This window comes from Rhodococcus sp. NPDC019050 (assembly GCF_055664235.1).
Genome location: NZ_JBVOON010000016.1, coordinates 1 through 56,993 on the forward strand (window position 1 = coordinate 1; position 56,993 = coordinate 56,993).

The 56,993-nt window shown below is 66.8% G+C and carries 52 protein-coding genes and 1 tRNA gene; 17 read left to right on the plus strand and 36 right to left on the minus strand.

What is annotated here, in order from left to right:
* Nucleotides 1–137 precede the first annotated feature (137 nt).
* Nucleotides 138–1,598 (minus strand): 30S ribosomal protein S1, encoded by a 1,461-nt coding sequence (rpsA, locus tag AC0B44_RS16325; RefSeq protein WP_072698949.1) that lies wholly within the window; start codon nt 1,596–1,598, stop codon nt 138–140.
* 232 nt (nt 1,599–1,830) lie between these two features.
* Here rpsA and AC0B44_RS16330 point away from each other — a divergent pair, with 232 nt between their 5' ends.
* A complete protein-coding gene (locus AC0B44_RS16330; RefSeq protein ID WP_471903882.1) occupies nt 1,831–2,742 on the plus strand; it encodes a class I SAM-dependent methyltransferase in 912 nt (303 codons plus the stop codon).
* Between the two features lie 30 nt (nt 2,743–2,772).
* Here the strand turns inward: AC0B44_RS16330 and AC0B44_RS16335 are convergent, their stop codons facing one another.
* The 4 genes from AC0B44_RS16335 to AC0B44_RS16350 all read right to left on the minus strand — a co-directional run bounded on the left by AC0B44_RS16335 (nt 2,773) and on the right by AC0B44_RS16350 (nt 6,708).
* Nucleotides 2,773–3,546 carry an amino acid ABC transporter ATP-binding protein gene (locus AC0B44_RS16335; protein ID WP_471903883.1) on the minus strand — a complete coding sequence of 258 codons (774 nt, stop codon included), beginning with the start codon at nt 3,544–3,546 and terminating at the stop codon, nt 2,773–2,775.
* Nucleotides 3,543–4,514 carry an amino acid ABC transporter permease gene (locus AC0B44_RS16340; RefSeq protein ID WP_471903884.1) on the minus strand — a complete coding sequence of 324 codons (972 nt, stop codon included), beginning with the start codon at nt 4,512–4,514 and terminating at the stop codon, nt 3,543–3,545. Before AC0B44_RS16340 ends, AC0B44_RS16335 begins: the two co-directional genes overlap by 4 nt.
* Before the next feature lie 10 nt (nt 4,515–4,524).
* Nucleotides 4,525–5,376, minus strand: a complete 852-nt coding sequence (locus AC0B44_RS16345; protein ID WP_471903976.1) for an ABC transporter substrate-binding protein — start codon at nt 5,374–5,376, stop codon at nt 4,525–4,527.
* Between the two features lie 192 nt (nt 5,377–5,568).
* Complete coding sequence (locus AC0B44_RS16350; protein WP_471903885.1) at nt 5,569–6,708, minus strand: isocitrate/isopropylmalate dehydrogenase family protein; 1,140 nt, start codon at nt 6,706–6,708, stop codon at nt 5,569–5,571.
* On the opposite strand from AC0B44_RS16350, the gene AC0B44_RS16355 reads away from it, so the two are divergent.
* The 3 genes from AC0B44_RS16355 to trxA all read left to right on the plus strand — a co-directional run bounded on the left by AC0B44_RS16355 (nt 6,707) and on the right by trxA (nt 8,973).
* Nucleotides 6,707–7,225, plus strand: coding sequence for a 2'-5' RNA ligase family protein (locus AC0B44_RS16355; protein ID WP_471903886.1), 519 nt, complete (start codon nt 6,707–6,709; stop codon nt 7,223–7,225). The two genes, AC0B44_RS16350 and AC0B44_RS16355, sit on opposite strands and share 2 nt — an antisense overlap.
* Before the next feature lie 231 nt (nt 7,226–7,456).
* Complete coding sequence (locus AC0B44_RS16360; protein WP_471903887.1) at nt 7,457–8,479, plus strand: GlxA family transcriptional regulator; 1,023 nt, start codon at nt 7,457–7,459, stop codon at nt 8,477–8,479.
* A gap of 122 nt (nt 8,480–8,601) precedes the next feature.
* The gene (gene trxA / locus AC0B44_RS16365; protein WP_471903888.1) at nt 8,602–8,973 is read left to right on the plus strand and encodes a thioredoxin; all 372 of its coding nucleotides are present in this window, start codon (nt 8,602–8,604) and stop codon (nt 8,971–8,973) included.
* 125 nt (nt 8,974–9,098) lie between these two features.
* On the opposite strand, the gene polA is transcribed toward trxA, so the two are convergent.
* Nucleotides 9,099–11,822 carry a DNA polymerase I gene (gene polA / locus AC0B44_RS16370; RefSeq protein ID WP_471903889.1) on the minus strand — a complete coding sequence of 908 codons (2,724 nt, stop codon included), beginning with the start codon at nt 11,820–11,822 and terminating at the stop codon, nt 9,099–9,101.
* 299 nt (nt 11,823–12,121) lie between these two features.
* Here polA and AC0B44_RS16375 point away from each other — a divergent pair, with 299 nt between their 5' ends.
* The 4 genes from AC0B44_RS16375 to AC0B44_RS16390 are packed head-to-tail and all read left to right on the plus strand — an operon-like array spanning nt 12,122 to nt 16,222.
* Complete coding sequence (locus AC0B44_RS16375; protein WP_471903977.1) at nt 12,122–13,405, plus strand: ABC transporter permease subunit; 1,284 nt, start codon at nt 12,122–12,124, stop codon at nt 13,403–13,405.
* Nucleotides 13,406–13,408: 3 nt separating this feature from the next.
* On the plus strand, nt 13,409–14,398 hold the full coding sequence (locus tag AC0B44_RS16380) for a branched-chain amino acid ABC transporter permease (RefSeq protein ID WP_072698960.1): 990 nt from the start codon (nt 13,409–13,411) through the stop codon (nt 14,396–14,398).
* The gene (locus tag AC0B44_RS16385; protein ID WP_471903890.1) at nt 14,391–15,407 is read left to right on the plus strand and encodes an ABC transporter ATP-binding protein; all 1,017 of its coding nucleotides are present in this window, start codon (nt 14,391–14,393) and stop codon (nt 15,405–15,407) included. Before AC0B44_RS16380 ends, AC0B44_RS16385 begins: the two co-directional genes overlap by 8 nt.
* Nucleotides 15,404–16,222: an ABC transporter ATP-binding protein gene (locus AC0B44_RS16390; protein ID WP_471903891.1), complete on the plus strand. Its 819-nt coding sequence runs from the start codon at nt 15,404–15,406 to the stop codon at nt 16,220–16,222. The genes AC0B44_RS16385 and AC0B44_RS16390 overlap by 4 nt, the downstream gene beginning before the upstream one ends.
* A 74-nt stretch (nt 16,223–16,296) precedes the next feature.
* On the opposite strand, the gene AC0B44_RS16395 is transcribed toward AC0B44_RS16390, so the two are convergent.
* Nucleotides 16,297–17,625, minus strand: coding sequence for an ABC transporter substrate-binding protein (locus AC0B44_RS16395; RefSeq protein ID WP_471903892.1), 1,329 nt, complete (start codon nt 17,623–17,625; stop codon nt 16,297–16,299).
* Nucleotides 17,626–17,781: 156 nt separating this feature from the next.
* The gene (locus AC0B44_RS16400) at nt 17,782–18,396 is read right to left on the minus strand and encodes an ANTAR domain-containing response regulator (RefSeq protein ID WP_471903893.1); all 615 of its coding nucleotides are present in this window, start codon (nt 18,394–18,396) and stop codon (nt 17,782–17,784) included.
* A 111-nt stretch (nt 18,397–18,507) separates the two neighbouring features.
* Here AC0B44_RS16400 and AC0B44_RS16405 point away from each other — a divergent pair.
* Nucleotides 18,508–18,584: transfer RNA gene (locus tag AC0B44_RS16405), tRNA-Leu, on the plus strand.
* A 94-nt stretch (nt 18,585–18,678) separates the two neighbouring features.
* A complete protein-coding gene (lexA, locus tag AC0B44_RS16410; protein WP_471903894.1) occupies nt 18,679–19,341 on the plus strand; it encodes a transcriptional repressor LexA in 663 nt (220 codons plus the stop codon).
* 48 nt (nt 19,342–19,389) lie between these two features.
* On the opposite strand, the gene AC0B44_RS16415 is transcribed toward lexA, so the two are convergent.
* Both AC0B44_RS16415 and AC0B44_RS16420 read right to left on the minus strand, forming a co-directional pair.
* On the minus strand, nt 19,390–19,959 hold the full coding sequence (locus tag AC0B44_RS16415; RefSeq protein WP_471903895.1) for an HPP family protein: 570 nt from the start codon (nt 19,957–19,959) through the stop codon (nt 19,390–19,392).
* Nucleotides 19,960–19,977: 18 nt separating this feature from the next.
* Entirely contained in the window at nt 19,978–20,847 is an 870-nt protein-coding gene (locus AC0B44_RS16420; RefSeq protein WP_471903896.1) for an alpha/beta fold hydrolase, read from the minus strand.
* Between the two features lie 90 nt (nt 20,848–20,937).
* On the opposite strand from AC0B44_RS16420, the gene AC0B44_RS16425 reads away from it, so the two are divergent.
* Nucleotides 20,938–21,489, plus strand: coding sequence for a TetR/AcrR family transcriptional regulator (locus AC0B44_RS16425; RefSeq protein ID WP_471903897.1), 552 nt, complete (start codon nt 20,938–20,940; stop codon nt 21,487–21,489).
* A 270-nt stretch (nt 21,490–21,759) separates the two neighbouring features.
* Here AC0B44_RS16425 and AC0B44_RS16430 read toward each other — a convergent pair whose 3' ends face one another.
* Nucleotides 21,760–22,338, minus strand: a complete 579-nt coding sequence (locus tag AC0B44_RS16430) for a dihydrofolate reductase family protein (RefSeq protein ID WP_471903898.1) — start codon at nt 22,336–22,338, stop codon at nt 21,760–21,762.
* A 174-nt stretch (nt 22,339–22,512) separates the two neighbouring features.
* Between AC0B44_RS16430 and AC0B44_RS16435 the strand changes: the two genes are divergently transcribed.
* The 3 genes from AC0B44_RS16435 to AC0B44_RS16445 all read left to right on the plus strand — a co-directional run bounded on the left by AC0B44_RS16435 (nt 22,513) and on the right by AC0B44_RS16445 (nt 24,958).
* Entirely contained in the window at nt 22,513–23,757 is a 1,245-nt protein-coding gene (locus AC0B44_RS16435) for an MFS transporter (RefSeq protein ID WP_471903899.1), read from the plus strand.
* Nucleotides 23,758–23,760: 3 nt separating this feature from the next.
* Nucleotides 23,761–24,126 carry an ArsR/SmtB family transcription factor gene (locus AC0B44_RS16440; RefSeq protein WP_471903900.1) on the plus strand — a complete coding sequence of 122 codons (366 nt, stop codon included), beginning with the start codon at nt 23,761–23,763 and terminating at the stop codon, nt 24,124–24,126.
* Between the two features lie 325 nt (nt 24,127–24,451).
* On the plus strand, nt 24,452–24,958 hold the full coding sequence (locus AC0B44_RS16445; RefSeq protein WP_471903901.1) for a hypothetical protein: 507 nt from the start codon (nt 24,452–24,454) through the stop codon (nt 24,956–24,958).
* A 57-nt stretch (nt 24,959–25,015) separates the two neighbouring features.
* Here AC0B44_RS16445 and AC0B44_RS16450 read toward each other — a convergent pair whose 3' ends face one another.
* Together AC0B44_RS16450 and AC0B44_RS16455 are read right to left on the minus strand one after the other, a co-directional pair.
* Nucleotides 25,016–26,203 (minus strand): NAD(P)/FAD-dependent oxidoreductase, encoded by a 1,188-nt coding sequence (locus AC0B44_RS16450; RefSeq protein WP_471903902.1) that lies wholly within the window; start codon nt 26,201–26,203, stop codon nt 25,016–25,018.
* 100 nt (nt 26,204–26,303) lie between these two features.
* Nucleotides 26,304–27,221, minus strand: coding sequence for an RNA polymerase sigma-70 factor (locus AC0B44_RS16455; protein WP_471903903.1), 918 nt, complete (start codon nt 27,219–27,221; stop codon nt 26,304–26,306).
* Nucleotides 27,222–27,419: 198 nt separating this feature from the next.
* Between AC0B44_RS16455 and AC0B44_RS16460 the strand changes: the two genes are divergently transcribed.
* Nucleotides 27,420–29,597 carry a copper-translocating P-type ATPase gene (locus tag AC0B44_RS16460; protein WP_471903904.1) on the plus strand — a complete coding sequence of 726 codons (2,178 nt, stop codon included), beginning with the start codon at nt 27,420–27,422 and terminating at the stop codon, nt 29,595–29,597.
* Between the two features lie 11 nt (nt 29,598–29,608).
* On the opposite strand, the gene nuoN is transcribed toward AC0B44_RS16460, so the two are convergent.
* From nuoN to AC0B44_RS16565, 21 genes are all read right to left on the minus strand, one after another.
* Nucleotides 29,609–31,204, minus strand: coding sequence for an NADH-quinone oxidoreductase subunit NuoN (gene nuoN, locus AC0B44_RS16465; protein WP_471903905.1), 1,596 nt, complete (start codon nt 31,202–31,204; stop codon nt 29,609–29,611).
* Nucleotides 31,201–32,880, minus strand: a complete 1,680-nt coding sequence (locus AC0B44_RS16470; RefSeq protein WP_471903906.1) for an NADH-quinone oxidoreductase subunit M — start codon at nt 32,878–32,880, stop codon at nt 31,201–31,203. The genes nuoN and AC0B44_RS16470 overlap by 4 nt, the downstream gene beginning before the upstream one ends.
* A gap of 16 nt (nt 32,881–32,896) precedes the next feature.
* Nucleotides 32,897–34,789, minus strand: coding sequence for an NADH-quinone oxidoreductase subunit L (nuoL, locus tag AC0B44_RS16475; protein ID WP_471903907.1), 1,893 nt, complete (start codon nt 34,787–34,789; stop codon nt 32,897–32,899).
* 60 nt (nt 34,790–34,849) lie between these two features.
* Nucleotides 34,850–35,149 (minus strand): NADH-quinone oxidoreductase subunit NuoK, encoded by a 300-nt coding sequence (gene nuoK, locus AC0B44_RS16480; protein ID WP_471903908.1) that lies wholly within the window; start codon nt 35,147–35,149, stop codon nt 34,850–34,852.
* A complete protein-coding gene (locus AC0B44_RS16485) occupies nt 35,146–35,967 on the minus strand; it encodes an NADH-quinone oxidoreductase subunit J (protein ID WP_471903909.1) in 822 nt (273 codons plus the stop codon). Before AC0B44_RS16485 ends, nuoK begins: the two co-directional genes overlap by 4 nt.
* Nucleotides 35,964–36,542 carry an NADH-quinone oxidoreductase subunit NuoI gene (nuoI, locus tag AC0B44_RS16490; RefSeq protein ID WP_471903910.1) on the minus strand — a complete coding sequence of 193 codons (579 nt, stop codon included), beginning with the start codon at nt 36,540–36,542 and terminating at the stop codon, nt 35,964–35,966. The genes AC0B44_RS16485 and nuoI overlap by 4 nt, the downstream gene beginning before the upstream one ends.
* Complete coding sequence (gene nuoH, locus AC0B44_RS16495) at nt 36,535–37,869, minus strand: NADH-quinone oxidoreductase subunit NuoH (protein ID WP_471903911.1); 1,335 nt, start codon at nt 37,867–37,869, stop codon at nt 36,535–36,537. Before nuoH ends, nuoI begins: the two co-directional genes overlap by 8 nt.
* Nucleotides 37,866–40,319: an NADH-quinone oxidoreductase subunit G gene (locus tag AC0B44_RS16500; protein ID WP_471903912.1), complete on the minus strand. Its 2,454-nt coding sequence runs from the start codon at nt 40,317–40,319 to the stop codon at nt 37,866–37,868. Before AC0B44_RS16500 ends, nuoH begins: the two co-directional genes overlap by 4 nt.
* Nucleotides 40,316–42,445, minus strand: a complete 2,130-nt coding sequence (gene nuoF, locus AC0B44_RS16505; RefSeq protein ID WP_471903913.1) for an NADH-quinone oxidoreductase subunit NuoF — start codon at nt 42,443–42,445, stop codon at nt 40,316–40,318. Before nuoF ends, AC0B44_RS16500 begins: the two co-directional genes overlap by 4 nt.
* Entirely contained in the window at nt 42,442–43,764 is a 1,323-nt protein-coding gene (gene nuoD, locus AC0B44_RS16510) for an NADH dehydrogenase (quinone) subunit D (RefSeq protein ID WP_471903914.1), read from the minus strand. The genes nuoF and nuoD overlap by 4 nt, the downstream gene beginning before the upstream one ends.
* Complete coding sequence (locus AC0B44_RS16515) at nt 43,764–44,459, minus strand: NADH-quinone oxidoreductase subunit C (RefSeq protein WP_471903915.1); 696 nt, start codon at nt 44,457–44,459, stop codon at nt 43,764–43,766. Before AC0B44_RS16515 ends, nuoD begins: the two co-directional genes overlap by 1 nt.
* Nucleotides 44,456–45,010: a NuoB/complex I 20 kDa subunit family protein gene (locus tag AC0B44_RS16520; RefSeq protein WP_471903916.1), complete on the minus strand. Its 555-nt coding sequence runs from the start codon at nt 45,008–45,010 to the stop codon at nt 44,456–44,458. Before AC0B44_RS16520 ends, AC0B44_RS16515 begins: the two co-directional genes overlap by 4 nt.
* A gap of 90 nt (nt 45,011–45,100) precedes the next feature.
* On the minus strand, nt 45,101–45,460 hold the full coding sequence (locus AC0B44_RS16525) for an NADH-quinone oxidoreductase subunit A (RefSeq protein WP_072698982.1): 360 nt from the start codon (nt 45,458–45,460) through the stop codon (nt 45,101–45,103).
* Nucleotides 45,461–45,690: 230 nt separating this feature from the next.
* The gene (locus AC0B44_RS16530) at nt 45,691–46,110 is read right to left on the minus strand and encodes an Rv3143 family two-component system response regulator (RefSeq protein WP_471903917.1); all 420 of its coding nucleotides are present in this window, start codon (nt 46,108–46,110) and stop codon (nt 45,691–45,693) included.
* 10 nt (nt 46,111–46,120) lie between these two features.
* On the minus strand, nt 46,121–47,497 hold the full coding sequence (locus AC0B44_RS16535) for a glycosyltransferase (RefSeq protein ID WP_471903918.1): 1,377 nt from the start codon (nt 47,495–47,497) through the stop codon (nt 46,121–46,123).
* 368 nt (nt 47,498–47,865) lie between these two features.
* Nucleotides 47,866–48,774 (minus strand): manganese catalase, encoded by a 909-nt coding sequence (locus tag AC0B44_RS16540; protein WP_471903919.1) that lies wholly within the window; start codon nt 48,772–48,774, stop codon nt 47,866–47,868.
* Nucleotides 48,775–48,948: 174 nt separating this feature from the next.
* The gene (locus AC0B44_RS16545; RefSeq protein WP_471903920.1) at nt 48,949–49,233 is read right to left on the minus strand and encodes a hypothetical protein; all 285 of its coding nucleotides are present in this window, start codon (nt 49,231–49,233) and stop codon (nt 48,949–48,951) included.
* Between the two features lie 286 nt (nt 49,234–49,519).
* Entirely contained in the window at nt 49,520–50,188 is a 669-nt protein-coding gene (locus tag AC0B44_RS16550) for a methionine ABC transporter permease (RefSeq protein WP_471903921.1), read from the minus strand.
* Nucleotides 50,189–50,201: 13 nt separating this feature from the next.
* Nucleotides 50,202–51,221, minus strand: a complete 1,020-nt coding sequence (locus AC0B44_RS16555) for a methionine ABC transporter ATP-binding protein (protein WP_471903978.1) — start codon at nt 51,219–51,221, stop codon at nt 50,202–50,204.
* Nucleotides 51,221–52,057, minus strand: a complete 837-nt coding sequence (locus AC0B44_RS16560; RefSeq protein ID WP_471903922.1) for a MetQ/NlpA family ABC transporter substrate-binding protein — start codon at nt 52,055–52,057, stop codon at nt 51,221–51,223. Before AC0B44_RS16560 ends, AC0B44_RS16555 begins: the two co-directional genes overlap by 1 nt.
* Nucleotides 52,058–52,234: 177 nt before the next feature.
* Nucleotides 52,235–53,263: an isopenicillin N synthase family dioxygenase gene (locus tag AC0B44_RS16565; protein ID WP_471903923.1), complete on the minus strand. Its 1,029-nt coding sequence runs from the start codon at nt 53,261–53,263 to the stop codon at nt 52,235–52,237.
* A gap of 326 nt (nt 53,264–53,589) precedes the next feature.
* On the opposite strand from AC0B44_RS16565, the gene AC0B44_RS16570 reads away from it, so the two are divergent.
* Nucleotides 53,590–54,207 carry a type 1 glutamine amidotransferase family protein gene (locus AC0B44_RS16570; RefSeq protein ID WP_471903924.1) on the plus strand — a complete coding sequence of 206 codons (618 nt, stop codon included), beginning with the start codon at nt 53,590–53,592 and terminating at the stop codon, nt 54,205–54,207.
* Nucleotides 54,204–54,671, plus strand: a complete 468-nt coding sequence (locus AC0B44_RS16575) for a MarR family winged helix-turn-helix transcriptional regulator (RefSeq protein WP_471903925.1) — start codon at nt 54,204–54,206, stop codon at nt 54,669–54,671. The genes AC0B44_RS16570 and AC0B44_RS16575 overlap by 4 nt, the downstream gene beginning before the upstream one ends.
* A gap of 11 nt (nt 54,672–54,682) precedes the next feature.
* Here AC0B44_RS16575 and AC0B44_RS16580 read toward each other — a convergent pair whose 3' ends face one another.
* Nucleotides 54,683–55,555, minus strand: coding sequence for an acyl-CoA thioesterase domain-containing protein (locus tag AC0B44_RS16580; RefSeq protein ID WP_471903926.1), 873 nt, complete (start codon nt 55,553–55,555; stop codon nt 54,683–54,685).
* On the minus strand, nt 55,552–56,973 hold the full coding sequence (gene pyk / locus AC0B44_RS16585; protein ID WP_471903927.1) for a pyruvate kinase: 1,422 nt from the start codon (nt 56,971–56,973) through the stop codon (nt 55,552–55,554). Before pyk ends, AC0B44_RS16580 begins: the two co-directional genes overlap by 4 nt.
* Between the last annotated feature and the right edge of the window lie 20 nt (nt 56,974–56,993).

The window sequence follows — 56,993 nt, forward strand, 5'->3', positions numbered from 1 at the left end:
TGAGTTGGTTACCGAATCGGTCGCAGTCCTCCTGAAACGACATGATCGTCGCAACCTCTCGTTGAGAGTGTTGCGACGATCATGTGAACCCGCCAATCGGTGCGGGGTCTTCCGTCGATCAGAGTCGATCAGATCTGTCAGGCGTTGCCGGACAGCTTCTCACGCAGTGCAGCGAGCTGAGCATCGCTGGCCAGCGAGCCACCGGTCTGCTCGGCGGGCTCTTCCGCATCCGTCTCGGACGAGTAGTTGCTGCTGGACACGCCGGCAGCAGCCTCGGCGGCCTCGTCGGCAGCCATCTTCTCGATCTGAGCGGTGTGCATCTTGTGGCGACGCTCGGCCTCGGCGTAGCGGGACTCCCACTCCTCGCGCTGCTTCTCGTAACCCTCGAGCCATTCGTTGGTCTCGGGATCGAAGCCCTCGGGGAAGATGTAGTTGCCCTGCTCGTCGTAGCTGTCGGCCATGCCGTACTTCGACGGATCGAACTCGGCGGTGTAGTCCTCGTTCGCCTGCTTCAGCGACAGCGAGATACGACGACGCTCGAGGTCGATGTCGATGACCTTGACCATCGCGTCGTCGCCGACTGCGACAACCTGGTCCGGAACCTCCACGTGGCGCTCGGCCAGCTCGGAGATGTGAACGAGGCCTTCGATTCCCTCTTCGACGCGCACGAACGCACCGAACGGAACGAGCTTCGTGACCTTGCCCGGGACGATCTGGCCGATCGCGTGGGTCCGGGCGAACTGACGCCACGGATCTTCCTGCGTCGCCTTGAGCGACAGGGACACGCGCTCGCGGTCCAGGTCGACGTCGAGAACCTCGACGGTGACCTCGGTGCCGACCTCGACAACCTCGGACGGGTGGTCGATGTGCTTCCAGGACAGCTCGGAGACGTGCACGAGGCCGTCGACACCGCCGAGATCGACGAAGGCGCCGAAGTTGACGATGGAGGACACGACGCCCTTGCGGACCTGGCCCTTCTGGAGCTGGTGCAGGAACTCGGAGCGAACCTCGGACTGTGTCTGCTCGAGCCATGCACGGCGCGACAGGACCACATTGTTGCGGTTCTTGTCGAGCTCGATGATCTTGGCCTCGATCTCCTTGCCGACGTACGGCTGGAGGTCGCGGACGCGACGCATCTCGACGAGCGACGCGGGCAGGAAGCCACGCAGGCCGATGTCGAGGATCAGGCCGCCCTTGACGACCTCGATGACGGTGCCCTTGACGGCCTCGTCCTTCTCCTTGAGCTCCTCGATCGTGCCCCAGGCGCGCTCGTACTGAGCCCGCTTCTTGGACAGGATCAGGCGGCCTTCCTTGTCCTCCTTGGTGAGGACCAGAGCCTCGACCTCATCGCCCACGGACACGACCTCGTTGGGGTCGACGTCGTGCTTGATGGAGAGCTCACGGGAGGGGATGACGCCTTCGGTCTTGTAACCGATGTCGAGCAGCACCTCGTCGCGGTCGACCTTGACGATCGTGCCTTCGACGATGTCGCCATCGTTGAAGTACTTGATCGTGGCGTCGATGGCGGCGAGGAAATCCTCGGCGGAGCCGATGTCGTTTACGGCTACCTGCGGCGAGGTGACGGTGGTGGAGGCCATGTGTTTGAGTTGCTCCGGACGGGTTGATAGTCGGTTGATGGAACTTCGGTCGGGCACGCGAATCGCACACTGCGGAGAGCGATGTTCGAATCACGGCGAGCGTCCCCGTCCGACCGATGAAGCCGAGCAGCGGACACTCGCGATCACCAGGTTACGCGCCCCCACGGGAGCTGGGCAAACCAGGACGGCCCTCCCGCGCGCCCGCGTGGCGGGCACCTTTACTCTCGCATCCATGGCCAGCTCCGAAAACCCCTCCGGCACAGCACCTCACCAGTCCCAACTGTCACCCGAAGATCGGCACGCCACCGCCAACGCGCTGCTCGGTACCTCGAAGGTGGGCCGTGTCCGGCTCGGGTCGCGGGACAGTGAGCGCGCCAGCCGGGCGTGGTGGGACGCCGACGCCGACGACTACCACCGCACCCACGGCGAGTTCCTCGGTGTCGACTCGGCTGCGGGCGAGTTCGTCTGGTGCCCCGAAGGACTCCACGAGGGCGACGTGCATCTGCTCGGCGACATCGCCGGCCGGGACGTGCTCGAGATCGGCTGCGGATCCGCCCCCTGTGCGCGCTGGCTCGCCGAGCACGGCGCCCGCGCGATCGGACTCGACATCTCGATGGCGATGCTCGAGCGCGGAGTGGCCGCAATGGATGCGGCGGGCACGACTCCGGCGCGCCGGGTTCCGCTCGTTCAAGCCGGGGCCGAGAACCTGCCGTTCGCGGACGGAAGCTTCGACGTGGTCTGTTCCGCTTTCGGCGCGGTGCCGTTCGTAGCAGATTCGGCGCAGGTCATGCGGGAGGTCGCGCGGGTGCTGCGGCCGGGCGGCCGGTGGGTGTTCTCCGTCAACCATCCGATGCGCTGGATCTTCCCCGACGATCCGACCGAAAAAGGACTGGTCGCGATGTTCCCGTACTTCGATCGCACCCCGTACGTGGAACTCGACGACGACGGCATCGCCACCTACGTCGAGCATCACCGCACGGTCGGCGACCGGGTGCGCGAACTCGTCGCCGCCGGACTCGAGGTGTACGACATCATCGAACCCGAGTGGCCCGAGCACCTCGACCGCGAGTGGGGGCAGTGGAGCCCGCTGCGCGGCGAGTACTTCCCCGGCACCGCGATCTTCTGCAGCCGCAAACCCGCCTGATCGGGCGGGCTCACGACCGCAGACGGCGCGCTACAGAAGGCGCGACAGGAACGCGCGGGTCCGCTCGTGCTGCGGATTCGACAGCACCTCACTCGGGTTGCCGGCTTCGACGACGACGCCGCCGTCCATGAAGACGAGTTCGTCGGCGACTTCGCGCGCGAAGCCCATCTCGTGGGTGACCACGACCATGGTCATTCCACCGTCGGCGAGATCACGCATCACCGAGAGAACCTCGCCCACCAGTTCCGGGTCGAGGGCCGAGGTCGGCTCGTCGAACAGCATGAGCTTGGGGTCCATTGCGAGGGCGCGGGCGATCGCCACGCGTTGCTGCTGGCCGCCGGACAACTGCGCCGGGTAGGCGTCGGCCTTGTCGGAAAGCCCCACGCGGGCAAGCAGTTCCCGGCCCCGTTCGACCGCCTCCGCACGTTTGATCTTCTTCACCAGGATCGGGGCTTCGATGATGTTCTCGAGCGCTGTGCGGTGCGGGAAGAGATTGAAGTGCTGGAACACCATGCCGATCTCGCGCCGCTGCCGCGCGGCGACCTTGGGCGAAAGTTCGTGGAGCTTGGAGCCGCGCTCGGCATAGCCGACGAGTTCACCGTCGACATAGAGGCGCCCGGCGTCGACACGCTCGAGGTGGTTGATGCACCGCAGGAAGGTGGACTTGCCGGACCCGGACGGCCCGATCATGCACGCGACCTGACCGCGCCCCACCTCGAGGGAAATGCCCTTGAGGACCTTGACGGCCCCGAAGTTCTTGCACACGCGGTCCGCGCGAACCATCGGCGTTTCGGTCGAGGTCATGCGAGCCCACCTCCGGGGTTGTTCGGGTTCTTCGGCGCGGCGGCCGGGATCTCCTGCGCGTCGGCGAGGGCCTGCAACTGGCGGTTCGTCAACTGGCGGCTCAGCCCCTTCGAGTAGTGCCGTTCGATGAAGTACTGGCCCACCATCAGCACGCTGGTGATGGCGAGATACCAGGTCGCCGCGACGAGCAACAGCGGAATGGGCTGGAAGTTCGCGCCCGAGATGTCGCGCGCCCGGCCGTACAACTCCAGGCTGTAGGGCACCGCAGCGACCAGGGAGGTGGTCTTGAGCATGCTGATCAGTTCGTTGCCCGTCGGCGGGATGATCACGCGCATGGCCTGGGGCAGCACGGTGCGGCGGATCGTCTGGGACCAGGACATCCCGAGCGCGGTCGACGCTTCGACCTGGCCTTCCGGGACCGATCCGATGCCGGCACGGACGATCTCCGCCATGTAGGCGGCTTCGTTGAGCGCGAGACCGATGACGGCGAACAGGAATGCGGCGTTGAGCCCTTGGACGTCGATGTGGACGAACTGGTGGACGAACGGGATTCCGAGGTCGACCTGCTTGTAGATCGACGGGAACAGGCCCCACAGCACGAGTTGCACGTAGACGGGGGTGCCGCGGAAGACCCAGAGATAGAGCCACGACACCGACTTCAGCACCGGGTTCGGCGACAGGCGCATCACGGCGAGGATGACGCCGAGCAACACGGCGATGAGCATCGCGAGTGCTGTCAGCTGGACCGTCTTCCAGGCTGCCGCGGTGATGCGGCTGTCGAAGAGGTACTGGCCGTACACATCCCAGCGGTAGGCCTCGTTGGTGGCCGCGCCCCACAGGAACAGGCCCAGCGCGATCAGCACCAGTGCCCCGGAGATCCATCGTCCGGGGTGCCGCAGCGGCACCGCCTGGATCGGTTCCGGTTCGGTCGCAGGCGCACCGCTGCTCGGATGCGTGTGCTCGCTCATCGGTTCCCTCTCAGCTCGTTGCCGCATTGATCTGTGACGTGGTGACGGCCCCCACCGACATGTTCCAGCGCTCGAGAATCTCGGCGTAGACGCCGGTGTCGATGAGGTGCTGGATCGCCTGTTGCAGTACGGGGCCGAGCGGTGATCCCTTGGCGACGACGAAGCCGTAGGGCGCCGCGTCGAACAGCGGTCCCGCGGCCTCGAGCCGGCCTTCGCTCCGGGCGATGACGTAGGCGGTGACCGGTGAGTCCGCAGAGAGGGCGTCGACGCGTCCGAGGATGAGCGCGTTCGCTGCTTCGTCCTGGCTGTCGTACTTGACCTTGTCGATCGGCGGGAGGCCGGCGGCGACACATGCGTCGCTCTTGGCGGGGACTTCTTCGATGTCCTCGACCGTGTTGGTCTGCACCGCGACACGCAGTCCGCACGCGTTGTCGGGATCGACGTGCTCGCCGGTCCGTTCCGCCCACTGCACGCCGGCGCTGTAGTAGGTCACGAAGTCGACCGTTTCCTCGCGTTCGAGTGTGTCGGTGAACGACGAGGAGCCCAGGTCGAAGGTGCGGGCCTGCACCGCCGGGATGATCCGGTCGAAGTCGGCCTCGTTGAAGACTGTCTGCACACCCAGCACGTCTCCGATCGCCTGCACGAGTTCGACACCGAAGCCGACGATCGTGCCGTCGTCGTCACGGAACTCGTTGGGGGCATAGGGCACGTTGACACCGATCTGGAGGTCGGGGTCGGAGGCCCAGTCGGGCAGTTGGGCGGCGATGCTGTCGACTCGCTCGGCATGGACACGGTCGCCCGGAGGCACGATCGATTCCGAGTTGACGACACACCCTGTCGCGACACTCAGCACCGCAAACAAGGAGACGACCGCTGCCGCGATCCGTCGACCGCGGCGCGGTTCACTTCCCTCGAGTCCGGAATGTCCGGTGTTTTCGGTGAAACGTGTTTCGCCGGTGTGCCCCCTGCCGTGGGTGCGCACTGCTTCTTTCACAGGGAAACAGTATCCACTCCGTGACCCGTGCCGCCGAATCCCGCGCCGATCCGTCCGGGGTCAGCTTTCGCGTATATGCGCGATCAGGGCGTCGGTGAACTCGGCAGTCGACGCCGTCCCGCCGAGGTCGGCCGTGGCGGTTCCGGAGCCGACGGTCGCATCCACAGCAGCTTCGATCCTGCGTGCCGCTGCGGCGAAGGAAGGATCGGAGGTGTCGCCGAGCCGGTCGAGAAGCATTGCCGCAGAAAGAATCAGCGCGACGGGATTGGCCCGGCCGAGACCGGCGATGTCGGGCGCCGCGCCGTGCGACGCCTGCGCCATCGTCTTGGTGCGCGACGAGTTGACCGAGGCGGCGGTCCCGAGCGAGCCGGACAACTCGGCGGTCAGATCCGAGAGGATATCGCCGAACATGTTTTCGGTCACGATGACGTCGTACCGTTCGCCGTGGCGGACCAGCAGCGCGGCCATCGCGTCCACGTGGGCGTCGTCGACCTGTAGGCCCGGATAGCCGCGCGCGACCTCGCGGCACACGTCCCGGAACAGGCCCGTGGTCATCGACAGGACGTTGGCCTTGTGCACGATGGTGACGCGGCCCCGGCGCTTCGAGGCGAGGTCGCAGGCGATACGCGCGATCCGCTCGCACGCGGCTCTCGTGACCACACCGACGGCGAGCGCGACGTCGGGAGTGGGCATGAATTCGCCGCTTCCGACCGCCATGTTGCGGTCCGCGTAGAAGCCCTCGGTGTTCTCGCGCACGACCACCAGGTCCATCTCCGGTGACATGGCGCGTACTCCGGCCAGCGCCCGGGCGGGCCGGATGTTCGCGTAGAGGTCGAAGTGTTTGCGGATGCGTCCGCCGGGGGGCAGTTCCCTCCGGTACGGCTCGGGGTAGGACGCACTGTCGTGCGGGCCCAGGATCCACGCGTCGAGGTCCTCGAGCGCGTCGAGCGTCTCGTCCGGCAGCGGGGTTCCGTGTGTGTCGATCGCGTCGGCGCCGATGGGCAACGGCACCCAGATCACTCCGGGCCCTCCGGCCGCGGCGACCGCCTCGTCCACCACTCGCCGCGTCGCGGGGACGATCTCGTGGCCGATGCCGTCGCCTTCGAGCAGTCCGATGCGGTGCGGCGTCGTAGCGGTCGGGGTGGTCGCAGCGCGGGGCGTTGCGGTCTCCTCGGTCACCCGGTCATCATTGCTCACCATGGTGCAGTCGGTGGAACTGCTGCTCGACGAGAGCCTCGACGCGGCAGTGCGGGAGGAATGGTCGAGGATGCTCGACGCCGGTGTCGCGAGTCAGGGGCGCATCCGTTCGCCCAGCAATCGGCCGCACGTGACCTTGTTCGTCTCGGCCGAGATCCCGGCAGAGGTCGAGGACTCGGTACGTGCGACTTTGAGCGACACTCCCGTGCCGGTACGCCTCGGAGGTGTCGTGGTGTTCGGTGACCGTCACGCGACCCTGGCCCGACTCGTCGTTCCGTCGTCCGCGCTCCTCGACCTGCACGCGCGACTGTTCGACCTGCTTGCGGGGTGCCCCGGGGTGCCGGCGCACATTCGGCCGGGTGAATGGACCCCGCACGTGACCCTGGCTCGGCGGGTGCCCGCCAAGCGGATCGGCGCCGCCTTGGTCGCGGCGCACATCGGTGGACGCGACCTGGCCGGGACGAGTGGCGGGATCCGTCGGTGGGACGGTACAGCCAAACGTGAATGGCGACTGGTCTGAGCGCACCGGAACGGTGATCAGAACTTGTATTCTCCGAATTGTGTTGTCTCCCAGTGGGTATCGGGCGTCTTTTCCATGAGGGCGAGCACGTCCAGAACCAGGAGTACAGCGAGGAGCAGGAGTATCAGCGCGGTCATGGTTACCAGCGTCGCGCGCACCGATATCGTGCAACAGTGGCAGAAAAGACATGATTGCTCGCATTTCTGCCAAGGGGCTGTCACACTGATTTTCATGTCCGACAAACTCGAGACGGTGGTGGTCCCGGTCCTTCCCAGGACCGAGATGTTCGAACTCGGCGTGGCGTGCGAAGTCTTCGGTTTCGACCGGTCCGAGGACGGCCTGCCCACCTACGATTTCTCGTTGATCGCCGGGAGCCCGACTCCTCCCCGGACCCGATTCGGGTTCACGGTCGACGCCCCCTACGACCTCGCGAAGATCGACGAAGCCGACCTGGTGGTGCTTCCCGCCGGCGGCACCGACGTGGCCTCCCTCGATGATCCGTCCTTCCTCTGTGGAAAGGGTGCCGATGCGGAGGACCTCGAACCGCTGTTCGAGCGACTCCGGGCGGCGGTCGACCGCGGTGCCCGCGTCGCGAGCCTGTGCACCGGTGCATTCCTTCTCGGTGCGGCGGGACTTCTCGACGGCCGCCGCTGCACGACCCACTGGCGACACGCCGATCGTCTCGCCGCCATGTACCCGAAGGCTCTGGTCGACCCGAACGTCCTCTACGTCGACGACGGCCCGGTTCTCACGAGTGCGGGCACCGCCGCGGGCATCGACCTGTGCCTGCACATCGTGCGCACGGTGCAGGGCTCCCAGGTCGCCAACTCGATCGCCCGGCGCATGGTCGTTCCCCCGCACCGCGACGGCGGCCAAGCGCAATACGTCGCGATGCCGTTGCCGGAATGCGAGTCCGAGGCCCTCGCTCCGCTCCTCGACTGGATGACCGAGAACTTGCAACACGACCTGCCCGTTCCGGCGCTCGCCGCCAAGGTGCACATGTCGCCTCGTACCTTCGCGCGCCGCTTCGCCGCCGAAACCGGCACCACCCCGGCACGCTGGCTGCGCGACCAGCGAGTCCTCGCCGCACAGCGACTCCTCGAGACCACCGATCTCCCGGTCGACGTGGTGGCCGACCGCGTGGGATTCGGCACCGCCGCGGTACTTCGGCAGCACTTCCTGCGGCTGCGCCACACCACGCCGCAGGCCTACCGCCGTACGTTCCGCGCCGCCGAGGCGGTACCGGTGTCCTGACCACCGGCGCCCGGTCGATGCGCCGACCTCCCACACGGGCGGAGGGCGCTCGCGTAGCGTGGCGGGAAGAAAACGAGACATCCGGATGTTGGACCGGGCGATACGCCGACGAAAGGATTTCCGTGGCAACCCAGGCGCTCACGCAGCAGAACTTCGACGAGATCGTCACCAACAACGACATCGTGCTCGTCGACTTCTGGGCCGATTGGTGCGGCCCGTGCAAGCAGTTCGCCCCGACCTTCGAGGCATCCTCCGAGGAGCACCCCGACGTGGTGCACGCCAAGGTCGACACCGAAGCCGAGCAGGGCATCGCGGCGGCCGCGAACATCAGGTCGATTCCGACGATCATGGCGTTCCGCGAGGGCATTCTCGTCTACAACCAGGCCGGCGCACTGCCCCCGGCTGCCCTCGCCGACCTCGTCAACCAGGTCAAGGCCCTCGACATGGACGATGTGCGCAAGCAGATCGCGGAGGCACAGAACACCCAGAACTGACCCGCCGGAGCCCGGTCCTCACGATCGGGCACTGCCGTCACGACGATGCCCTCCCGACCACATGGTCGGGAGGGCATCGTCGTCGAAAGTGGTTGTCCGGGGTTCGCTGCGTGACGGACCGCCGGTCAGTGTGCGGCTGCGTCCCAACTGCGGCCGTAACCGACCGACACCTCGAGAGGCACCGAGAGGTCGATCACGGAGTCCATCTTCTCCCGCACGATCGCCTCGACCCGGTCGCGTTCTTCGTCGACGACCTCGAGCACCAGTTCGTCGTGCACCTGGAGCAGCATCCGCGACCGCAGGTCCGCCGCACGCAATGCGCGCTGCACATCGATCATGGCGACCTTGATGATGTCGGCGGCAGTGCCCTGAATCGGGGCGTTCAGCGCCGCGCGCTCGGCCACCTCCCGGCGCTGCCGGTTGTCGCTGTTGAGGTCGGGCAGATACCGGCGGCGCCCGTACAGCGTCGAGGTGTAGCCGACCTTCCGGGCCTCCTCGACGACATTGTGGAGGTAGTCGCGCACCCCACCGAACCGCGTGAAGTACGCCTCCATCTGCGCGCGCGCCTCCTCGGCGGAGATCTTGAGCTGTTGCGCGAGACCGTAGGCGCTCAGACCGTAGGCCAGACCGTAGGACATGGCCTTGACCCGGCGCCGCAACTCCGGGGTGACCTCGTCGAGCGGGACACCGAACGCGCGCGAGGCGACGAACGAATGCAGATCCTCCCCCGTCCGGAAGGCCTCGATCAGTCCTTCGTCGCCCGAGAGGTGCGCCATGATGCGCATCTCGATCTGGCTGTAGTCGGCGGTGAGCAGCATGTCGAAACCCTCGCCGACGACGAAGCCCTCACGGATCTGCCGGCCCGCGTCGGTGCGCACCGGAATGTTCTGCAGGTTGGGTTCGGTCGACGACAGCCGCCCGGTCGCCGCGACCGTCTGGTTGAACGTGGTGTGGATCCTGCCGTCGTCGGCCACCGACTTGATGAGCCCGTCGACCGTGGTCTTCATCTTGGTCGATTCCCGGTGCGCGAGAAGGTGTTCCAGGAAGGGGTGACCGGTCTTGTCGAACAGGCCCTGCAGGGCGTCGGCATCGGTGGTGTACCCGGTCTTGGTCTTCTTCGTCTTGGGCATGTCCAGTTCGTCGAACAGCACCACCTGCAACTGCTTCGGTGAACCGAGATTGATCTGCTTGCCGATCACTTCGTAGGCGGCGTTCGCGGCGGCGGCGACATCGGCGGCGAACCCGGACTGCAGATCGTGGAGGTGGTCCGCGTCGACGGCGATGCCGGTGGCCTCGATGTCGGCGAGCACCTCGAGCAGCGGCAGTTCCATCTCGGAGAGCAATGCCACCGATTCGATGTCGGACAGTTCCGCATCGAGCGCCGCAGCCAGGTCGACCACCGCGCGCGCGGCGAGGATCTGGGTCTGGGCAGCTTGCTCGTCGACCGCGTCCGCGTCGTCGAGCAGCGACAACTGGCCGTCGCCGTCGTTCTCGGCCCGCAGTTCCCGCTTGAGGTAGCGCAGCGACAGGTCGTCGAGTTTGAAGCTGCGCTGTCCCGGCCGGACGAGGTAGGCCGCGAGCGCGGTGTCGCTGGTGAGGCCGGCGAGGGTCCAGCCGCGCCCCCGCAGCGCGTGAATCGCGGATTTCGCTTCGTGCAACGCTTTTTCGATGGTCGGGTCGGCCAGCCACGCCGCGAGCGCCGCGTCGTCTTCCGGCGTCAGCGCGATCGTGGCGACGTAGGCGCCCTCGCCGTCCGCTGCGGCGATCGCGATCGCGGTGGCCTCACCCCCGTACGGTGTGCCCGGCCCGACGACCGACAACCCGTGGCGCTGCCCCGCGACAGCGTGCGTGGCGAGCCAGTCGCCGAGAGCGCCGGGCTCGACGATCCCGCCGCGCACCTCGAAGCCTTCCTCGGCCTCGGGCTCGGCGGAGGCGAGCGTCTCGAAGAGCCGATCGCGCAGCACCCGGAACTCGAGGTCGTCGAACAATCGGTGGATGCGGTCGCGGTCCCAGGGCGCGAGTGCGAGCTGATCCGGGGAGTACGGCAAGGCGACGTCGCGCACCATCTCGGTGAGCTGACGGTTGAGCAGGACGTTCGACAGGTTCTCGCGGAGCGCGTCGCCCGTCTTGCCGCGCACCTCGTCGACCCGGTCGACGAGGCCGCTGAGGCTGCCGTATTCCCTGATCCACTTGGCGGCGGTCTTCTCTCCGACGCCGGGGATGCCGGGCAGGTTGTCGCTCGGGTCGCCGCGCAACGCAGCGAAGTCCGGGTACTGCGCCGGCGTCAGTCCGTACTTCTCCTCGACCGCCTCGGGGGTGAAGCGGGTGAGGTCGGAAACGCCGCGCCGCGGGTACAGCACGGTGATGTCGTCGTTGACGAGTTGGAGCGCGTCGCGGTCGCCCGTCACCACGAGCACCTTGTATCCCTGGGCGTTCGCCTGGGTGGCGAGGGTGGCGATGAGGTCGTCGGCCTCGTACCCCTCGATCGCCATCACAGGTATGCCCATCGCGCCGAGGACATCCTTGGTGAGGTCGATCTGGCCCTTGAACTCGTCCGGCGCCGCGCTGCGCTGCGCCTTGTACGCGGCGAACAACTCGGCGCGGAAGGTCTTGCGACTGACGTCGAAGGCCGCCGCCACGTGGGTGGGCTGTTCGTCGCGGAGCAGGTTGATGAGCATCGAGGTGAACCCGTACACCGCGTTGGTGGTCTGCCCGCTGTGGGTCTTGAAGTTCTCCGCCGGCAGCGCGTAGAAGGCACGGAACGCCAGGGAGTGTCCGTCGAGGAGGAGAAGGGTCGGGCGGGCGTCGGCGTCCGCGGTGGGTGTGGGCGAGGTAGATGCACGGGTCACGGGCTCAGTCTAGGGACCGGCCCCGACACCCGTCGAAGGCCCGAGTCCGCCCACCCGTCGCTCCGGTTCCGGAAACACAGGTGTTTTCGTGGGAAACGGAAGCGAAACACGTGGGAAACCGTGGATGTCGGTGCAATTCGGTCATTGCCGCTAAAGTGCGCTCTCACGACACCGCCCAGGCGTCGTTATCGACCTACATTTGCACCCGATTCGGGAGGACCTGCGTGGCCCCTACGGTGAGGCTCCGGAGACGACGATGGGCGTCCGGATTCCAACTAGTGTTATTGCTTCTAGCGGTGATGTTCGGCCTTGTGGCCGGAGGCGGAGCCGCCGCCGCGCAAGACCCTCCCGACCCGTCGCTCACGGGCACATCAGCCCCTCCGGAGGATTCTCAGGTTCCCGACGACGCCGTGACCGTTCGCGGCACGCTCAACAACGGGGGTGAACGACTCGACGGTGTCACCGTCCGCGCGTCGGACGCCTCGGGTGAGCTCGTCGCCGAAACGGAATCCGCCGACGGTGGGCGCTGGGAACTCGCGGTCGCGCCCGGCACGTACGTCTTCGAGGTGGTTGGGGAAAGCCTCCCCGACGACGTGAGCGTGCAGTCGACCGTCAGCCGTGAGGTTGCCCCCGGTCAGCCCAACACGGTGATCTTCTCCTTCGGTGAGGCACGGTCCGGGTCGAACGTGGCGTTCGCGGAGACACTGATCCGCACCATCGTCGACGGTCTGCGATTCGGCCTGATCATCGCGATCGCGGGCGTCGGCCTGAGCCTGATCTTCGGAACGACGGGTCTGACGAACTTCGCGCACGGCGAGATGGTGACACTGGGCGCGGTCGCGGCCTGGGTCTTCAACGTCAGCTTCGGTATCCAGCTGATACCCGCCACGATCCTCGCGATCATCGTCGGCGTCATCATCGGCTGGCTCAACAACTCTCTGGTCTGGGCGCCGCTACGGCGGCGGCGCACCGGCCTGATCGCACAGCTCGTGGTGTCGATCGGTCTCGCCATCGCGTTGCGATACCTGATCCTCATCTTCTTCTCCGACCGCGCCCAGCCCTACAACGACTACCAAGCACAGCGTCAGCTCCAGTGGGGTCCGCTCGCGATCACCCCGGTCAATCTCGCGTGCATCGTGATCAGCCTGGTGGTGCTGGTCGGGGTGGCCTTGCTGCTCCAGCGCACCCGGATCGGCAAAGCGATGCGTGCGGTCGCCGACAATCGCGATCTCGCCGCGTCGTCGGGCATCGACGTCGAGAAGGTGATCCGCTTCGTGTGGGGCCTCGGCGGCGGACTCGCCGCGCTCGGCGGTGTGTTGTTCGGTCTCTCCGAGCTCGGAGGACGCGTCCAGTGGGAGATGGGCTTCAAGCTGCTCCTCCTGATGTTCGCCGGGATCATCCTCGGCGGACTCGGAACGGCCTACGGCGCGCTGCTCGGCTGTGTCGTCGTCGGGTTGCTCGTGCAGTTGTCCACACTGGTGATCAATCCCGACCTGAAGTACATCGGCGGCCTGCTGGTACTCATCGTGATTCTGGTCATCCGCCCTCAGGGCATCCTCGGCAGCAGAACAAGGATCGGGTGACACATGGACCTCCTCGCTGTTCTCCAAGTGTCCTTCGCGCAGATGATCGGCCCGTCGGCCATCTTCTATGCGCTTCTCGCAATCGGCCTCAACCTCCACTTCGGTTACGCGGGCCTGCTCAACTTCGGCCAGATCGGCTTCGCGCTGCTCGGCGGGTACGGAGTGGGCATCATGACCGTCACCTACGGCCAGCCGCTGTGGGTGGGTGTACTCGTCGGACTCGCGCTCCCTGCGCTGCTCGCCCTCCTACTCGGTATCCCGACGCTCCGGCTCCGAGCCGACTATCTGGCGATCGCAACAATTGCCGCAGCCGAGATCCTGCGGTTGGTGTTCCGGTCCACCGCCTCCGACTCCGTCACCGGATCGACCCGCGGCCTGTGGGGATTCGCAGGTCCGTTCACGGCGTGGAGCCCCTTCGATTCCGGTAAGCAGTACAACCTGCTCGGGATGCGCTTCTACGGCGACGACCTGTGGGCGATGGTGGTCGGCTGGACGCTCGTGCTCGTCCTGTGCGGCGTCGTTTACCTGCTGTCCCACAGCCCGTGGGGACGCGTCCTCAAGGCGGTCCGAGAGGACGAGGACGCCGCCCGCGCCCTCGGCAAGAACGTGTTCGTCTACAAGATGCAGGCTCTCGTATTGGGCGGCATGATCGGCGGCCTCGGCGGCATCTTCAACGCGCTGCAGACCAAGTCGATCAACCCGGACTTCTATTCCACCGCGCAGACGTTCTTCGCGTTCGGCGCGTTGATCCTCGGCGGCGCGGCCACCGTGTTCGGCCCGGTCCTCGGGGCGATGCTGTTCTGGTTCATCCTCACGCTCCCGGACGCATTCCTGCGCCAGGCGATCTCCGGACCCGATCCGCTGATCTCCCTCACCGAACAGCAGGTCGGGGCGATGCGATTCGTCCTCCTGGGCATCCTCATCGCGGTGATGATGGTGTTCCGTCCACAAGGAATCCTGGGCAGCAAGCGGGAGGTACAACTCGATGCCTGACACCACCATCCGCACGCCTCTGTCGCGCGAACAACGAGTCGCCGTGTTCGCGGATGTCCCCCACGATCCGGGAAGCCCGAAGGTTGATCCGATCCTCGTCGTGGACGACGTTTCCCGGACCTTCGGTGGGCTCAAAGCCGTGGACGTCGCTCATCTCGAGATCCAGCGCGGCTGCATCACCGGCCTGATCGGGCCGAACGGAGCGGGCAAGACGACCCTGTTCAATCTCCTCACCGGGTTCGACCACGCGGATACCGGAACGTGGAGCATGGACGGCCACTCACTCGGCCGCATGGCTCCGCACCGTGTCGCGCGGCACGGCATCGTGCGCACGTTCCAGCTCACCAAGGCGCTGTCGAAGATGACGGTGCTCGACAACGTCCGTCTGGGGGCACGTCACCAGACGGGTGAGCGGATGGCCGGTGCGCTGCTCCCCTGGACGTGGCACGCGCAGGAACGCGCCATCACCGAACGCGCCCACGTGCTGCTCGCCCGGTTCAACCTCGAGCAGAGGGCCGACGATCTCGCCGGGTCACTGTCCGGCGGACAGCGCAAACTGCTCGAGATGGCACGCGCACTGATGACCGACCCCACGATCGTGATGCTCGACGAGCCGATGGCCGGCGTGAATCCTGCACTGACGCAAAGCCTTCTCGGGCACATCAAATCGCTGTGCGACGACGGCATGACAGTGGTGTTCGTCGAGCACGACATGGATGTCATCCGCGATATCTCCGATTGGGTGGTGGTGATGGCCCAGGGATCGGTGATCGCCGAAGCACCACCGGACGAACTCGCGAACAACAATGCGGTCGTCGACGCCTATCTCGGCAGCCACCACGACCAGGCACTCGAATTCGACGACGAGGGCAATCCCGTCGGCGCGACCGCGGAGTTGGCGGAGGTGCTTGCCGAGGCCGAGGCGCAGGTTCTCGAGTCCGGAGCCGACCTGTCCGACCCCGACGCGGTACGCCCCACCGATCTACCAGGATCCCAGGAGAAGTCATGAGCGATACCCCACCCACCGGGTCCATGACCCCGGCCGAATCGGCCGCGACCCCCGGCGAACACGCGCGGTTGGCCGAGGGTGCGCTCGTGCGCGCGGACGACGTCGTCGCCGGCTACTTCCCCGGCGTCGACATCCTGCGTGGCTGCAACTTCTTTCTCCGCGAGGGTGAGATCGTCGGGATCATCGGCCCGAACGGTGCCGGTAAATCCACCCTGCTCAAGGCGCTGTTCGGCCTGATCCCGGTGCGGCGGGGCGAAGTCACGCTCCGGGGCGAATCGATCACCTCGGCGCCCGCGCACGTCCTCGTGCGTAAGGGCGTGGGGTACGTCCCGCAGACGCAGAACGTCTTTCCGTCGCTGACCATCGAGGAAAATCTCGAGATGGGAATCTATCTGCGGCCCAAGCAGTTCGCCGAGCAGTTCGACCGGGTCTCGAGCCTGTTTCCCCTGCTCGGGGAACGCCGCAAGGTCAAGGCGGGGGCCCTGTCCGGCGGCGAGCGGCAGATGGTGGCGATGGGCCGGGCCCTGATGATGGATCCGTCGGTCCTGCTTCTCGACGAACCGTCGGCGGGCTTGTCGCCGATGTTCCAGGACGAGGTGTTCATTCGCTGCAAGAAGATCAATGCTGCGGGCGTGTCGATCATCATGGTCGAGCAGAACGCGCGGCGCTGTCTGCAGATCTGCGACCGCGGGTACGTGCTCGATCAGGGCCGTAACGCCTACACCGACACCGGGTCCAACCTCATGCACGACCCCAAGGTCATCGAGTTGTACCTAGGGACTCTCGCGGGCAGCAAGGAGAAGAAGACTCCCTGACGCGCTCGCCCGAACATACGACGGGGCCGGTCATCCACCGGATGACCGGCCCCGTCGTATGTTTCCTGCGTCTGTCAGCCACCCACGACGATGTAATCCTCGGTCGTCAAGGTGTTGTCGGGTCCGAAGACGAGACGGCCGTACGAGCCGACTCCGGGCTCACCGGCATCCACGAACGACAGCTCGCCGGTCGCGCCGTCGTAGTCGATGTCCTGTCCCGATGCGAGGAGGTCCTTGCACTGCTGGAAGGTCGTGCACTTCTCGCCGTCCTTGGTGACCGCGTTGATGTTCGCCGCGATGTCGACGCCGGCGGTGGAGCCGGCCACCTCGGCGGCGAGCGCCGACACGATAGCTGCGTCGTAAGACTCTCCGGCGTAGTTGAAGTCGATGAGCGCGGGGTCGACCTCGAGCAGACGCTGCTGGAAGGCCTCACCGGTGTCGGTGAGAGGGGTCGTGCCGGCCATACCCGCGAGCAGGCCGTCGGCGACACTGTCGCCGAGCGCGTTGCCCATGTTCCCGTCGACACCGAAGACCGCCATGCCGTCGGACGGGCCGATGCCGACCTCGGCCATACGCGTGATGATCTTGGCCGATTCCTCGAACCCGATGATCGCCACGGCGTCGGGACCGAAGTTGGCAACCTGGTCGACCTCAGCGTTGAAGGACTGCGCGTTGGGGTCGTAGATGATCTTCTGGATCTGGTCTTCCGAAATACCGGCGTCGACGAGGTTCGTCACGGTGTTCTCGGCCAGGCCCGTGCCGTACGGGTCGTTCAGCGCGAGGATCGAGACGCGCTGAGCGCCGTCCTCGGCGATGAGCTGAGCGAGTGCCTGCGCCTGCAGGGAGTCCGTGGGCGCGGTACGGAAGTACATGCCGCCGTCGGCGTAACACACGAACTGATCGGACGTGTTGGCAGGCGAGAACATGACCACGCCCGCGCTGGCGATCTTGTCGATCACCTTGAGCGAGACCGACGACGACGCCGCACCGATGATCACCTGGGTACCAGCGGCGAGTTCCCGGTCGACGGTGGCGTTCGCTGTATCGGTGGTGGTGTCGCCCGAGTCGCCCGGGATCAGCTCCACAGGCTGGTCCAGGACGCCACCGGCAGCATTGATCTCGTCCACTGCCAGGCGCACCGCCGCGACCTCCGGCGGACCGAGGAACGCGAGGCTGCCCGTCTCGGGGAGCAGGGTGCCGATCTTCAGCGGGCCGGTCGCCGGGGTCGCCCCGGGCGTGGCCTGTTCGGGTTCGCAGTCGGTGTCGACAGTCGTGGCAGTCGCGGAACCACCGCCCTCGGCAGAACCACTCGTGGAATCGTCGCTGTCCGAGCTACAACCCGCGAGTACGAGTGTCACAGCACCGAGAACCGCAGCGGCGCGGACATAGGTCCGTTTTGCCATCCAACTCTCCTTCAATCGCCTGTCCCCCCCGGCTGATGCGCCGGATGTCGTCGAAACATAGCCGGAGAAGTGACGATTCGAACACAGCCGAAATCGTTGTGACCCGACCGTTATATTTCGGGCGAAAGAATTGATCCGGACGTAACGTGCCGAGGCTCAGCCGGCCGCTTCGGAACCGAGCGTGTCGACGATGACCTCGGCGACCTGCTTCATGGTGGTGCGGCGGTCCATCGCGGCCCGCTGGATCCACCGGAAGGCCTCCGGTTCGGTCATCGCATGCTTCGTCATGAGCAGGCCTTTGGCCCGATCGATGAGTTTGCGGGCCTCGAACCGCTCCGACAGGCCGGCGACTTCGCGTTCGAGTTCGCGCAGTTCCGCGAACCGGCTGACCGCCACCTCGATCGCGGGCACGAGGTCGCTCTTGGAGAAGGGTTTGACCAGATACGCCATCGCTCCGGCGTCACGGGCACGTTCGACGAGGTCGCGCTGGCTGAACGCTGTGAGAATAACCACAGGTGCGATGCGGCGCTGCGCGATCTCCGACGCCGCGTCGATCCCGTCCCGCCGCGGCATCTTCACGTCCATGATCACCAGGTCGGGCGAGAGTTCCTCGGCCAGCTCCACCGCGCGCTGACCGTCGCCCGCTTCACCGACGACGTCGTAACCCTCTTCGCGGAGCATTTCCACCAGATCGAGCCTGATCAGCGTCTCGTCTTCCGCAACGACGACCCTCCGGGGAGTTGCGGTGCTGTCGTGCGGCGCGGTAGTCATGATCGGCCCTTCCCATCGTGCTCTGGCGGCCCCCGCGAAGGGGTGGAACGATTGAAGGGTACCGGTGTTTGATCGACGCGCCGGATCCCTTACAGTGGTCTCCGCAAGCACGCCCTCGTATCCCAATTGGCAGAGGAAACGGATTCAAAACCCGTGCAGTGTGAGTTCGAGTCTCACCGAGGGCACCACCACACCGGTCGACGAATGATGGTGCGGCACCACCTGCGTGGTCCCGCACCATCGCCCGTTTCAGGAGTCCGGCCACTCCCCTAGGATCGCCGGGTGACCGGTTACGACGATCTCGATATGTTCGGCGGCCTCGACGCCTCCGCCCTTCCGCTTCGCCAGCAACGGATTCTGGCGACCATCCGGGATTGGGTGGCCTCCCACGGTTCCGCCCCGAGCACGCGGCAGATCGCTGACGCGGTCGGCCTGAAGTCGACGTCGACGGTGTCGAAGCATCTCCGGCTCCTCGAGGATGCGGGTTTCCTGCGCCGTGGCTCCGCGATGGCACGCCAACTCGATGTGCGGCCCTTCCTGGCCGGATCGCCGGCGGGCCGCTCGACCGACAACAGGGTGTCGGTGCCCGTCGTCGGCGACATCGCGGCCGGCACACCGATCCTCGCCGAGGAGCATCCCGACGAAGTGCTCGATCTCCCCCGTGAACTCGTCGGCACCGGCACCGTATTCGGCTTGCGCGTACGCGGGGAATCGATGATCGACGCCGCGATCTGCGACGGCGATGTCGTCGTCGTCCGCCGCCAGGACGAGGCTCACTCCGGCGAGATCGTCGCGGCGATGATAGACGGTGAGGCCACCGTGAAGGTCTTCCGGCGACGCAACGGCCATGTGTATCTCGAACCCCGCAACGCCGCATACTCGGTGATCGACGGCGACAACGCGGTCGTGCTGGGCAAGGTGGTGTCGGTGATGCGGCGGCTCTGAGCGCCGGGCCGCCCCGCTGCACAGTGAGGTGTCGCGCGGCGGTCGGACTCACTTCGAACGTGCGCCCATTCGGAACCTAATGATCCGGTCCGATTCGACCGGGCCTCGTCGACGGCGCGCTCCCGCGGGTGGATAAGAAAATCCTGGCACGATACGCCCGGTTATTGCGGCACCGAGCAGCACGATCACCAACGCGGGCACGAGGGTCTGCCACAAATATGCGAAACCGGGATCGGCGAGTCCTATTCCGCCTGCGCACAGCGCCGCCGGTACGTGAGGAGCGCGGAGAAACACCATGACGGCGACGGCGGTCACGGCCGACAGCGCCGCAGCGGTCTGCGAGGGGGCGAGCAGTTCGGTGATGGCGAGCGCACCGATCGTTGCGGCGGGATACGCGCGGAGGATGACACCCGGACGCGCCGGCGGTGCGCTCGGCATGAGGGCGATCAGTGCTGCGGATGCCACATACGGCAGGCCGAAGACGCGCAGCCCGATCGCATGTTCCGCCGCGAGCAGCAAGCCGATGACGATCGTCGAGGTCGTGGCCGCGCTGAGGACGGCCGCGGCCGTGTGCCGGGAGACGGATGATTTCCACAGGGCCGGTAGGACTGTCGACACGTTGGCTCTTTCGGTGGCTCAGAGGTTCCGGAGCAGAAAATCGCGGACGAGAGCGGCGATCTCCTCCCCGTGGGTCTCGAGGGCGAAATGTCCGGCGTCGAGGAGATGGATCTCGGCGTCGGGCAGGTCGGTGGCGAACATCGTCGCCCCGGCCGGCCCGAAGATCTCGTCGCCGCGGCCCCATGCGACGAGGGTGGGAGGCCGGTGGCGGCGGAAGTACTCCTGGAAGTCGGAATATGCGTCGAGGTTGAACTGGTAGTCCCAGAACAGCTGCAACTGGATCTCCTTGTTGCCGGGGCGATCGAGCCCTGCCTGATCGGAGATCCAGGTGTCGGGTGCGACGCGGTCGAGCCGGTCCGCCGGCACGCCGTGGGTGTATTGCCACCGGGTGGCCTCGAGGTCGAGCAGCCGGCGGACTGCCGACTCGTGTGCGGAACGGTCGCGCGCGTGGGCGAACAGCACGTCCCAGAAGGGTGTGAATCCTTCTCGATAAGCGTTGCCGCTCTGGGTGATCAGGGCGGTGACCCGTTCCGGGTGCTCGGCGGCGATTCGGAGTCCGATCGGGGCTCCGTAGTCCTGGATGTAGAGAGCGAACCGATCGATCCCGAGATGTTCCAGTAGAGCGTCCGTGACGTCAGCCAGGTGGTCGAAGCTGTAGTCGAACTCGTCGACTGCGGGCATGGACGAGTGCCCGAATCCGATGTGGTCCGGGGCGATGAGGTGGAATCGGTCGGCGAGCTCGGCGATCAGGTTACGGAACATGTGAGAGCTGCTCGGAAAGCCGTGCAACAGAACCAGGGTGGGGTGGGCAGGATCTCCGGCTTCTCGATAGAAGATCTCCTGACCGGCGATGCTCGCGGTGCGGAATCGAGTGGTGAAGCTGGGCATGACTCCTCCTCGTCTTCAGTCGGAGAACGATCGTTCTCCCGATAGGAGGTACAGTAGAGAACGATGGTTCTCCACGCAAGAGGGGCGGACATGGACCTAGTCGAGGAACGGTTGCTGGACGCAGCCGAGGCGCTGTTCAACGAGCACGGCGTGCAAGCGGTCGGGATGGACGCGATCCGTACGCATTCCGGAATCTCGCTCAAACGCCTCTACCGGCTGTTCCCCTCCAAGGATCGGTTGGTCGAGGCGGTGCTGCGGCGACGCGACCTCACCGTGCGCAATGAAATCGCTGCCTTCGTCGAGCCCTTTGACGACCCGTGCGAGCGCATTCTCGGGGTGTTCGACTACCTCGACGACTGGTTTCGGCGCGACGACTTCCGCGGGTGCACCTTCATCAATACCTTCGGTGAACTCGGCGGAATCAACGAAGACGTCGCCGCCATCGCACGCACGCACAAAGCGGCCTTTCTCGACTACCTGCGCGATCTCGTCGCCGCTGCCGGGAAATCGCCCGCCACGGCAGAACAGTTGGCGCTGCTGGCCAACGGTGCGATGGCGACCGCAGCCATCTCGCGGTCACCCGAGCCTGCCCGACAAGCGAAGGAAGCGGCGCGGGTCCTGCTCGGGGAGTCCGTTCCGTGACGGCTCCGGGATGGAAGATGTTCTCGGACCGCACGCTTCGGAGCGCTCCCCGGTGCACGATGCCGAGCCCCAAATGCGCTCCATGAGGAGAATCGCCGGGGACATCGCACAGTCCGTGAGTCCGTCAGCTCCGACCCGCGCCTTCACGGAATGCACGGGCCCGGCGGTCGCCGGAACGCTGATCTGGGATGGGCGCATGCTGCCGATCCGCTTCAGTCGCCCGAATCCCACCCGGCCGACGGACCCTCGCTTCTACAAGTCGAAGAACTACTACGCAGTCGGCTCCTCCGCCCGAGGAAGATAGCGGAGGAGAACGACGCCGGACCGCGCGAACGTCGTCGACTCCCCCAATCGCAGTTTTCGGCGCCCCAGGGGCGGAAGCGATATTCCCTTGTCGAGCAGCACCGGGAAGACCATCAGCCGGTATTCGTCGATCAGATTGTGGGAAGCGAAGGCAGAGATCGCGGTCGCCCCGGCGAAAAGGGCCAAGTCCTTACCGGGTTTTTCCTTCATCTGCGCGACCTCCCGTGGGAGGTCGTCGCCGACCCGCTGGGCCGGGCCCCAGTCGGTGGCGAGTGACGAACGCGAGAGCACGTACTTCGGCAGCGAGTTCATCAGACGCGCCTGCCGCGCTTCGATTTCCCTGTTCGAGTTTTCGGCGGCGGGCCAATGCTGCGCCAGAAGTTCATAGGCCACGCGCCCGAAGAACATGCCGTCGATCCCGGCAAGCAAGTCGGCGATGCGAGAGTCCAGTTCGTCGTCCGCGACGTCGATCCACTCGAGTTCCCCGTTCGGTCCCGCCGTGAAGCCGTCGAGCGTCGTCATGACAGACAGAATTACTTTGCGCATCGTCGTCGCCTTTCGTCCGGGTCTCGACAACACGGACTTGCAACCCGCGGCGAACTCATCGGCCACCGCCGTAGGGGCTGGATCATTCGCGTAATTTCCTCGTCACACATGTGCGTAGGTGCGCACCTATTGGCGTATCGTGGGTGATAGCAGAATGGTTCAGGAGGTAGTCGGGTGCTCGCGACCCTGCGGAATCGCACGTTCCGCCGATTGTTCGCCGCGCAGGTGGTCGCGCTCATCGGCACCGGCCTTCTGACGGTCGCGCTCGGCCTGCTCGCATACGATCTGGCCGGCGCCCAGGCCGGCGCGGTGTTGGGCACGGCACTGGCGATCAAGATGGTCGCCTATGTAGCGGTCGCACCGGTGGTCTCGGCGGCGACCGATCATGTGCCTCGGCGGGCACTGTTGGTGGGTGCGGACGTGGTGCGCGCGGTGATCGCACTGGCGTTGCCGTTCGTCGATCAGCCGTGGCAGATCTACGTGCTGATCTTCGTGTTGCAGTCCGCGTCGGCGACATTCACGCCCGCATTCCAGTCGGTGATCCCCTCGGTGCTCGTCGACGAGGACGACTACACCCGGGGGCTGTCCCTCTCGCGACTGGCGTACGACCTCGAGTCGCTACTGAGCCCGATTCTCGCTGCGGCGCTGCTGTCGGTGATGACCTACAACTACCTGTTCCTCGGTACCGTCGCCGGGTTCGTCGCGTCCGCACTGCTGGTCGTCTCCACAACTCTTCCGGTGATCGCTCCCGCCGATCGTTCGGTCCCGCTGGTGGATCGGATCACTCTCGGGGCGCGGGTGATGTTTTCCCGACCGCGGCTGAGGGGCCTTCTCGCACTGAACCTGTCGGTCGCGGCAGCAACTGGGCTGGTGCTGGTCAACACCGTCGTCTACGTCCGCGAACTCCTCGACGGCTCGAACACGGGGGTCGCAATTGCGCTCGGCATTTACGGGGGCGGATCGATGCTCGTGGCATTGACGCTGCCACGACTGCTCGCCCGGATCCCGGACCGCCAGGTGATGCTCACCGGCGCAGCCGTTCTGCCGATCGGACTGGCGGCGACGGTGGCGCTGCTGGTCGCCGACCCCGGCCCCGGCGCCGGATGGCTGTTGCTCGCGGGGATCTGGCTGGTCATGGGCATGGGTACGTCGTTGATCAGCACACCGTCGGCGCGGCTGCTGCGTTTCGAATCCGACCCGGGGAACCGGGGTGCGGTGTTCACCGCACAGTTCTCGCTTTCACACGCGTGCTTCTTCTTCACCTACGCGATCGCGGGCTGGGTCGGGGCCACCGCAGGCCAGCCGATCGCGGCTGTCACGCTCGCTGTCCTCGCTACACTCGCAGGACTGGTTGCTGCCCGGGCATGGCCCGCGTGGACCGAGCCGATCACCGAGTCGGTACCGGCAGGAAGGGCGTGAACGATGAACCCGGGAGTCGAAGCGGCACAACGATCCGCGAGCTTGACCCACCCGGTCGCGCCGGACCAGGAGCGGCTCGACGCAGCAACATCCACCTTCCGGATGCTCGCCGACCCGACCCGCTTCCATATTCTCTGGCTGCTCACGCAGGGCGAAGCCGATGTCACCGCCCTGACCGATGCGTGCAGGGCATCCCGCACCGCCGTCAGTCAGCACCTGGCCAAACTGCGCTTCACCGGCCTCGTCGACACCCGCAAGGAAGGGCGGCGCGTGATCTACCGCATCCGTGACGGGCACCTTGCCCGCCTGGTCCGCGAGGGCATGAACCACGCCGACCATGTCGTCACGGGCGAGCCCCCACACCCGTAGCCCGTGGCGCAGGCGGTCCCGTTCCCAGTGGCCGGGCATCGCATGTACCGACCGCAGTCCCGCTCACGACAGCGGGCACGGATTCTGTCGGGGGTCGCGTCTATGGTTGCGCCGTTCGGAGATTGCCTCGCACCTCACCGACACGGAACGGACTTCTGCCATGACGCCCCCGGTCATTCCCTCCGCACCCCGAGCTTGTTCCGGCGCTGTCTCCGCACGCCCGACGCGGGTGCCGGGTGAAGGCCTGCCCCGTGGCGCATCCAAATGCACTGCGGCCGCTCCCACCCGCCGCACCCTCATTCCCTTCGGCCGCGACAGTGCAGGCATGCCGGTCTCCTGGGATCTGTCGGCCGGACGCAATCTCCTCATAGCGCGCGACGAGCGACTCGCCCCACCCAGCGTCTCCCTCGACCTGGCGGCCATGAACGCGTTATCGGGCGGCACTCATGACGTGGCCGTGCTCGATCCGAACCGTCGGCACGGCTGGCTGACGGGGCTCAATGCCCGGCAGTCCCCCGCGTGTCTCTCCGCCGTGACATCCGAGCAGATGTCCCGCGTCGTCGCCGACCTCGCGGTCACCGCAGCGGTGCGGCCTCGCCTGTTGCTCGTGGCCGACCTGGCAGCAACCGTGGCGGCCCTGGACGACGAATCACAAGCCGCACTCACCGACCTGGCGGTCACGGCACGGGAGCGTCAGGTGACGGTTGTGGCGACCACCGCGGACACCAACCCCCGGTGGTTTCCCGAGCACCTGATCGAGGCGTTCGACGACACCGTCGAGCCTCAGGTGGTCGCGGGGCGGTACCGCGAGCCGCGGCTGTGGACGCGCTGACCGCACCACGCCGCTGACTTCACCACGCCGCTGACTGCAGCACGCGCAGCCCGCTCGTCACTGCTCTGTGGCGGCGGGAGCAGGGCCACCGGTCCGCGTTGCGGTATCCGACAGATGCCTGCCGCCTTTGAACGAGGAGACGGTGCCCGGTCGTAGTGCTTCGACGCGAAGACCCGCCATGGCGGCTTTCAGCCCGAGATCCTTGACCGACACTGCAATCCGGCCTGCAAATGCCCGATCTTTCGGCGTGTCGTCCCGTTCGTGGAACTGGACGACGCCGGACCGCCGTCCCAGGCTGATACCGATGCCGTTGAATCCCAAGTCGAGAGTCGCGGGTTCCTTGCCGGCGATGCGGCTGAGAACCGTGTCGGCCGCGGTGAGCCCCATCGGAAGTGCAGACTGGCATGCCATCCGAACCGGATCTCCCGAAGGTGCTGCACAATCTCCCGCGGCAATCACACGATCGTCGTCGATGCTCGTCAGCGTCTCGTCGGTGAGGATCCGACCGAGCGTGTCCGTGCTGAAACCGCTCGCACGGGCGAGTTCGGGGACTCCGAATCCGGCGGTCCAGACGGTGACCGTGCTCGGCAGAACGGTGCCGTCGTCGAGCATTAGCTCCTCCGGTCCGACCCGGTCCACACGCACATTCTCGCGAACCTCGACGCGCAGGTTCGACAGACGCCCGTACGTTGCCCGGCGGGCTTTCTCGGTCAGCGCCGGGCCGATCACCCCGCTGCACACGAGACGGACCCGACGGCCTTGTTCGGCGAGTTCCGCGGCTGTTTCGAGACCGGTGAGCCCTGCGCCGACCACCGTGATCACCGCGTCGGCGTCGAGCGTTTCCAGTGCGGATCGAAGGCGCTCGGCGTGCTCGAATTGCGCTACCGGGAAGGCGAATTCGTCGACTCCCGGGAGCGTGGCCCGACGGGTCGCGGTGCTCCCGACCGCGTAGATCAGGTAGTCGTATTCGACGGAACCGCCGGTGGCGAGATGAACGGTCCGCGCGGGCGATTCGATGCAGGTGACGGTGTCGACCAGCAGTGCGATTCCTTTCCGCAGGAGTTTGCGGTAGTCGCCGGACGCAGGATGGTTTCCGACGGCGAACTGGTGGAGCCGGGTCCGTTCGACGAAGTGCGACCGAGGATTGATCACGGTGACTGCTGCCTTCCGGCTCACGCGACTGGCTGCAACAGTTCCGGCGTATCCGCCGCCGATCACGACGACGTGGGGGCGTGACTGAGACATGATTTCTCCGATCCGTCCGTGGCCCTGTGTCGAGCCCTCGTCATCGAAGACAAGGCAGGATCGGTGTTTGTGACACTGCTGCGGAAAACAAAACCGTGAATCACGGTCGTTGCAGGTCGCGCAACTGCTGCGCGAGTGCGCGTACGTCGGCGACCCGCCCCAGGTGAGCGAGTTTGTCGGGATTGATCACGACCCGGACCGCGCCGATCTTTCCGTCGGCGATGTCGAAGGTCATCACCTGCACGATGGCACCGCTGTTGTCCCGCACGATCACACCGGGATGCCGGTTGATGTCCCGGTGTTCGAACACCACGCCGATCTGCGTCATGGGGGCGGCATACGAGGCGAGCAACCGCATGACCTTCTCGTCGCCGACTACCACCTTCCGCACCGCCGGCGCCTTGCCGCCGCTGTCGGCGACAAGTTGTACGTCAGCGGCGAGCAGTTCACGCATGCTCTCGACGTCGCCGTCCTGAAACGCCGTCAGGAACCTCGCGGTGAGCCGTTCGTGGGCGTGCGGATCGGCATCGAATCGTGCCGCGCCGTGCTCGACGTGCCGACGTGCTCGCACCGCAAGTTGCCTGCACGCCGCCTCGGACCGGTCGACGATGTCGGCGATCTCGGCAAAACCGAAGCCGAATGCTTCGCGTAGTACGAAGACGGCACGCTCGAGCGGGGTCAGTCGCTCGAGCAGGACCAGGGCCGCCATCGAAATAGATTCCCTCAACTCTGCCGAGCGCTGCGGGTCGTCGTAGGGCTCATCGAGAATCGGCTCCGGGAGCCACTCGCCCACATATTGTTCGCGCCTCGCGCGGGCCGATTCGAGCACATTGATCGACACCCTCGTGACGACAGTGGACAGGAAAGCTCGAGGCGAGTCCGGCCGGGTTCCGGATGCGTCGTATCGCACCCAGGTTTCCTGGACCGCGTCCTCTGCTTCGGCGACGCTCCCGAGAATGCGGTAAGCGATGGCGAAGAGCAGCGGACGCAGGTCTTCGAACTCGTCGACGGCAGTCACCTCTGCCCCTCCCGTGGATCCGTGTGTTCGATGACAGCACTCGACCCGGGGTTCGTGCAACGACGACGGAGTCGCCCAACCTGCCCCTGGGTCGGCGCTGCGGGCGCACAATCGATCGAAACACCGTGCACGTGCGCCGAGACTGCCGGTTGCCGGTCCACTCGGTGGCAGACCGATCGGCCGGTCGAGAGGAGACTCATGTCGCATCCGGAACCCGTTCACTCCCATCCGGACTCGGCCACGGCCACCGACCCCGAGCACGCCACCCACGCCGAGCATGTGGCCGATACAGGGCACACCGGCCATGCAGGACATGGCGGCCACGCCGGGCATATGGGACACGGAGACCACGCGGCGATGTTCCGTCGCCGGTTCTGGGTCAGCCTCGTCCTGTCGGTGCCCGTCGTCGCATTCAGCCACATGTTCGCCGATCTGCTCGGCTATCACCTGCCCGACTTCCCCGGAGCCTCCTGGATTGCCCCCGTTCTCGGCACGGTGATCTTCTTCTACGGCGGCATGCCGTTCCTGACCGGCGGCTGGGCCGAACTACGCGCTCGCCGGCCCGCGATGATGCTGTTGATCGCCATGGCGATCACCGTCGCACTCGTCGCGTCGTGGATCACGACGCTCGGAATCGGCGGGTTCGAACTCGACTTCTGGTGGGAACTGGCGCTGCTGATCGTGATCATGCTGCTGGGGCATTGGCTGGAGATGCGCGCCCTGGGTTCGGCGTCCGGTGCCCTCGAGGCCCTGGCGGCGATGCTTCCCGACACGGCAGAGTTGATCACCGATGACGGCACCCGCGAAGTCCCCCTCGCCGAACTGTCGACGGGAGATCTGGTGCTGGTGCGTGCGGGAGCGCGAGTGCCCGCCGACGGCACCGTCGTCGAGGGCCGCGCCGAGGTCGACGAATCGATGATCACCGGCGAATCCAAAACCGTCACCCGAGGCGAAGGCGACACGGTGGTCGCGGGCACGGTGTCCACCGACAGCGCCCTGCGAGTGCGGGTCACCGCGGTCGGTGACGACACCGCGCTGGCCGGCATCCAGCGTTTGGTCGCCGACGCGCAAGCGTCGTCCTCCCGCGCCCAGGCACTCGCGGACAAGGCCGCGGCGTTCCTGTTCTACTTCGCCGCGGGCGCCGGCCTGCTGACCTTCGTGATCTGGTCGCTGCTGGGCAACTTCGACGAGGCCGTCGTGCGTACCGTCACCGTGCTGGTCATCGCGTGTCCGCACGCCCTGGGGCTGGCGATCCCGCTGGTGATCGCCATTTCCACCGCGCGCGCCGCGCAAGCGGGGGTGCTGGTCAAGGACCGGCTTGCGCTCGAACGCATGCGCACCGTCGACATGGTGCTCTTCGATAAGACCGGCACATTGACCGAGGGCCGCCCGCGCGTCACCGGGGTAGTGGCCACCTCGGGCACCGGCGACGACTACCTCCTCGCGCTGGCCGCAGCGGTCGAAGCGGACAGCGAGCATCCCGTCGCCCGCGCCATCGTGGCTGCGGCCGAGGACCGGGTCTCCGCGTCCGCACACCTCACCGCCACCGAGTTCCGGTCGTTGCCCGGCCGGGGCGTGCGGGCGCTCGTCGACGGAACGGAAGTGTCCGTCGGTGGCCCGGCGATGCTCAGCGACCTGCAGTTGTCCGTGCCCGAGGACGTCACTGCAGTCACCCGAGGATGGGTGCAGCGCGGCGCGGCGGTCCTCCATGTGGTGATGGCAGACCGGGTCCTCGGTGCGCTGGCTCTCGAAGATACTGTTCGCGAGGAATCCCGCAGGGCTATCGATGCGCTGCACGCGCGCGGGATCGAGGTCGCGATGATCACGGGCGACGCCCGGCAGGTCGCGGAGGCGGTGGCCGCGGACCTCGGGATCGACGAAGTCTTCGCCGAAGTGCTGCCCGAGAACAAGGACGCCGAGGTCGCCGCATTACAGCAGCGTGGCCGCACGGTCGCGATGGTCGGCGACGGCGTCAACGACGCGCCTGCTCTGGCCCGAGCCGACGTCGGTGTCGCCATCGGCGCCGGCACCGATGTTGCCATCGAGTCCGCTGGTGTGGTGCTCGCGGCGAACGATCCGCGCGCAGTGTTGTCGATCATCGAACTCTCCCACGCCAGCTATCGGAAGATGTGGCAGAACCTGGTGTGGGCGGCCGGTTACAACGTGGTCGCCGTCCCCTTGGCTGCAGGGGTGCTGGCCTTCGCCGGTATCGCGATCTCACCCGCGGTCGCGGCGATCCTGATGTCGATCTCCACGATCGTCGTCGCACTCAACGCTCAGCTGCTGCGCCGCCTCGATCTGGATCCCGACCACCTGACCCGAACCGGCACAACGGTTCCCCATCACCTGGCATCGGACAGCGTGCATCGCGTCTGAGCAGAGGTGCGCTACCGCAGGAACCCGACCGCCTGTGCGGTGAGGTTCAGCATCGGCGACGGCATGATGCCGAGCAGCACGGTCGTCACTGCGGAGAACGCAACCACCGCGCCCGTGTAAGCGCTGGCCGTCGCGAGTTGCGGCGGGTCGTCGGGTGGATCGCGGAAGAACATCAGCACGATCACCCGGATGTAGAAGTACGCGGCGATGGCACTGGCCAGCACACCGACGATCACCAACGGCACCGCATCACCCGCGACCGCAGCGCCGAACACCGCGAACTTGGCGATGAAACCACTGGTGAGCGGGATCCCGGCGAGCGAGAGCAGGAACAGCGCGAAGACGGCCCCCAGTGCGGGGTACCGCCTGCCCAGCCCGGCCCAGCGCGACAACTCCCAGGCCTCGCCGTCCGGATCGCGGACCAGCATGACGACCCCGAACACGCCAACCGCGCCCACCGCGTACGCGAAGAGATAGAACAGGGTGGACGCCACCCCCACCGCGTTCGCGGCAGTGACACCGGTGAGGACGAATCCCGTGTGGCTGACAGCGGAGTACGCGAGCATGCGCTTGACGTCGGTCTGGGTCACCGCCAGCACCGCGCCGAGAAGCATCGTCGCGATCGCGACGGCCCACAGGATGGGGCGCCAGTCGTCGCGCAGACCGGGCAGCGCGACGTAGAGCACGCGCATCAGTGCACCGAATGCCGCGATCTTCGTCGCTGCCGCCATGAAGGCGGTGATCGGCGTGGGCGCGCCCTGGTAGACGTCCGGCGTCCACGAATGGAACGGCACCGCACCGATTTTGAATAGCAGGCCTACGGAGAGCAGGCCCACGCCGATGAGGGCTATTGTCTCGTTTCCGGCTCCCGCCGCGACCGCGTCGGCGATCTCCGGCAACTGCAACGTGCCTGCGTATCCGTACAGGAGCGCGATCCCGTATACGAAGAACGCCGAGGAGAAAGCACCGAGCAGGAAGTATTTGAGTGCCGCCTCCTGGGAGAGGAGTCGACGGCGGCGGGCGAGTCCGCACAACAGGTACAGCGGCAGCGACAGGACTTCGAGCGCAACGAACATGGTGAGCAGGTCGCCGGCGGCGGGGAACAGCATCATGCCCCCGACGGCGAACAGCGCCAGGGGAAACACTTCGGTGCGGGTGACGCCCGCCGCGGTCGCCTCCCGTTCGGCGGCGCTGCCGGGCAGTGCGGCGGCCTGGGGCGCGAACGCGTCGGTGTACACGGTGGTTTGTGCCGACGCGGCTACCGGGATGGTGGTGACGCTGCGTTCGGCGATGAGCGCGATGGACAGCAGCGATACCACCAGGATGGAGGCCTGCAGGAACAGGGTTGCGCCGTCCATCACGACCGCCCCACCCGCCGTCAGCCCCCGGGTGCGTTTCACCACCACCGCAACCAACGCGAGGATCAGCCCTCCGAAGCTGAGAACCAGGTGTGCGGCGTACCGCGCGCGGGACGGAAGGAACGCCTCGACGAGCACTCCGAGGACTGCGGCCCCGAACACGACGAGCATCGGCATGAGCATGCCGTAGTCGATGTCGGGTGCCGGCAACGACTGTGCGAGTACGGCTCCGCCGTCGAGAGGTGTCACTCGTGGGCCCCTTCCTCGGTGCCGCTGTCCGAACCGGGTTCGGCCACCGGGCTTTCCGCCGGAACTGTCGGTTCGGGTTGATCCAGATCGATCGACACCAGCGTGGCGTCGACGGCCGGCGTGATCACGTCGAGCACCGGCTGTGGGTAGAGGCCCAGGAACAGGAGCAACGCGATCAGTGGTGCCACGACGACCACTTCACGGGGCAGCAGGTCGGTCACACCGGAGCCGCGCGGTTCGGCGGACGTGTCGCTGCGGACGGGACCGCCCATCATCCGCTGATAGAGCCACAGGATGTAGAGCGCCGACAGCACGAGCGCCACCGTCGCGATCACGGCGGCAGCCTGGTAACGAGGGTAGGTACCGACGAAGACCAGGAACTCGCTCACGAACGGTGCCAGGCCGGGGAGCGAGAGCGTCGCCAGGCCGGCGACGAGGAAGGTGCCGGCCAGGACCGGTGCCACCTTCTGCACCCCACCGTAAGCGGCGATCGCGCGGGAACCTCTGCGCGACACCAGGAATCCGGCGATGAGGAACAGAGCGGCGGTCGAGATGCCGTGGTTGACCATGTAGAGCGTCGAACCGGTCTGTCCCTGGGAGGTCATCGCGAAGATGCCGAGAACGATGAAACCGAAGTGCGAGATCGAGGTGTAGGCGATCAGGCGCATGAGGTCCGACTGTCCGATGGCGAGCATCGCGCCGTACACGATGCCGATGACCGCGAGTGTGACCACCAGAGGCGCGAAATACACCGAGGCTTCGGGGAACAACTGCAGGCAGTACCGCAGCATGCCGAAGGTTCCGACCTTGTCGACGACCGCCATCATGAGTACGGCGGCGACGGGCGTGGTCTGTACCGCGGCGTCGGGCAGCCAGGCGTGCAGCGGCCACAACGGTGCCTTCACGGCGAATGCGAACATGAAGCCGAGGAACAGCGCGTTGAGCACCGCGGGCGCGGCACCGAGTTCCCCTGCCGCCGCAGCGTCGGTGATCACCCGGATGTCGAAGGTGCCCAGTCCCGGTTCGATTCCCAGTTCCGCCTTGGCGGTCACCACGTAGAGACCGACCATCGCGGCGAGCATGACGAGACCGCCGAGCAGGTTGTAGAGCAGGAACTTCACGGCCGCGCGCGACCGCGCGGCGCGGTCGCTTCCCCGGCCGCCGAAACCCGCAATGAGAAAGTACATCGGGATGAGCATGGCCTCGAAGAACACGTAGAACAGCAGGACGTCGAGGGTGCTGAACGAGACGAGCACCATCGCCTCGACGAGCAGTATCAACGCGACGTAGGTGTGCGCCGAACGGGGGCGTGAGGGTTCCGCGTCGCCGTCCGCATCGCGGTCGTCGGTGGCACGGCCGTCGTGCCATCCGGCGAGCATGAGCAGCGGTACCAGGGCTGCCGTGAGCAGGATGAGCACGAGCGCGATGCCGTCGACTCCGAGCCGGTAGGCGGACCCGAACGACGGTATCCAGGGCTGGGATTCGACGAACTGATACCTGTCGCCGGACGGGTCGAACCCGACGGCCACAACGATGCCGACGAGCAGCACGGCGACAGCCGTCCCGAGTCCGAGCACTCTTGCGCCAGCCGACATCCGGGCGGGCAGAGCGAAGACGAGCACTGCGCCGATCAGCGGAAGGACCCACAGGATCGTCAGCCAGGGCACGGTGGTCACGAATGCCTCACCCCCATCACATTCTCACCAGCATCAGGGCGCCGACGATGATCGTCGCGCCGGCGAACATGTAGAGGGCGTAGGAGCGGACGAAGCCGGTCTGCAGCAGTCGCAGCCCGCGCGACAGTGCCCCGACGGCCACTGCCGTTCCGGTGACCGCGCCGTCGATCCCGCGGCTCTCGACCTGCTCGAGTCCGGCGACCGCGACCCGGCCGGGTTTCATGAAGACGTTCTCGTTCACGGTGTCGCCGTAGAGATCGCGGCGCGCAGCAGTCGTGAACGACGACACGTCGGCGGGCGCGGACTCCGCTACCGGTTGCGTCGCGTACTGCCGGTACGCCGCTGCGACAGCCAAAGCGACCACAGCGAGGGTGAGCACCGTGACGAGCCATACGGGCAGTCCGCCACCGTGGTGTGCGACCCCCACCACGGGCTCGAGCCAGTGTTCGAGGCTTCCCCCCGCCACCAGGGCGCCGCCCGCACCGACCGATCCGACGGCGAGCACGATCATCGGCCACGTCATGATCGGGGGCGCTTCGTGCGGTTCGGCGTCCGTCTCCCATCGGCGTTCCCCGAAGAACGTCATGATCATCACGCGGGTCATGTAGAAGGCGGTCAAGCCCGCGCCGAGCAGCGCCGCGATGCCGAGTACCGCGCCGAGTACCCCGCCTTCGGCGAACGCGACTTCGATGATCTTGTCCTTGGAGAAGAAACCGGAGAACGGTGGCACGCCGATGATCGCGAGGTAACCGAGGCCGAACGTGACGAAGGTGATCGGCATGACCGTGCGCAGTGCACCGAACCGCCGCATGTCGGTCTCGTCGTTCATCGCGTGCATCACCGAGCCCGCGCCGAGGAACAATCCGGCCTTGAAGAACCCGTGCGTGAGCAGGTGCAGTATCGCGAAGGCGCACCCGGCGGGCCCGAGTCCGGCGGCGAGCACCATGTACCCGATCTGGCTCATCGTGGAGGCGGCGAGCGCTTTCTTGATGTCGTCCTTCGCGCAACCGATGATCGCGCCGAACAACAGCGTGGCGGCACCGACGATCACCACGACCGCGCGGGCGGCGGGTGCGGCCTCGAAGATCGCGTTCGCTCGAACGATGAGGTACACGCCGGCGGTCACCATCGTCGCCGCGTGGATGAGCGCGGACACCGGAGTGGGGCCTTCCATCGCGTCTCCGAGCCACGACTGCAACGGCAACTGCGCCGATTTCGCGCACGCGGCGAGCAACAACATCAGGCCCAGCGCCGTGGCGATTCCTTCGCTCGCGTCGGGTACGGCTGCGAACACCGCGTCGTAGTCGAGGGTGCCGAAGGTGGCGAACATGATCATGAGGGCGATGAGCAGTCCGATGTCGCCCACACGGTTGACCACGAACGCCTTCTTCGCGGCGGTCGCGGCCGACGGCTTGTACTGCCAGAACCCGATGAGCAGATACGACGCGAGACCGACCCCTTCCCAGCCGAGGTACAGGACGAGGAAGTTGTCGGCGAGGACGAGGACCAGCATCGCCGCGAGGAACAGGTTGAGGTAGGCGAAGAATTTGCGCCGCTCGGGATCGTGGGACATGTATCCGACCGAGTAGAGGTGGATCAATGTCCCCACGCCGGTGATGAGAAGCACGAAACACACCGACAACTGGTCGATTCGCAGGCCCATGTCGACCTGGAGTTGCCCGACGGAAATCCACTCGAACAGGGTCTGCCGCGAGTCGCGGGCGTCGGCGTCCGCGCCGAGCATTTCGGCGAACACCGCGGCACCGAGCACGAACGACGCCAGTGCGGTGCCGCATCCGAGCAGGTGACCCCACCGATTACTGCGCCGGCCCGCGAGGAGCAGGACGACAGCACCGAACAGGGGAATCGCGGGAATCAACCAGAGTGCCGAGGACGGGAACGAGTTCATGTCGTGTCTCCTCTCGGCGCGTCGTGGTTCGTCACTCTCACCGTCCTTTTGGGGCGACCGTCAGTACTTGAGCAGATCGGCGTTGTCGACCGAAGCGGAGCGACGCGTCCGGAAGATCGTGACGATGATCGCGAGGCCCACCACTACCTCGGCCGCGGCGACCACCATCGTGAAGAAAGCAAAGACCTGACCGTGGAGATTTCCGTGCATCCTGGCGAACGTGACCAACGCGAGGTTCGCTGCGTTCAACATGAGTTCGATGCACATGAAGACGACGATCGCGTTGCGCCGCAGCAGGACTCCGGAAGCGCCGATGGTGAACAGCAACGCCGACAGGTACAGGTAGTTCTCGGGGTTCACCGCGTCTCCCCCTCGTCGCGGGGTCTGCCGGTCTCCCCCTCGTCCACCGGACCGCGGACACCGAGATCGTCCGGCCCCCAGTCGCGTCCGATCCGGCGCAGCAGCGGACCGACCGAGCTTTCCGCGAACGAACCGTCGGGAAGCAGGGCGGGGACGTCGGCCGCGTTGTGCCGGGCGTAGACACCCGGCCCGGGCAGCGGTGTCACCCGGCCACCCGTCCGGAACCGCTCCTCGGAGAGTTCACGTTGGGTCCGTCGCGGACGGAGCCGTTCCCGGTGAGCGAGCACCATGGCCCCGAGAGTCGCGGTGATCAGCAGCGCCCCGGTCAGTTCGAAGGCCCACACGTAGTCCAGGAACAGCAGTACGGAGAGTTCTTCGACGTTGCTCGACGCGTCGGCGGCGTCGAAACCGACGAACCCTGTCACCGCGGCGTTTCCGAGGCCGCCGATCAGCAGCACTCCGAATCCCACTCCCACCGCGATCGCGAGCACCCTTTGCGCGCGCAGGGTTTCGACGAGGGAATCGGACGAGTCGATGCCCACCAGCATGAGCACGAACAGGAACAGCATCATGACGGCGCCGGTGTACACGACGATCTGCACGACCCCGAGGAACAACGCGCCCTGGGCGATGTACAGCACGGCGAGGACCACCATGGTCATGGCGAGGAACACCGCCGAATACACGGCTTTGGCGGCTCCGACCACGCCGAGCGCACCGATGACAGCGACGGTCGCAAGGATCCAGAACTGCACTCCTTCGCCGGTCGAGGTCCGGGTGAGTTCCTGGGCGAGCAGCACCGTCTCCGTCGCACTCATGAGGGTTGCCCGTCGTTCGGTGCCGCCGGATCGGCCGCCTCGGGTGGTGCCGCCGAATCGGTGTCGTCGGCCGGCGAGACGGCGCCGGTGTAGTAGTCCTCGGCGGTGGTCCCCGGTGCCATCGGATGCGGTGGAGGCTGCATGCCCTCTTCCATCGGCGCGAGAAGGCGGTCCTTGTCGTAGATGAGGTCGGTGCGGTTGTCGTCGACCATCTCGTAGTCGTTCGTCATCGTCAGCGCGCGGGTGGGGCACGCTTCGATGCACAGCCCGCACCCGATACAGCGCAGGTAGTTGATCTGGTAGACGCGGCCGAATCGTTCACCCGGAGAGAATCGTTCGTCCTCGGTGTTGTCGGCGCCCTCGACGTAGATCGCGTCGGCGGGGCACGCCCACGCACACAGTTCGCACCCGATACATTTTTCGAGTCCGTCCGGGTAGCGATTGAGTTGGTGGCGGCCGTGGAAGCGCTCCGCGGTCGGGTTCTTCTCCTCCGGGTAGAACTCGGTGTTGGGCTTCTTGAACATGGTCGAGAAGGTCACGCCGAAACCCGCGAGGGGGCCGAGGAACTCAGACATTGCTCTCCTCCTGCTGTGCGGCCGGTGCGCTTTCGGGCAGTGGGGTGTGCGCTCGACCGGGTAGCGGCGGCACCGGGAATCCTCCGGCCGCCGGATCGTGCGGATCGTCCGTCTCGGGTGTGCCGGTGTCCGGGCCGCTGCGCGGGTCGGCGAGGCGGCGCCATCGATATCCGAGGTAGCCGAGCGAGATCGCCGAGACCGCGAGTCCGGCGACGACGAGCGACGCGGTGGCAGGCAGTCGTCCCTGGTCGGCGAGCAGGACGATGACCGCCACGACCATGACCCACACCACGGCGATCGGGATGAGCACCTTCCATCCCAGTGCCATGAACTGGTCGTAGCGCAACCGGGGCAGTGTGGCCCGTAGCCACACGAAGACGAACAGCACCATCCAGATCTTCACGACGAACCACAACAGCGGCCACCATCCGGTGTTGGCTCCGTCCCAGATGCTGAGCGGCCAGGGCGCGCGCCAACCGCCGAGGAACAACGTGGTGGCCAGCGCCGACACGGTGGTCATGTTGACGTATTCGGCGAGCATGAACATCGCGAACCGCAGCGACGAGTACTCGGTGTGGAACCCGCCGACGAGTTCGCCCTCCGCTTCGGGAAGATCGAACGGCGCCCGGTTGGTCTCACCGACCATCGACACGCAATAGATCAGGAACGCCGGGAGCAGGAGCAGCACGTACCAGGTCCCGGTCTGCCCCGCGACGATCCCGGACGTCGACATGGTGCCGGCCAGCAGGAACACCGAGGCGAAACACAACCCCATCGCGATTTCGTACGAAATGACCTGGGCCGTCGAACGCAGACCGCCGAGCAGTGGGTACGTCGATCCCGACGCCCACCCCGCGAGCACGATGCCGTACACGCCGATCGAGGTGACGGCGAGGATGTAGAGCACCGCGACCGGCAGGTCGGTCAACTGCAGCGGGGTGCGTTCCCCGAACACCGAGACCACAGGGCCGAACGGGATGACCGCGAACGCCATGAGCGCCGGGGCGGTCGCGATCACCGGGGCCAGCAGGTAGAGCGGTTTGTCCACGCCGCTGGGCGTGATCCCTTCCTTCAGGCCGAGTTTGATGCCGTCCGCGACGGTCTGCAGCAACCCTTTGGGGCCGACCCGGTCGGGCCCGACCCGCATCTGCATCCACGCCATGATCTTGCGCTCGACCAGGATGAGCACGAGGGTCGTGAGCACCAGGAAGGCGAAAACGAGCACGGCCTTGACGATCACGAGCCACCACGGGTCGATCCCGAACATCGACAGGTCGACCTCACGAGCCGTGGGAACGGCCGCTGCTTCGGACACCGTGACGATCATCGGGGCACCTCCGAATCCGCATGTGCCGCGCAGATGCCCACCACGTCGCCGGCAGTGGCGGCGAGGTGTTCGTGGACGCCCGCGCCCGGCGACGCCATCGGGAGCCACACCACACGTTCGGGCAGCGCGTCGATCACGAGGGGCAGCGTGATCTCCCCGCGGTCGGTGAACACCGTGACCGATTCGCCGCCGCGGACGCCGATCTCGGCGGCCGTCGACGCCGCCAGTCGCACGACGGGTGCTCGCGCCGTCCCGGCGAGGTTGGGCTCACCGTCCTGGAGGCGTCCAGCGTCGAGCAACAGACGCCAGGTCGCCAGGACCGCTTCACCGGGACCGGGTCGCGCGCGATCGGAGGCGACGACGGTAGGAAGTGGTGCTTCCGGTGCCGGACGCTCACCGAGTCGTTCGAGTTCCGTTCGGGCCGAGTCGGTGTCGGACGCGCCGAGATCGACGTCCATGGCATCGGCGATCGCGTGCAGGACACGCTGGTCGGGCATGGCGTCGGAGTCGCGCAGGGCTGTGCCGAAGGGTCGTGCCCGGCCTTCCCAGTCGACGAACGTGCCGGACTTCTCGGCCACGGGTGCAACGGGAAACACCACGTCGGCGCGGTCGGTGACCTCGCTGCGCCGCAGTTCGAGACTGACGACGAAAGGCGCCGCGACAAGTGCGGTCCGCGCCACCTCCGGGTCGGGTAGGTCGGCCACCTCGACGCCCGCGACGACGAGAGCACCGAGGTTCCCTGCCGCGGCGGCCTCGAGGATCGTTGCGGTGTCGCGGCCGGGCACCTCCGGGAGCGCGTCCCCGGAGTCCAGGTTCCACATTTCGGCGACCTGGCGTCGGGCCTCCGTGTCGGTGACGGGACGACCGCCGGGAAGCAGTGTCGGGAAGGCGCCCGCGTCGAGTGCTCCGCGTTCTCCGGCGCGCCGGGGAATCCACGCCAGGCGTGCGCCTGTCGCGTCCGCGAGTCGGGCGGCAGCAGTGAGTCCGCCGGGGGCAGCGGCGACTCGCTCACCGGCCATGATGACGGCTCCGTCGCGGCGCAGAAGGTCGGCGTCGACGCCGTCGATGTCCCCCGCGCGCAAGGCGTCGAGCAGGTCGGCTTCCGTTCCGGGCACACACGCGAGCACGCTCGCGTTCAGTTTCTCGGTGCCCGCACCGGCGTAGGGCGCGACCGCCCAGACCGCGGTGCTCCCCTTCCGGACGGCCTTGCGCAACCGGAGGAACACGATGGGCGATTCCTCTTCGGGTTCGAAACCCACCAGCAGGACGATCGGCGCCTTCTCCAGATCGCGGTAGGTGACGCCGATGCCGCGTCCGGCGACCCGTGTCGTGAGGAACTCCGTTTCCTCCTCCGAGTGGTCACGGGTCCGGAAGTCGATGTCGTTGGTGCCCAACGCCACCCGGGCGAACTTCGCGTACGTGTACGCGTCCTCCCTGGTGAGCCGCCCGCCGACCAGTACCCCGGCCGACCCGCGTGCGGCGGTCAGGCCGCGCGCCGCCACGGCCAGCGCCATGGGCCACGACGCCGGGACGAGTTCACCGGAGTTGTCGCGAACCAGTGGTCCGGTGATCCGGTCCGGTTCGGTGGCGTAGGTGAACGCCCATCGGCCTTTGTCGCAGTTCCATTCCTCGTTGACCTCCGGGTCGTCGCCGGCGAGGCGCCTGAGCACCACGCCGCGACGGTGGTCGGTGCGCTGCGCACACCCACTGGCGCAGTGTTCGCACACGCTCGGACTGGACACGAGATCGAACGGCCTCGCCCGGAACCGGTAGGCCGCCCCGGTCAGTGCACCGACCGGGCAGATCTGCACGGTGTTCCCGGAGAAGTACGACTCGAACGGTTCCTCCGGATAGATGCCGACCTGTTGCCGGGCACCGCGTTCGAGCATGTCGACGAACGGATCTCCGGCGATCTGTTCGGAGAAGCGGGTGCATCGCGCGCACAGGACGCAGCGTTCGCGGTCGAGCAGCACCTGCGACGAGATCGCGATCGGTTTGGGATAGGTGCGTTTCTCCTCGAGGTAGCGGGATTCCGCGCGGCCGTTGCTCAGTGCCTGGTTCTGCAGCGGGCACTCACCGCCCTTGTCGCACACCGGGCAGTCCAGCGGATGATTGATGAGCAGCAGTTCCATCACTCCGCGCTGCGCTTTGTCCGCCACCTCCGAGGTGGCCTGGGTGCGCACGACCATGCCGTCCGTGACGACCGTGGTGCACGACGCGAGCGGTTTGCGTTGCCCTTCGACGTCCACCAGGCACTGGCGGCACGCCCCCACCGGATCGAGCAGTGGGTGGTCACAGAATCGAGGTATCTGCACGCCGACGAGTTCTGCGGCACGAATGACCAATGTGCCTTTGTCGACGCGGATTTCGGTGTCGTCGATGGTGACGGTCACCTGCTCGGGCGCCACCGGTGTGGCGCCGTCGGGGTCCGTGTCCGGGGCTGTGGTCATCGGTTCTCCTCGCGTGCTGCGCCGGCGGCGAGCGTGGCGCTGTGCGGATCGAAGGGGCAGCGACCCTGTTCCACGTGTGCGCGGTATTCGTCGCGGAAGTACGCGATCGACGAGGTGATCGGGCTCGTCGCACCGTCGCCGAGAGCGCAGAACGCACGGCCGAGGATGTTGTCGGAGATGTCGAGCAGGGTGGCGAGGTCCTCTTCGGTACCGCGGCCCGCCTCGAGCCGCTCCAGAATCTGCACGAGCCACCACGTTCCTTCGCGGCAGGGTGTGCATTTCCCGCACGACTCGTGCTCGTAGAACTCGCTCCACCGCAGTACGGTGCGCACGACGCAGGTGGTCTCGTCGAAGATCTGCAGAGCACGGGTGCCGAGCATCGATCCGGCGGCGGCCACGCTTTCGTAGTCGAGCGGGGTGTCGAGGTGCTCGGCGGTGAAGATCGGCGTGGACGACCCTCCGGGAGTCCAGAACTTCAACTCGTGCCCCGCGCGGACACCGCCCGCGTGCTCGAGGAGTTCCCGCAGCGTGATCCCGAGCGGCGCCTCGTACTGGCCTGGCGTGGTGACGTGCCCTGAAAGGGAGAACAGCGCGAAACCCGGCGACTTCTCGGTCCCCATCGACCGGTACCACTCGACGCCGTTGCGGATGATCGGCGGCACGTTCGCGATGGACTCGACGTTGTTGACCACGGTCGGGCACGCATACAAGCCCGCGACTGCGGGAAAGGGCGGGCGCAGTCGCGGTTGTCCACGACGTCCTTCGAGCGAGTCGAGCAGCGCCGTCTCCTCCCCGCAGATGTAGGCTCCGGCGCCGGCGTGCACGACGAGTTCGAGGTCGTATCCGGAGCCGAGGATGTCGCGTCCGAGGTATCCGGCTGCGTACGCCTCGGCAACGGCGGCCTGCAACCGTCTCAGCACGGGAACGGCCTCGCCGCGCAGGTAGACGAACGCGTGCCGCGCGCGGATCGCGTAGGCCGCGATGATCGCGCCTTCCACCAGTGCGTGCGGGGTGGCGAACAGGAACGGGATGTCCTTGCAGGTGCCGGGCTCGGATTCGTCGGCGTTGACGACGAGATAGTGGGGCTTGTCGTCACCCTGCGGGATGAACGACCACTTGGTGCCGGTGGAGAAGCCCGCACCGCCGCGGCCGCGCAGACCGGCATCCTTGACCACCGACACCACGTCGTCGGGGTCCATGCCCAATGCGATCGGCAGTGCCTCGTATCCGTGATGACGACGATAGGTGTCGAGGGTCCATGCCTCGTCTTCGTCCCAGTGGCCGGTGAGCACGGGAGTCAGTGCGGTCCCGACGTTTCCGATGTCGCCCTCGCCGTCGCGGGGCGGCGGGGGCGCGGTCATGTCGTGCTCTCGGGCGATGCGCAGCCCCGCCAGCGAGGCGTCGCCGGCGCTGCCGCCGCCTCGGAGCACGTCGGGGCGTTCGTCGGGGAAGCCGGCGAGCAGTCGCGAGGTGTCGCAGAAGGTGGTGAGGGGGGCGCCTCGGGTGGGCAGCGGGGGGCGCCCGTCGCGGAGGTTGTCGACGAGTTCGACCCCCGACTCGACGGTTTGGTTGTCGAACAGTTCCCAGTTGACGGTCATCACCGGCGCGAAGTCGCATGCAGCGTTGCACTCGATGTGTTCGAGGGTGATGGCGCCGTCGGGGGTGGTGTCGCCGTTGTCGACGCCGAGATGCTCCCGCACGGCCTCGAAGATTTCGTCGCCGCCCATGACGGCGCACAGGGTGTTCGTGCACACCCCGACGTGGTAGGTCCCGGTGGGCTTGCGACGGTACATCGTGTAGAAGGTGGCGACCGCCGCGACCTCTGCGCCCGACAGTCCCAGTTGCTCGGCGCAGAATTCGATCCCGGCGGGCGTCATGTAGCTGTCCTCGGCCTGGACCAGGTGCAACAGAGGAAGCAGAGCGGACCGGCCGTGCGGGTAGCGGCCGATGATCTCGGCGGCATCCGCCTCGAGCCGGGCGCGCACGTCGTCGGGATAGCTACGGCGTGCGCCCGGGCGCACGATCGCGGCGTCTTCCTCCGGTCGCGGTCCGAGCTGAATGAAGACCGGTTCCTGTCCTCCGGTCGGAACGGGTGTGTCGCCTTCGTGGACGTATTCGGTGCTCATCGGTCCACCCCGCCCATGACCGGATCGATGCTCGCGAGCGAGGCGATGACGTCGGACACCATGCCGCCCTCACACATCGCGGCCACCGCCTGGAGGTTCGTGAACGACGGATCGCGGTAGTGCACCCGGTAGGGCCGGGTGCCGCCGTCGCTGATCATGTGGACCCCCAGTTCACCGCGTGGCGATTCGACCGAGACGTACACCTGCCCGGCGGGCACGCGCAGTCCTTCGGTGACGAGCTTGAAGTGGTGGATCAGTCCCTCCATGGAGGTGCCCATGATCCGGCGGATGTGCTCCGGGGAGTTGCCGAGACCGTCGCTACCCCGGGTCAGTTGGGAGGGCCACGCAATCTTCTTGTCCTCCACCATCACCGGGCCGGGACGAAGCCGGTCGAGGCACTGTTCGACGATCTTCAGCGACTCCTTCATCTCGCCGATGCGGATGCGGTATCTGCCGTAACAGTCGCTGCCGGTGTCGGTGACGGCGTCGAACTCGTAGTTTTCGTATCCACAGTACGGTTGCGCCTTTCGCAGGTCGTGGGGCAGTCCCGTCGAGCGCAGGATCGGGCCGGTGACGCCCAGCGCCATGCAGCCGGTCAGATCGAGGTAACCGATGCCGCGGGTGCGCGAGATGAAGATCGGATTATCGTCGAGCAGCATTTCCATGTCGCGGATGCGGGAGGGAAGGACCGCCAAGAGGTCCCGAATCCCAGGAATCGCTTCGGGCGGGAGGTCCTGGACCAGCCCACCGGGCCGGATGTATCCGTGGTTCATACGCAGCCCGGTGATGGTTTCGAAGACATCGAGGATCAATTCACGCTCGCGGAATCCGAACAACATGGGAGTGGTGGCGCCGAGTTCCATACCGCCGGTCGCGAGCGCGACCAGATGCGAGGAGATCCGGTTGAGTTCCATCAGGAGCACCCGGATGACATCGGCGCGTTCGGGAACGAGATGGGTGATGTCGAGGAGTTTCTCGACCCCCAAGCAGTACGCCGCCTCGTTGAAGAACGGTGCGAGGTAGTCCATCCGGGTGACGAAGGTGACGCCCTGCGTCCAGTTGCGGTATTCGAGATTCTTCTCGATGCCGGTGTGCAGGTAACCGATGCTGCACCGCGCTTCGGTGACGGTTTCGCCGTCGATCTCCAGGACCAGACGCAGGACACCGTGCGTGGACGGATGCTGAGGACCCATGTTGACCACGATGTGGTCTTCGCCCGCCGCCGCGGCCGCCGTGACGACCTCGTCCCAGTCCTGGCCGGAGGTGGTGAGGACGGTCTCGTCGCGCGCGTCACCGGTCGTTGCTGTTCTGTCGCTCATCAGCTGTACGACCTCCGTTCGTCCGGAGGCGCGATGGTGGCGCCCTTGTATTCCACCGGGATGCCGCCGAGGGGATAGTCCTTGCGCTGGGGATGGCCCCGCCAGTCGTCGGGCATCTCGATGCGCGTCAGTGCGGGGTGGCCGTCGAAGCGAATGCCGAAGAAGTCGTACGTTTCGCGCTCGTGCCAGTCGTTGGTCGGATAGATGTCGTAGAGCGACGGGATGTGCGGATCATCCTCGGGGGCGGCGACTTCGAGCCGCAATCGCCGATTGTGGGTGATGGACATCAGGGCGTAGACCGCGTGCAGTTCCCGGCCGGTCTCTTCCGGGTAGTGCACGCCGCTCACTCCCAGGCACAACTCGAAACGCAGGGCGGGATCGTTGCGCAGTTCGAGCGCGACGCGAGGCAGGTGTTGCCGGCGCACGTGGATCGTCATTTCGTCGCGGAAGACGACGATCTTCTCGACCGCGTCGGCGAAACCTGCCCCTTCGGAATCGCCGAGGACATCTTCGAGTGCGTCGGCCACGTCGTCGAAATAGCTGCCGTACGGGCGCGGTGAACTGCCGGGGAGGCTGATGCGCCGTACGAGGCGGCCGTATCCGGATGTGTCGCCGCTGTCGCGGGCGCCGAACATGCCGCGCCGGACGTCGATCTGTTCGCGACCGGTGTTGTCGGGGAAACGATCGGGGGTCATCGGCGGGGAACCGTCAGTTCGATGAGCGGGCGAGCCGAGAGGGCCGCCTCTTCCGCGGCACGCACAGCTTCTGCCCGGTTGGCGCCCAAAGGCATTCGCCCGATCTTCTCGTGCAGCGCAAGGATCGCGTTGATCAGCATTTCGGGGCGCGGGGGGCACCCCGGCAGGTAGATGTCCACCGGCACCACATGGTCGACGCCCTGGACGATCGCGTAGTTGTTGAACATGCCTCCGGAGGAGGCGCACACCCCCATCGCCAGCACCCACTTCGGTTCGACCATCTGGTCGTACACCTGGCGCAACGCCGGTGCCATCTTCTGACTGACCCGTCCCGCGACGATCATGACGTCGGCCTGTCTGGGAGAGGCGCGGAACGCTTCCATCCCGAATCGGGCCAGGTCGTAGCGTCCACCGGCGGTCGACATCATCTCGATCGCGCAGCACGCGAGACCGAAGGACGCCGGCCACAGCGAACCCTTGCGCGCGAATCCCGCGAGAGCCTCCACCGTGCTCAGCAGAAATCCGCTCGGCACCTTTTCTTCGAGACCCATGTTCGACTCCTACCACTTCCGTAGTTGGTGTGGATCACTTTCGCGCGCAACACCTTCGGTGAATCGCCGCTTGCTGCCGGCTCGCGGGGATCACTCCCACGCGAGTCCTCCGCGTTTCCACTCGTAGGCGTACGCCACGAACACGTTGACCATGAACAACCCCATTGCCAGCAATCCGAATACGCCGAGCGCGTCGAAATTCACCGCCCAGGGGTACAGAAAGACGATTTCGATATCGAAGATGATGAACAACATCGCTGTGAGGTAGTACTTGACGGGAAAGCGTCCGCCTCCCGCCGCCTGCGGCGTCGGATCGATGCCGCATTCGTAGGCTTCCAGCTTCGCCCGGTTGTAGCGACTCGGTCCGGCGATCGACGCGACGACCACGGAGAAGACAGCGAAGGCGAGGGCGATCGCCCCGAGCACCAGGATCGGTACGTAGACGTTCATCGCCACCTCCGGTTCCGCTGACGTCTCCCGGTCGTGCCGTAGCCGGAGAACCTTCGTTCCCGGTGCCGAGCCCGGCAATCCGGGACAACTCGGTCACCTGTGAGCTACCGCACACACACTAGTAGTGTTCGGGCCCGACTTGTCAGGGATTTCGGGTGCTTAATTCGGTCGCGCGTGTCCACTCGGGACCGGAGTGCGAATGGGGTAGGTTCGTCCGCCTCGTTCGATACTCAGCGGTCGGTTGCGCGCAGCAATCGCACGACTTCCCGGGCGAGCGTCAGCGGGTCGATCGGTCGTGTGACGACCGCTTCGGCGCGCGACCACGACGCCAGCCATGCGTCGTCCGCTCTTCCCGTGAGCACCAGGATCGGCGGGCACGGATCGACCTCGTCCTTGAGTTGCCTGGCGATGCCCAGCCCGCCGGCGGGTGCCGTCTCACCGTCGAGAATCGCGAGGTCGATCCCGCCCGCGTCCATGTGCTCGATGACGACCGGCGCGGTGGCCACCTCGACGTACTCGAGCGGGGGAAGATCGGGGCGGACCCGGTCGCCCAGCGCCGCCCGGACCTGCGCCCGCACGGACGCATCGTCGCTGTAGAGGAGTATGTGCAGCGGGGCGGGCGAGTCGGTGCGATCGGGGACGGCGGTCACGCGCCCGATGCTAGAGGCTCCCCCTCCCGTGCGCCCGTATCCGGACATTCTCGTCGAGCGTGTCGCCCTGCACCGACCGACTCCTGGCACCGGTCCTGCTGCCGCCCCCCGACCCCACGATGTCCGTCCTGGCGGCGGCCGCGCCCTCGGACGAACCCAAGTGGGTGGACCGCGAGGAAACGGGGCCGGATTCGGCGGAGCACAGCCGCACAGCGCGACCGTAGGCTCCCACCAGGTCGACGACGGCTCGCTCCCACGAGTAGCGGGTGGCGGCGCGATCGCGCCCCGCGACGCCGAACGCCCCGTGCTGCACCGGATCGGAGAGCAGTTCCCGCACGGCGGCGGCGACAGCGCGGGGATCGCGCGGGGGCACCAGCACTCCCGTGACCCCGTCCACCACGATGTCGCGCAAACTCCCGACTGCCGATGCCACCGCAGGTCGCCCGCATGCCATTGCTTCGAGTGCGACGTGACCGAACGGTTCGCGCGCCGCCGGGCACAACGCCACGTCGGCGGAGTGCAGCAGCGCAGGCATTTCGTCTCGCGTCACCGGCCCCGGGAAAAGCACCCTGTCGCCTACCCCGAGCCGGTCGGCGAGCGCACGCAACCGGGCGATTTCCCCCGCTGCCGCCTCGTCGTCGGCCGCTCCCCCGGCGACGACCAGCACGGTGTCCGGGAGCAGCGACAACGCGGCCACGGCCACATCGAACCCCTCGTCGGGAACCGGGCGCCCCGCGGTCACGATTCGGTACGGCCCGCCGCGAGCCGGTCCTGTCTCGAATCCGGCGACGGTGAAGTGTTCGACGTCGACGCCGGGCGGCACCACCGACGTCCGTGTCCGGTGCAGTCCCATGCGGGTCAGGGCGGCAACCTGCTCGGACGACGTCGCGACGACGTGATGCGCACCTTTGGTCAGCACCCGTTCGAGCCGCAGCCGCGTGGACCGGTCGTGCTCCGAGGTGCTGCGGCGATCTCGATCGGTGACGGCGAGGGTGGGGAAGGTCTGCACGGACGGCACGCCGAGATCTCGGGCGGCGAGTTGAGCGGCGACACCCGAGGTCCACGAATGCGCGTGCGCGACGTCCGGGCGCTGCCCCGCCCATTCCGTTTCGAGAAAGCGCGCGAACGTACCCATCGCCGGGAGTGCTTCGTCGTCGGTGATCGTTTCCGCGGGCCCGGCAGCCACTTGCACCACGCAAAAGCCGTGAACCGTCTCCACGCGCTCCGGCACGCCGGAGTCTTCCCGTCGGGTGTAGACGGTGACGGCGTGGCCCGCTCGGGACAAGGCCGCCGAGAGTTCTGCGACATGCCGCTTCCGGTGGTGCGTATCCGGCGTCCCCGAAGTCGGTAGCGGGCTGACGTCCTCGGAAACCATTGCGATCCGCATCAATTCGCCTCCGGTCTCTGCGACTGCGGCCGGCACATCCGGCGATGCCGGGAAGCGGGATCCGCAGACGAGCGGATTGTCCCTGTGGCGCCGTGCTCGCTCGGGAGCCCGGGTCGCCGGATGTCGTACGTCAGAAGTTCCATCAGCAGTGTCACTTTCGCCTCGCCGCGCCATACGAAAGGCACGCGGATTTCGAATTGCGAGGATGCCGGCGCACTGCTGGACCGACCCGTCGGTGTCCATGGAGATACCCGCGGTTCGGTGGGTTAAACCTGGCGGTCGCCACGGCCGGAAAAGGCAGGGCCGACTGTGGTCGGCCCTGCCTTGTGGAACGGTGCGATACACCGACGCGATCGCCGGAACAGCAATCAGCTGGGGTCCATCGCGTCCTTCATCTTCCCCATCAACCCCTTCTCGGTCCCGAGCGCAGCCGAACGCGGCTCACCTCGAGACCCGTCGTACGTCGCGTACAACTTCGGGTCCGGCGGCGGAGCGCTGCCCACGTCGCCGAGCGCCACCGGGTCGGCCAGGAACGACATCGGAGTCGACCCGTCCGGACCTGTCCCCTGCGCCCACCGGCCCTGGTCGGAGGCGACACCGTCGGACAGATGCCACAGGCTCGTGGCATGTTCGGAGTACTCCTCGTCGAACAGTGCATTCGGCGCGATCGGCGACGGCTCGATTCCGTCGGCCTGCAACTCCTCGATCGCCGCGAGCCACAGATTCTGGTGGTACGTGTCGCGCGCCAGGTTGAACCTGAGCATGTCCTTGACGCCCGGGTCGTCGGTCATCTGATAGAGCCGCGCGGTCTGCACACGGCCCTGGGCCTCGGCGGCGACGTTCGCCCGGAAGTCGGCGAGCAGGTTGCCGCTGGCGACGATGAACCGGCCGTTCCACGGCACGCCGTTGCTGTCGGCGAGGGTCGGGCCGCCGCCGGAGACGATGGCTTGCTGCGGGTCCATGCCGCCGAGGACCGCGGCGACGACGGGGTCGGCGGCGGCGTTCTTGGTCGATTCGGTGGCGGGCGCACCTTCGAGCAGTCGGGCGACCATGGTGGCGATCATTTCGACGTGGCCGATTTCTTCGGTGGCGACGTCCATGATCATGTCCTTGTATTTGCCGGGCATCCGGCAGTTCCAGCCTTGGAACAGATATTGCATGGTCACGGTCATCTCGCCGTACGCGCCGCCGATCAGTTCTTGGAGTTTGCGGGCGTAGACGGGGTCTGGCTTTTCGGGCTTGACGTCGAACTGGAGGTGGTCCGTGTGACGAAACAAGGGTTTCACCCTTCGAGAGATCGGAGCACGAAGTGCAGTGGCGGAGTCTTACCACCGCATTTCGCGTCCAAACTCCCGAGAAGAAGTTGTCCGTTTCGGGCGATTTCTACTCACGGTCCCGGCGATACCGGCTCGGGATGCGCCGCCGGGTCACCGCGCGCGGCGACGCGGCGCTCAGCCGTGCCGGATCTCGAAAACCTCACCGGGCGCCGAAAACTCTTCTCGCGCAGGGGTGTAGCGGGAAGCTCTTCCGATGATTGCACCGGGCGCGATCATCAGATGCGCGACGACGATGCAGCCCCCGATGAGCAACGACGAGATGATGCCGACCGAGTACGAGTTCGTCAGCGCTGCGGTGGCGAACCCGATCGTGAGCATGCCGGACAGAACGATGATGGCCAGCATCCTCCGCTGCGACGACGGCGCGTTCTCGGATGCTCTTCGACGATGTGCAGCCATGACGAACTTCTCCGTTCCCTCCCTGGAACAGAGTTGTCGAACGCCCCCACGCCCGCGTACCTGCCAATCGAACCCCTCGAACGGCGGTACGCTCCTCCGCCCGCCAGGCGGAGTCGGCACCCTGTTCCCCGTCCGCTCGGAACGAGCGGTTCGGTAACGAAAATACTATCAACTGTGACATAAGTCTCGCAACGCATTAGTGGCTCGTCACCTCGCCGTATCCACGGGCCACCGTGTGCCGAGCGTTGCCCTGCCGACCTCTGAGGGCGGCAGGGCAACGCGGCGATCAGCGACGATGCGCGTACGCCCGGATGATGGCGTCGCCGATGGATTGCATGACCTGCACCATCACGATGAGCACGACCACCGCCACCAGAAGTACCGGGGTGTTGAAGCGCTGATAGCCGTACACGATCGCGAAGTCACCGAGCCCACCTCCACCGATCACCCCGGCCATCGCGGAATATCCGACCAGAAGGACGAGTGTCAGCGTGGCGCCGGCCACCAGAGGAGACACCGCTTCGGGCAGCAGGACCTTCCGCACAATCTGCCCCGTCGACGCACCCATGGCCTGGGCTGCCTCGACCCGGCCGCGCGGAACCTCCCGCAACGCGGACTCGACAATCCGCGCGAAGAACGGGATCGCCCCGATCGTGAGCGGGACGATCGCCGCCGTCGGACCGATCGCGGTGCCGACGATCGCCCTCGTGACGCCGATCAGCGCGATGAGCAGGATCAGGAACGGCAGCGAACGGAACAGGTTGACGATGACGCCGAGCACGGTGTTCAGAGTCCGTCGCGGCACGAGTCCCGAGGGCGAGGTGACCTGCAGGACGATCCCCACCAGCACGCCTCCGATGACGGTGAGCACGAACGACACCGTCACCATGTAGAGCGTCTCGAGGGTCGCCTCCCACACTTCCGGCAGGGAGTCGTACCAGGTGAGCTTGTTCATCGCGCGTGTGACCTCATTCGGTGAGTCCCTCCAGTTCGGTGCCCGTGCCCCACGACAGCGTCAGGTGCGGGTGCTGGTCGACGAACCGCTCGACCCGGGCGTGATCGGTCTCCGCGGTGAAGCGCAAGCGCATCCGGCCGACGGTCACGTCACCGACCTGCTCGACCCGCCCACCGACGACGGCGATGTCGGCGTCGGCTGCGCGGATCATCTGGGACAACCACGGTCCGTGCGCGGCGTCTCCGATGGCCGTGACCACAGCGGTATCTGCCGTCGAACCGAGGGAGGGATCGTCACCCACCGGCAACATGGCAGACCCGAGCGCGGAGTCCGGGGAAGCGATGAGGTCGGTGATCCGTCCGGTCTCGGCGATCCGTCCGGCTTCGAGCCGCGCCGCCGACGTACAGATTCTGCGCAGGACACCCAGTTCGTGGGTGATCACCACGACCGTCACTCCCAGCGTGCGGTTGACCTCGGCGACGAGGTCGAGCACTTGTTCGGTCGTGTCGGGGTCCAGGGCGCTGGTCGCCTCGTCGCACAGCAGCACTTCGGGTTCGGCGGCGAGTGCCCGCGCGATGCCGACTCGTTGCTGCTGACCGCCCGACAACTGCGACGGGTAGCTCTTTTCCTTGCCCGACAACCCGACGAGGTCGATCAGCGACGACGCGCGGGCGCGACGCTCGTCCTTGCCGAGTCCGGCGAGCTCGAGCGGCAGTTCGATGTTGCGCAGGACGGTGCGCGAGTGCAGCAGATTGAACTGCTGGAAGACGGTGCCGATGCGGCGCCGGGCGGAGCGCAACTCCGCGCCGGACAGCGTCGAGAGGTCGTCCCCGCCGAGCAGAATGCGCCCCGACGTCGGCTTCTCGAGCAGATTCAGGCACCGCAGCAACGTGGATTTGCCCGAGCCGGAGGGACCGACGATGCCGAAGATCTCACCGTCGGGGATGTCGAGGGAGACTCCGCGCAACGCCGCGACCTCCCCGGCGCCACCGGCGCCGGGGAAGGTCTTGACGAGGTTGTCGACGACGATCATCAGTTCGTGGGCTGAACCGGAACGACGGAACCCGAGTAGGTCTCCTCGATCCATGCAGCGGTCTCGGGCGACTCGAGTGCCTCGGCCAGTGCCACGACGGCGGGGTCGTTCTCGTTCTCGGCGCGGACGACGAGCAGGTTGGAGAACGGGTTGCCCTCGACCTGCTCGGTGACGATGCCGTCCTCGGCGGGGGTCAGGCCCGCCTCGAGTGCGTAGTTGGAGTTGATGACGGCGGCGGTGACCTGCGCGTCGTCGAGCTGGCGGGCGAGCTGCGGCCGCTCGATGGCCAGGAACTTCAGATTCTTCGGATTCGCGGTGATGTTGCCTTCGGTGACCACCGACAGGTCCGCCTGGTCGAAGGGCACATCCATCTCGATCAACCCGGCTGATTCGAGCAGGTACAGCGCGCGGGCGTAGTTGGTGGTGTCGCGCGGCACCGCGATGGTGTCGCCGTCCTTCAACTCGTCGAGCGCACCGATCTTGTTCGAGTACAGGCTCAGCGGTTCGAGGTGCACATCGGCGACGGCGACGAGATCGTCGACACCGTTCTGCTTCTGCCAATCGACGAGGTACGGCTCGTGCTGGAAGAAGTTGGCGTCGACGTCACCGGCCTCGAGCAACTCGTTCGGATCCACCTCGCCGGTGATGTCGAGGACGTCGAGCTGGTAGTCGCCGAGCGCACCGGTGCTCACGATGTGGTCGAGGATCTCGACGTGCGGCGTCGACGAAGCCGAGATCCGGAGGGTGTTCTCATCTCCTCCGGACGACGAGCAGGCTGCCAGGCCCAGGGTGAGTGTGAGAGCCGCGGTCGCGACGACGGTACGACGCAAGAACATCGGTACTACCTTCCGTTGGGAAACTGCCGGACTTCGGCAGGTGGAACAGGGGTGAACGGGCCGGACGGCGCGATGCGCGCTCTCCGGAGGAGTCGGGTCCTTCTCGCTACGGCGGACGTGGGGCGAGGACGGACGTGTCGGGCGTGAGACGCAGTGCGGCAGTGCGGGATCGAGCGGTCATCGGCTGAGTTCGGGCGACCGGAGCAACTGCGCGTGGTACCGCTCGGTGACATTGGGATGGGCACGGAGCCGGGACTTGAGCGCGTTGATCCCGTACACCGCGTGCAGCGCTCCACCGTGCGCGTCCCGTCCCACACCGCGTGCCTCGGCGGCGAGACGGTCCGGAAGCGCGATGGTGGGAAGTGCCTTGTCGAGCGCCGGGTTGAGAAAGAACGGCAGTGACACCCGGTCCGACCCCGCGGCCGGCGGTTCGACACGGTGGACGGTGGCGGTGAGATATCCGCCGGTGGCGAGTTCGAGGAGTTCGCCGATGTTGACGAGGAGATGCCCGGGGAGCGGGTCGATCTCGACCCAGTTGCCGTCGCGCTGCACCTGGAAGCCGGTGCTGCCCGGTTCCGGGTAGAGCAGGGTCAACGCTCCGACGTCCTTGTGACTTCCTACTCCCTGTTCGGTCACCGACCGGTCGTGGCCGGGGTAGCGCACGATCTTGAGCAGCGGATCCGGATCGGTGAAGGCCTCGTCGAAGAAATCGGCGGGCGCCCCGAGGGATTCGGCCCAGGCGCGCAGCAATCGGAGTCCGACGCGCTGCAACCGGTCCATCCAATCCAGTGCCGCCGACCGCAACTGCGGGACCTGCGCGGGCCACAGGTTCGGGCCGTGCAGCACCTCCCAGGGGCGTGCGGCGTCGAACTCGGTCGCCGCCTCGCGTTCGGGCCCGACATCGAGTTGTTCGCGCCAATCGATGTTGCCCTGGGTCCGTTCACCACCGATCCGGGTGTAGCCGCGGAACTGCGGGGAGTGGATGTTCTCGACCTCGAGTTTGGCGGCTTCGGGAAGTGCGAAGAACTCGCGGGATGCGGCGATGAGGTCGTCGGCCGCGGCGGGGTCGATGCCGTGGCCGGTGAGATGGAAGAACCCGATCTCGTGGGTGACGGTGCGGAGGCGGTCGAGTTCGGTGGCTCGCTCCGCGGGTGTCCCGACGAATCGGGTGAGGTCGATGATCGGCAAGGTCGTCGGATCGGACATGGTGAATCCTTTCGAACCGGCGCCTCTCGCGATGGGATCGAGGGCGCTAGCGGTTCGGGGGACGGATTTCGGGCACGGGCTTCCGGGGCACCGATGCCCCGGTCGGGGTGTCAGCGGCAGGCACGACAACACGACGGGGTGGTAACGCCCGCGCGCGTGTGCATGTCGCGTGCTCGTTTCATGCCGAACATGTCCCCTCCGGTGGGCCGACTCGGCCCTCGACGACAGCGAGACCACAAAGTGGTCGGTCACAAGGCTAATCGTCCCGGCGACAGGCGGGCAAATCCACCATTGACAGCCAACTGTCGCAATGACAGCATTCTGTCATGAATGAAATCGTCTACTTCGCGGTCTGCGACACTCTCGCCGACTGGGAGATCGGGTACGCGATGGCGAATATCGCGAATCCCGACCACCAGAACCGGCCCGGCCGTTACACCGTGCGCACCGTCGGCACCGGACCCGAACCGATCACCACGATGGGAGGACTCCGCATCGTTCCGGATGTCACGCTCGATGCCGTGGACCCGGCCACCAGCGCGATGCTCGTGCTGCCGGGCAACAACATCTGGCCCACCGATGCGTTCACGCCGTTCACCGACGCCGCCCGTGCCTTCCTCGCTTCCGGAGTGCCCGTCGCGGCGATCTGCGGCGCGACCGGCGGATTGGCACGGGCGGGACTGCTCGACGACCGCGCCCACACGAGCAACGCGCCGGAGTTCTTGAACGAGATCGGCTACGGGGGCGCGCATCTCTATCGTGACGAACCCGCCGTCGTCGACGGGGATCTCGTGACCGCGAGCGGGATCGCGCCTGTCGACTTCGCTCGTGCGATCTTCGAGCGGCTCGACCTCTACCCGCCGGAGGTTCTCACCGCTTGGTACAAACTCTATGGAGAGCACGACCCGTCCGGTTACTACGAACTGACGGCAGACGAGGGATGAGCACGAGCGAAAACTCGGCCCGCCGACTTCTCACCGCCGCCGCGCTGACGTCGTTCCGCCTCAACGGGCAGTTCCTCGACCTGGCCGAGACTCTCGCCGAACCCGTAGGGCTGACCGCCGCGCGGTGGCAGGTGCTCGGCGCAATGCTCGCCACTCCCCTGCCGGTCGCCGCAATCGCCCGCGAGATGGGCATCACCCGTCAGAGCGTGCAACGCACCGCGGACCTGCTCGTCGCACAGGGCCTCGCGGAGTACCGGCCGAACCCGGCGCATCGGCGCGCCAAACTCGTCACCGTGACACCGGCGGGATCGGACGCCGTCGCGAAGATCGGCCCGGCGCACGAGACCGCCGCACGCCGGCTCTGCGACGAGATGGGCCGGGAGGAATTCGAGGACGCCGTGTCGGCGCTGCGCCGCTTGTCGGCCGCGCTCGACCGGCTCGACGAGACTGTCGAGCGGGCCTGAGGGCCTGCCCGTCAGCGACGTGACGGGAAGTGCCGGACAAGGCCTTCCTGCACGACTGTGGCGACGAGTTGACCTTCGAGATCGAAGTAGCGTCCGGTCGCCATCCCCCGCGATCCCGCCGCGATCGGCGACTCGGTGGCGTAGAGGTGCCAGTCGTCGAATCGGAGCGGCCGGTGGAACCAGATCGAGTGGTTGACCGTGGCTGCCACGATTCGGTCGAGCCCCCACGACAATCCGTGCGTGGTCAGGATCGAGTCGAGCACCGTGGTATCGGAACTGTAGGCGAGCGTCGCCGCGTGCAGCAGGGCGTCGTCCGGCATCTCACCGTCGGGGCGCATCCACACACGATTGTGGTTGAGCTTCTCGCCCGTGCCCCGCATCACCCAGGCCGGGTCGTTCGCATACCGCATGTCGATGGGTTTGAGTGCCCCCGCAAAATACGGCAACTGCTCCTCGAAACCCCGCAACCGTTCGCCGATGGGCGGAAGCGATTCCGGCAGAGGCACTTCCGGGACGCTGACGGAATGCTCGAGTCCCGTACCCCAGCGTTGGAAGGCAACGAGCATGACGAACAATTCCTGGTCGTCCTGATACGCGGTGACCATCCGGTTGGCGAAATCCCGCCCGTCCCGGTGCCGCGCGACCCGGTATTCGATCGGCGCCTTGACGTTGCCGCCGCGGATGAAGTGCGCGTTGACCACGTGCACCGGCCGGTCACCCACAGTGCGTCCGGCGGCGATCAGCGCCTGGGCGACGAGTTGCCCACCGAAGGTCCGGGCACCGACCTGCGGCGGGTGCTGACCGCGGAACACGTCCTCGCCGGTCTGCTCGAGATCGAGCAGACCGAGGAGGACGTGCAGATCCGAAGTGTCGACACCCGTCACCGACTGTCCTTTTCCCCCAGACGGTGTACATGGATGAGGTTCGTCGAACCCGTCCGTCCCGGAGGAGCACCGGCGACGATCACCACCAGGTCGCCGCGCTGGTAACGCCCGAGCGACAGCAGCGCCGCATCCACCTGCTCGACCATCTGGTCGGTGGTGTCCACCGGCGGCACCGAGAACGTCTCGGTACCCCAGGTCAGTGCCAGCTGATTACGGATGCTCGGCGCAGGCGTGAAGGCCAGCAACGGAAGCCGGGTGTGCAACCGGGCGAGCCGGCGCACCGTATCGCCCGACTGGGTGAAGGCGACCAGGGCACTCGCATCGAGCCGCTCACCGATGTCACGAGCCGCGTACGAGATCACGCCGCGCTTGGTACGGGGAACGTGCGTCAGCGCGGGAACATCCGTCGAATCGGATTCGACGGCCCCGATGATGCGCGCCATCGTCCTGACGGTCTCGATCGGGAACTTGCCCACCGACGTCTCGCCGGACAGCATGACCGCGTCGGCACCGTCGAGGACGGCGTTCGCGACGTCGGAGGCCTCCGCGCGCGTCGGGCGGGAATTCTCGATCATCGACTCGAGCATCTGCGTCGCGACGATCACGGGCTTGGCGTTCTCCCGGGCGATCTGGATCGCACGCTTCTGGACGAGCGGGACCTCCTCGAGCGGCAGTTCGACACCGAGGTCGCCGCGAGCGACCATCACCGCGTCGAATGCGAGCACGACTGCCTCGAGGTTCTCGATTGCCTCGGGCTTTTCGAGCTTCGCGATGACCGGCACGCGGCGCCCCACGCGGTCCATGATCTCGTGGACGAGTTCGATGTCCGCCGGGGAACGCACGAACGACAGTGCGATGAAGTCGACGCCGAGTTGCAACGCGAATTCGAGGTCCGCGATGTCCTTTTCGGACAACGCGGGAACGGACACGTTCATGCCGGGCAGCGACACACCCTTGTTGTTGCTGACCGGTCCGCCCTCGGTCACGCGGCACACGACGTCGTTGCCCTCGATGGCTTCGACCACGAGACCGACCTTGCCGTCGTCGACGAGCAGGCGGTCGCCGGCGACCGCATCCTGGGCGAGTTCCTTGTAGGTGGTCGAGACGCGGTCGTGGGTGCCCACGACGTCGTCGACGGTGATGCGGACGAGTTCACCGTTGCGCCAGACGGTGCGGCCCTCGGCGAATCGGCCGAGCCGGATCTTGGGGCCCTGGAGGTCGGCCAGGATGCCGACGGCCTTGCCGGACGCTTCGGCGGCGGCGCGCACGTGGTTGTACTGGACCTCGTGATCGGCGTGTTCACCGTGGCTGAAGTTCAGGCGCGCGACATCCATACCGGCGTCGACGAGTTCCCGAAGGACGTCGGGGTCGGAGGTTGCCGGGCCCATAGTGCATACGATCTTGGTACGTCGGGTCACGCCTCGAGCCTAGCCCCCAT

What these genes read in the sequence shown, in the direction of transcription:
- AC0B44_RS16330 (WP_471903882.1), top strand. Translation starts at nt 1,831, where the DNA reads ATGGCCAGCTCCGAAAACCCCTCCGGCACAGCACCTCACCAGTCCCAA.
- AC0B44_RS16425 (WP_471903897.1), top strand. Translation starts at nt 20,938, where the DNA reads ATGGACCTAGTCGAGGAACGGTTGCTGGACGCAGCCGAGGCGCTGTTC.
- AC0B44_RS16355 (WP_471903886.1), top strand. Translation starts at nt 6,707, where the DNA reads ATGGTGCAGTCGGTGGAACTGCTGCTCGACGAGAGCCTCGACGCGGCA.
- AC0B44_RS16500 (WP_471903912.1), bottom strand. Translation starts at nt 40,319, where the DNA reads ATGACCACAGCCCCGGACACGGACCCCGACGGCGCCACACCGGTGGCG.
- AC0B44_RS16385 (WP_471903890.1), top strand. Translation starts at nt 14,391, where the DNA reads ATGCCTGACACCACCATCCGCACGCCTCTGTCGCGCGAACAACGAGTC.
- AC0B44_RS16335 (WP_471903883.1), bottom strand. Translation starts at nt 3,546, where the DNA reads ATGACCTCGACCGAAACGCCGATGGTTCGCGCGGACCGCGTGTGCAAG.
- AC0B44_RS16520 (WP_471903916.1), bottom strand. Translation starts at nt 45,010, where the DNA reads ATGGGTCTCGAAGAAAAGGTGCCGAGCGGATTTCTGCTGAGCACGGTG.
- AC0B44_RS16565 (WP_471903923.1), bottom strand. Translation starts at nt 53,263, where the DNA reads ATGTCCGATCCGACGACCTTGCCGATCATCGACCTCACCCGATTCGTC.
- rpsA (WP_072698949.1), bottom strand. Translation starts at nt 1,598, where the DNA reads ATGGCCTCCACCACCGTCACCTCGCCGCAGGTAGCCGTAAACGACATC.
- AC0B44_RS16380 (WP_072698960.1), top strand. Translation starts at nt 13,409, where the DNA reads ATGGACCTCCTCGCTGTTCTCCAAGTGTCCTTCGCGCAGATGATCGGC.
- AC0B44_RS16570 (WP_471903924.1), top strand. Translation starts at nt 53,590, where the DNA reads ATGAATGAAATCGTCTACTTCGCGGTCTGCGACACTCTCGCCGACTGG.
- AC0B44_RS16575 (WP_471903925.1), top strand. Translation starts at nt 54,204, where the DNA reads ATGAGCACGAGCGAAAACTCGGCCCGCCGACTTCTCACCGCCGCCGCG.
- nuoD (WP_471903914.1), bottom strand. Translation starts at nt 43,764, where the DNA reads ATGAGCGACAGAACAGCAACGACCGGTGACGCGCGCGACGAGACCGTC.
- AC0B44_RS16400 (WP_471903893.1), bottom strand. Translation starts at nt 18,396, where the DNA reads ATGACTACCGCGCCGCACGACAGCACCGCAACTCCCCGGAGGGTCGTC.
- AC0B44_RS16395 (WP_471903892.1), bottom strand. Translation starts at nt 17,625, where the DNA reads ATGGCAAAACGGACCTATGTCCGCGCCGCTGCGGTTCTCGGTGCTGTG.
- AC0B44_RS16375 (WP_471903977.1), top strand. Translation starts at nt 12,122, where the DNA reads ATGTTCGGCCTTGTGGCCGGAGGCGGAGCCGCCGCCGCGCAAGACCCT.
- AC0B44_RS16550 (WP_471903921.1), bottom strand. Translation starts at nt 50,188, where the DNA reads ATGAACAAGCTCACCTGGTACGACTCCCTGCCGGAAGTGTGGGAGGCG.
- AC0B44_RS16445 (WP_471903901.1), top strand. Translation starts at nt 24,452, where the DNA reads ATGCCGGTCTCCTGGGATCTGTCGGCCGGACGCAATCTCCTCATAGCG.
- AC0B44_RS16450 (WP_471903902.1), bottom strand. Translation starts at nt 26,203, where the DNA reads ATGTCTCAGTCACGCCCCCACGTCGTCGTGATCGGCGGCGGATACGCC.
- AC0B44_RS16555 (WP_471903978.1), bottom strand. Translation starts at nt 51,221, where the DNA reads ATGATCGTCGTCGACAACCTCGTCAAGACCTTCCCCGGCGCCGGTGGC.
- AC0B44_RS16545 (WP_471903920.1), bottom strand. Translation starts at nt 49,233, where the DNA reads ATGGCTGCACATCGTCGAAGAGCATCCGAGAACGCGCCGTCGTCGCAG.
- AC0B44_RS16440 (WP_471903900.1), top strand. Translation starts at nt 23,761, where the DNA reads ATGAACCCGGGAGTCGAAGCGGCACAACGATCCGCGAGCTTGACCCAC.
- AC0B44_RS16485 (WP_471903909.1), bottom strand. Translation starts at nt 35,967, where the DNA reads ATGAGTGCGACGGAGACGGTGCTGCTCGCCCAGGAACTCACCCGGACC.
- AC0B44_RS16420 (WP_471903896.1), bottom strand. Translation starts at nt 20,847, where the DNA reads ATGCCCAGCTTCACCACTCGATTCCGCACCGCGAGCATCGCCGGTCAG.
- AC0B44_RS16525 (WP_072698982.1), bottom strand. Translation starts at nt 45,460, where the DNA reads ATGAACGTCTACGTACCGATCCTGGTGCTCGGGGCGATCGCCCTCGCC.
- AC0B44_RS16560 (WP_471903922.1), bottom strand. Translation starts at nt 52,057, where the DNA reads ATGTTCTTGCGTCGTACCGTCGTCGCGACCGCGGCTCTCACACTCACC.
- AC0B44_RS16350 (WP_471903885.1), bottom strand. Translation starts at nt 6,708, where the DNA reads ATGGTGAGCAATGATGACCGGGTGACCGAGGAGACCGCAACGCCCCGC.
- nuoH (WP_471903911.1), bottom strand. Translation starts at nt 37,869, where the DNA reads ATGATCGTCACGGTGTCCGAAGCAGCGGCCGTTCCCACGGCTCGTGAG.
- AC0B44_RS16535 (WP_471903918.1), bottom strand. Translation starts at nt 47,497, where the DNA reads ATGCGGATCGCAATGGTTTCCGAGGACGTCAGCCCGCTACCGACTTCG.
- nuoI (WP_471903910.1), bottom strand. Translation starts at nt 36,542, where the DNA reads ATGTCTGAGTTCCTCGGCCCCCTCGCGGGTTTCGGCGTGACCTTCTCG.
- AC0B44_RS16340 (WP_471903884.1), bottom strand. Translation starts at nt 4,514, where the DNA reads ATGAGCGAGCACACGCATCCGAGCAGCGGTGCGCCTGCGACCGAACCG.
- AC0B44_RS16515 (WP_471903915.1), bottom strand. Translation starts at nt 44,459, where the DNA reads ATGACCCCCGATCGTTTCCCCGACAACACCGGTCGCGAACAGATCGAC.
- AC0B44_RS16390 (WP_471903891.1), top strand. Translation starts at nt 15,404, where the DNA reads ATGAGCGATACCCCACCCACCGGGTCCATGACCCCGGCCGAATCGGCC.
- AC0B44_RS16360 (WP_471903887.1), top strand. Translation starts at nt 7,457, where the DNA reads ATGTCCGACAAACTCGAGACGGTGGTGGTCCCGGTCCTTCCCAGGACC.
- nuoF (WP_471903913.1), bottom strand. Translation starts at nt 42,445, where the DNA reads ATGAGCACCGAATACGTCCACGAAGGCGACACACCCGTTCCGACCGGA.
- AC0B44_RS16430 (WP_471903898.1), bottom strand. Translation starts at nt 22,338, where the DNA reads ATGCGCAAAGTAATTCTGTCTGTCATGACGACGCTCGACGGCTTCACG.
- nuoL (WP_471903907.1), bottom strand. Translation starts at nt 34,789, where the DNA reads ATGAACTCGTTCCCGTCCTCGGCACTCTGGTTGATTCCCGCGATTCCC.
- AC0B44_RS16460 (WP_471903904.1), top strand. Translation starts at nt 27,420, where the DNA reads ATGTCGCATCCGGAACCCGTTCACTCCCATCCGGACTCGGCCACGGCC.